The organism is Marinomonas sp. CT5 (assembly GCF_018336975.1).
Lineage (GTDB): Bacteria > Pseudomonadota > Gammaproteobacteria > Pseudomonadales > Marinomonadaceae > Marinomonas.
In genome coordinates this window covers 4,248,539-4,296,898 of the sequence record NZ_CP025572.1, presented here as the reverse complement: position 1 = coordinate 4,296,898, position 48,360 = coordinate 4,248,539, and the positions used below count along the sequence as shown (strand labels likewise).

Below are 48,360 nucleotides of genomic sequence, written 5' to 3'. Positions count from 1 at the left end.
CCTAAAGAGCCGTTCGAGACTAGGACGTTGATAGGTTGGGTGTGTAAGTGCTGTGAGGCATTGAGCTAACCAATACTAATTGCTCGTGAGGCTTGACCATATAACACCAAAGTGGTTTTTTAAAAATCGCAGACACAGATTACGATAAAGCATCAGCAATGATGAGCATCGGTTTGATACTTGGTTATCCCTATTTCAAAATGAATTGTTAAAGGTCCAAGCACGTATTCGCGTGTTTTGGTGAGACGACAACGTCCAACCAGAACAAAACGCAAAACGAATTGCTTGACGATCATAGAGGCGTTGAACCACCTGATCCCATCCCGAACTCAGAAGTGAAAAGCGCCATCGCCAATGGTAGTGTGGGAGATCCCATGTGAGAGTAGGTCGTCGTCAAGCTTTATATTGAAAAGAACCCCGTCCTGCTCAGCAGGGCGGGGTTTTTTCGTTTAAGTGGTTTAATAGAATTGCTCCCTCGTGAGTGTGGGGCTCTTTATCAAAGACACGCATGTGAGAGTCGGCATCAGTCGTTAAGCTTTACATTAAGAAGGCCCTGATAGCGAACGGTGTCAGGGCTTTTTTTCGTCTATAGGAGATTCTTTTGTCTGTAGGAATGTCATCCTGTCATGGCCTTCGCTTGCGCCTGTTTCGCAAGCTCAACGCGTCAGCGCGAACTCAATAACAAAATGGCATGAGTTCTATCCACTTAGCATAGACCTACGTTTTTTTCCCTCGTGAAAGAAACTGTTCTTTGAAAAAAATCTTCATCAATGTCCAAGTAAAGTTCAAACAATGCTAAACCTTGGCGGCTTGCCTTTAATTTCTGGTATTCAGGTCTACAATGAATGCACTGTTTAATTAAACAAGGAGTTTGAGATGACAAAAGTATTAGTTCTGTACTACTCAAGTTATGGTCATATTGAAGCGATGGCAAATGAAATAGCTGAGGGAGCTCGCAGTACGGGGGCTCAGGTCGATATTAAACGAGTGCCTGAATTGATGCCCGAAGACGTTGCTAAAAACTCTGGTGTGAAGCTTGATCAAGATGCTCCGGTAGCCAAACCAGATGACTTGGTAAATTATGATGCCGTGATTTTTGGCTCGCCAACGCGCTTTGGCAATATGGCATCTCAAATGAGAAACTTTTTGGATATGACAGGTGGCTTATGGGCGCAAGGTAAGCTTGTGGGCAAAGTGGGTAGTGTCTTCACATCCACTGGTACGGGTGGTGGTAATGAAACCACGGTACAGTCTTTCCATACCACTTTATTCCATCATGGCTTTGTCGTTGTGGGTTTGCCTTATTCTTGTCCTGAGCTTGCTGATATTAGTGAAGTGAAAGGTGGTTCGCCATTGGGGGCCGGAACGATTGCAGGAGCAGATGGTGGTCGTATGCCCTCAGACAAAGAGATTGCGATGGCGCGATTCCAAGGCAAACATGTTGCTGAGATTGCGGCTAAGCTTAGCGCGTAAATTTATGTTATGAATTAAAAAGGGCAAACGGAAACGTTTGCCCTTTTTTGTTGAGGCCAACCTATCCACATTAGGTCAAAGATGGCTTAATACTTTTGAAATGTTAATAACTTAGGCACTTATCCACTTCGTTTGCTGCGCCTAAAATCACGGCCACACGCTGATGAATTGCTTCTGGCTGGATATCAAGAATACGTTGTGTGTGAGTGTGAGCTTTACCGCCAGCTTGCTCTAAGAGCATGGCCATTGGGTTTGCTTCGTACATTAAGCGTAATTTACCTGCTTTTGATGGGTCTTTGTTGTCCCAAGGGTAGATGAAGATACCGCCACGACAAAGGATACGGTGAACATCACCCACCATGGCGGCAACCCAGCGCATATTAAAGTTCTTATCGCGGATGCCTTCTTTGCCTTTTACTAAATCATTCACATAGTTCTGCATGTTAGTAGACCAGAAGCGCTGGTTTGACATGTTGATAGCAAACTCTTGTGTGTCTTTGCCTACTTGAACATTTTGATTGGTCAGTGTGAATACGTTTTTGGTTGGATCGTAAGTGAACATATTGACACCATCACCAGTGGTAAGAACCAGCATGGTTGATGGGCCATACAGCACGTAGCCTGCGGCTACTTGCTCTTTGCCAGGAATTAGGAAGTCCTCTTCCACGGCAGGCTTGTCGCCAGTCTGACGATAGATGGAAAAGATAGTACCGACCATTGCATTGATGTCTATGTTAGAGGAGCCATCTAGTGGATCAAAAGCGATGAAGTATTCACCCTGTGTGTTGGCTGGCACAATGTAGTCTTCTTCTTCTGAAGCAATGGCTCGAACTGAAGGGCAAGCAACCAGAGCTTCTTTTAACATGTCGTTAGAGATGACATCTAATTTCTTTTGTTCCTCTCCTTGAACATTTTCGTTGCCAGCCATGCCTAAAATACCTGCCAACGAGCCTTGTTTAAGTGCATCTGAAATGGCAATGCAAGTGTCTGTTGTGACCGTTAATACATCTTGTAATGTTTTCGGTGTTGCGCTGGCAGCTAAAACATCAGGTAGGTTTTGCATGGTTTGGCATTTCCTTGTTATTTGAGGGTGTAGAAATTATGCCATCCTAGTGGCAGAGTGTCAGCCAAGGTGATGATTTGATCACAAAATAAATAGGGAAAATCGATGTTTTCCGATAATCTACGAAAAATGTTGAGAGGAATCGCTATGTCTGCGTTTGTTGTGCACAACTTAGAGCTTAATGGTGAAGGTGGCGCTACATCGTTACCTGTTTCAGAGTTACCTAATGTTTTACCCGAAGAAGGTTGTCGTTGGGTGCATTTAGATTGCCGTGAAGAAGAAGGCTATGATTGGTTATGTCGTTTAGAGGGCATTCCTGAAACGGCTGTTGAGGCACTGTATGCCGAGGAAACGCGTCCCCGTGCGGTGAAAATGGGCAATGGCTTGTTACTGACATTGCGTGGCGTGAATTTAAACCCTGAATCAAACCCTTCAGATATGGTGGCTTTGCGTCTTTGGGTCACGCCACATTTTATTATTTCTAGCCGACGTCGAAAGTTGCTGTCAGTACAAGATGTCGTCAAAGATTTGGCAAATAATGAAGGGCCGACCAATACCGGCGATATTGTAGCAACGCTGACGGAAACACTAACGGATCGTATGTCAAAGGTGATTACTGACTTAGAAGATGAATTGGCAGATTTAGAAGAAAGTATCGGTGAAGGCGTCGAAGCGGGACAACGAGACTCGCTGGTACAGCGTCGCTTAGAAACCATCCGTCTGAGACGATTCTTGGTGCCGCAAAAAGAGGCGATCAATAAGCTATCTCAGGAAGCACTTACTTGGATGACAGTGGATCAAATTGCTCAAGTACAAGAGGCGGCTAACGACATTACTCGTTATGTGGAAGGCTTGGAATCTTTACGTGAGCGCTGTTTGTTGATGCAAGAAGAGTTTGCTAACTTGCAGGCGGAAAAGATGAATGCTCGCATGTATGTATTGTCCATTCTGTCGGGTATTTTTATGCCGCTGGGTTTCTTAACCGGGCTGTTCGGTATCAATATTGGCGGTATGCCAGGCACAGATAATGGCTCGGCGTTTTGGTTGTTTTGTGCTGTGCTTGTGGTGTTAGGTGGTGGGCAGTTCTTGGTGATGAGAAAAAGTCGTTGGTTCTAAGGCGCTGATTATTTTTTCTATGAGTCGTTCAAAGCCTCGTCGTTATCGAGGCTTTGAACGGGCAAACTTATTTTTTAATTGTTTTGATACCGTCTTTGGTTCCTAACAATAAAATGTCCGCAGAGCGTTTCGCAAATAACCCATTGGTTACCACGCCGACTATGCCGTCGATGCTTTTTTCCAGCGCGATTGGATCAAGAATTTCTAGGTTGTAGACGTCAAGAATATGGTTGCCGTTGTCGGTTACCACGCCTTCACGATAAACCGGGTCGCCGCCCAATTTCACTAGCTCGCGCGCAACATGGCCGCGTGCCATTGGAATGATCTCAACTGGAAGAGGGAAGTCGCCTAGCACTTTTACCAGTTTAGATTCGTCTGCAATACAAACAAACTCATCACTGCAAGCCGCGACGATTTTTTCACGAGTCAGCGCGGCACCGCCACCTTTGATCAAATGTAGGTTGTCATTGGATTCATCGGCACCATCAACATATACGCGAATACTGTCAACGCTGTTTAGATCATAGACAGGAATGCCCTGTTTTTTTAAGCGTTCTGCTGACGCTTCAGAGCTTGCCACAGTGCCATCAAAGAGGCTTTTGTGTTTAGCCAGTTCATCGATGAATAGATTCGCTGTGGAGCCAGTACCAACACCCACAATGGTGTCTGCTTCAAGCATAGGCAAAATGTAAGAAACAGCCGCCTCAGCAACGGCTTGTTTGAGTTCGTCTTGCGTCATGGTGATGTTCACCTTCTCTTATAATTTTATAGGGTCATAATCGACTCATTGCATGATCAAATAAGTCGCCTCTGTGGTGGCGATATTATAGGCGCTTAATGAATGGATTGTTACCCCGATGGATTAGGCTCTTTATAGATTTTATGCCTTTTTTATATGGATTTAGAGTGGATCTATCTTTGCGCCAAAGGAAGTGAAAGAGTATATTTCCTACTCGGTTTTTTTTGACTAGCAGTCAGCGTAGATGTCTTAAGAACATCGTGTTGTCTATTTTTATTCGTTTAGGAAACACTATGCCTCATACCATGATCAAAAAGATTCTACAGGCGCGCGTTTATGACGTTGCCGTAGAAACACCACTGTCTCGTGCCAATCAATTGTCAAATCGATTGGGCAACGAGATTATTTTGAAGCGAGAAGACTTACAGCCGGTTTTCTCCTTCAAAATTCGTGGGGCATACAACAAGATTTGCCAATTAACACCAGAAGAACGTGCTCGTGGCGTGATTGCCGCTTCAGCGGGAAACCATGCGCAAGGCTTGGCGTTAGCGGCTAAAAAGTTGGGGATTCAAGCCACTATCGTGATGCCCGCGACGACGCCTGAAGTAAAAGTGAGTGCGGTTCGTAATCACGGTGCTGAAGTGGTGTTATTTGGTGATGCTTTTGATGAAGCGTCAGCTAAGTCTCGTGAGATCATGGATAAGACAGGTCAGGTGTATGTTCATCCATTTGACGACTTAGACACCATCGCCGGTCAAGGCACGATTGGCATGGAAATTCTTCACCAGCATGAAGGCAACATTGATGCGGTTTTTGTACCTGTTGGTGGCGGTGGTTTAATCGCCGGGGTTGCCGCATACATTAAGTATCTTCGCCCTGATATTAAGGTGATTGGCGTGGAGCCAGAAGACGCAGCCTGCTTGAAAATTGCTCTGGAAAAAGGCGAACCAACGCGCTTGCCAACAGTCGGTATTTTTGCGGAAGGCGTCGCTGTGGCGGAAATTGGTAAAAATACCTTTGCGATTGCCAAGGACACAGTAGATGAAGTCATCACGGTAACCACTGATGAAATGTGCGCTGCGATTAAAGATATCTACGATGATACTCGCGCTATTACTGAACCGGCTGGTGCTTGTGCTTTGGCCGGCTTGAAGAAATACATTGAACGTGAGGATGCGAAAGGCCAAACGCTTATCGCGATCAACAGTGGTGCCAATGTTAATTTCGACCGCTTGCGTCATGTGTCTGAACGTGCCGAATTGGGTGAGAAGCGTGAAGCCATTATTGCTGTGAAGATTCCTGAGCATCCAGGCAGTTTTAAAGACTTCTGCCAAGCCTTGGTGGGTCGTAATATCACGGAATTTAACTATCGTTACGGCGATGATCAAGAAGCGGTCATTTTCGTTGGTGTTGCTTTGGGCGGCAGTCCTCATAGTCGAAAAGAGTTATTAGAAGACTTAAAAGAATACGAAATTGTTGATTTGACCGATGACGAAACGGCTAAAGTGCATGTTCGCCATATGATTGGTGGGCATTTACGCAGTGAAAAAGGTGAGTTGTTATACAGCTTTGAATTTCCTGAGCGCCCAGGTGCTTTGTTGAAATTCTTGAACACATTGGGCGGGCAGTGGAATATTTCCATGTTCCATTACCGCAATCATGGTGATGCCTATGGTCGTGTTTTAGTTGGCCTGCAAGCCGTTGGGGAAGAAACCGATGTTACCCATTATTTGGATGAATTGGGTTATCCCTACCAAGATGAAAATAACAACGACGCTTGTAAGCTGTTCTTTCGCTAAAAGCGGGAAAATCGGTTATCATTAGCGCAATTATTTTTTGAATTCAGCCCTCTGATTGGTGACGGTCAGAGGGCTGTGTGATTCTAGTGTGTCGCTATTGTATGCGACAAACTTACTGTTTAAAGGTCTCCCTGTGAATATTCAAACACTTCTAAATCAACGCATTCAAGCGGCTATGGTTGCCGCTGGCGCGTCTGATACGGCACAAGCGTTAGTGCGTCAATCTGCAAAAGTTCAATTTGGTGATTATCAAGCCAACGGTATCATGGGCGCGGCAAAAGCCTTGAAAATGAATCCACGTGATTTTGCTCAAGCCACATTAGATAAATTAGACCTGTCTGACCTTGCTGAAAAAGTGGAAATCGCAGGACCTGGTTTTATCAATATTTTCTTGAAGAACGTGTGGTTGAGCAAAGAACTGACGCAATTGCGCACAAGCGAACGTCTTGATGTCAATCCTGTTGATGCACCAGAAACGGTTGTGGTGGATTATTCTTCCCCCAACCTTGCGAAAGAAATGCACGTTGGACACCTTCGTTCAACGGTGATTGGTGATGCCGTTGTTCGTACGTTAGAGTTTTTTGGTCATCATGTGGTGCGTCAAAACCATGTGGGTGATTGGGGCACGCAGTTTGGTATGTTGTTGGCGTATATGGAGCGTTTACGTTCTGAAAATGCCACCATCAGCATGGCGCTTTCGGATCTAGAAACCTTTTACCGCGCGGCGAAAACCTGCTTCGATGAGGATGACGCTTTTGCTACTCGCTCTCGTGAGTTGGTGGTGGCGTTGCAGTCTGGAGATGAAGAGTGTTTGGCGCTTTGGGATGAGTTTATCAACATCTCTCTGACGCACTGTGAAGAGACATACAAAATGCTTGGTGTGTCTTTGGAGCGTCAGCACGTGATGCCAGAAAGTGCTTACAACGATGACTTAGCCAATGTGGTTAATGAACTGAAAGAACAAGATTTGTTGCAAGAATCCAATGGCGCACAGTGTGTCTTCATGGAAGAGTTTGCAAACAAAGACGGTGAAATCACACCGATTATCGTACAAAAGACCGGTGGCGGTTTCCTATATGCCACAACGGATTTGGCAGCGGTACGTTTCCGTCAGCATACTTTGAATGCGAATCGTGTTTTGTACTTTGTGGATGCACGTCAGTCTTTGCATTTCCAGCAAATTTTCACCTTGTCTCGTAAGGCAGGCTTTGTGAAACCTGAAACACAATTAGAGCACATGCCGTTTGGTACTGTGATGGGCAGTGATGGCAAACCATTCAAAACCCGTTCTGGCGGTGTGGCGAAATTGTCTTCTTTATTGGAAGAAGCGCAAGAGCGTGCGTATCAACTAGTGGCCTCTAAGAATCCAGAAATGGAGGAAGAAGAGCTGCGTAACATCGGTCGAGTGGTTGGTATTGCGTCGGTTAAATACGCGGATTTATCGAAGAACCGTACCAGTGATTATGTCTTTAATTGGGACTCTATGTTGAGTTTCGAAGGCAACACGGCACCTTACTTGTTGTATGCTTATTCTCGTGTGGCAAGTATTGTGAAGCGTTCAGAAATCGATGTGGCTAATTTGACAGGCGAGATTTCGATCGACGAGCCACAAGAGCGTGCTTTGGCGGTTAAGTTATGTCAGTTTGAAGAAGCTATTCAACAAGTCGCTAACGATGGTATGCCGCATTTCTTATGTGCTTACTTGTACGATTTAGCAGGAACCTTCATGACGTTCTATGAAGCTTGTCCTATTTTGAATGCCGAAGACGACGTGAAAAACAGTCGCTTACAGTTGGCGTTGAATACCGCTTCAACCTTGAAACTTGGCTTGTCTTTGTTGGGAATTGAAACCCTAGAGCGCATGTAAAATTTCTCTACCGTTTCGCTTTAATGAAGCAATAAAAGGCGCTTTTCTGTTCGAATAGCGCCTTTTATGTTTTACATCTTAAGTGACATAATCCGCCTAGTAATTAGGATTAACAAAGAGGAAAAATCAGCAGATGAAAATTTATATTGCCTACACTGGTGGCACGATTGGTATGGTGCCTTCAGACCAAGGCTTGATCCCCGATGCGGCGTTTGCTGATCATCTTACCCAACATTTAAATGAAGCTGATGAACTTAGTCATGACTTTGTCATCTCAAGCTACCCAGAATTAATTGATTCCTCAAATGCGACACCAAAAGATTGGCAAACCATCGCTCGAGATATTGAAAGCAAATGGCATGAATTCGATGCCTTTGTTGTTTTACATGGCACAGACACCATGGCTTACACTTCAGCGGCCTTGACGTTAATGTTTGCCCACAGCGATAAACCTATCATAGTAACTGGCTCGCAAGTGCCTATGTACAAGGTGCGAACCGATGCCATGATTAATGTGATGGGCGCCATTTCCGCTTGTGAAGAAGGCGTTAATGGTGTGTATTTGTTTTTCGCTGGACGCTTGATTGAGGGAGATCGTGCCCATAAAGCGCACACCAGTGATTGGCAAGCTTTCAGCTCGCCAAACTGCCCAGAGCGTGGGGTCTTGGGGATCGATTGGCGTTGGCGATCCGTGGAACTGATGAAGCCGCCCATGCAGGTTCTGATTCCTGAGATGAGAGAAGGCTGTGTCACCATTTTGCCGGTTTACCCTGGCGTTCAGGCTTCCCATTGGCAAGGGCTATTGGGCGATAGTGTCAAAGGCGCTGTGCTATTAAGTTATGGCGCAGGTAACGCTCCAGACAAAGACCCAGCACTTTTGGCCTTGCTGAAATCGGCTTCTGAACGTGGTGTGGTGATTGTGAATGTCAGTCAATGTGGTGCTGGTAGTGTGGCAGCGGGGGCTTATGCCGCGGGTTCTGCCTTAGTTGAAGCTGGGGTGATCTCAGGCACAGATATGACCTACGAAGCCGCGTTTGTGACGCTGAATTTTTTGATCGGTTTAGGCCTTTCGAGTGAAGAAGTAAAAAGACGTTTTTCTTAAGGGAAAACGAAAAGGGAATTTACATGGCATTTTTATACCTGCTCTTGGTGTTAATCTGGTCCACCGGCTTTATCACGGGCAAACTCATTGTCGGTCTGATTGATCCCAACGTTTTTTTAAGCGTTCGTTTTGTCCTTTCTGGTTTATTATTTCTCACTATCGCCCTGTGGCAACGTCGACGTTTTCCTGAGTGGCAGGAATTACCTAAGCATATTATTGCGGGTATGCTGATGAATGGCTTTTATTTAGGCTTCGCATACGTTGCGATTGCGAAAGGTCTGCCCGCAGGCGTTATGGCGCTCATTGGCGCGTTGCAGCCTGCTATGGTGACCTTGCTGGCCTTTTTGCTAATCAAAGAGAAGACATCCATGAAAGGTGTCATGGGGATGTTGGTAGGCATTGTGGGGCTCGCACTGGTTGTCAGTCCAGCACTAGAGTTAGACATGACTCATGGTGGTGTGACTTTGCTGACGTTTACCTTAGCTTGTGCTGCGATATTTACCCTGTCTCTTGGTGTGACTTATCAAAAAATGTCCATTTCATCGTCTGATATTTTTAGTTCTATGGCGATACAAAACCTGGCCGCCAGTGTGGTGTCTATTGGTTTTATGTTGCTGCTGGGCGAGACGTTATTTAAAGTCCAATTCGAGTCGTTCTTGCTCGTTATATGGGGCGTGCTGGTTTTGTCGGGAGGTGGTGTTTTCTTGATGGTGTGGCTATTGAGAAAAGTCAGAGCATCCCAGGTGACGACTATGTTATTACTGGCACCACCCTTGGCCGCAGTAGAAAGTTACTTTTTATTTAGTGAATCTATGACCATGATTCAGATTATCGGCTTTGTGATAACGATTGTTGGTGTGTATTTCAGTCGAGCAAAGCCAAGCGAGAAATAGCGCGAGAGAAGAAAAGCGGTGTTAGCTTTTCTTCTCAAGAATTCTAAGCTTCGCTTCAGCACGATCAATCAAGGTGCCGAAGCGTTCCATTTCATCGACGAAGCTGTCGAATTCTATTTTGCTTGGTAGCAGCTGGCTGTCACTTTGTAGGTGCTGAACTAATTGAATTCTGGTCTTTGTGGCGAACTCTTTACCCCATGACCACTGAGTTCGAAGTAAGCGAGCTAAAGTGGCTGCGGATAAATCGCCGATGTGATCCGCCAATAACCCTTCCCAATCAAACTCAAAATTCTCCATCACTTTATGCAATGTCATGAGCGCTTGAGCATTACCTTGAATACGCAAGTCTCCGTCAAAGAAGCCATCACCTTCAAGTAGCTTGCGATACGCTGCGCTAGGACCTTGCACTAGAGTGTCGAGTCTTGGGTCGAGCTCGATTTCCTCTAAGCTTTCAGGGCGATTGAGCATGACGCCTTCTTCCAGGATGTGAATCTGCAGAATAAAGGAAAAGTCCTCTACATAGAGGAAAACTTGCTGTCCAGCTAATTTGCTTAGGCGGTCTTGTGAGGGCAAGTCTTGTTTAAGGGCTAAGTTAATAGCCTTTTCCATCGCGCTAAGTGCCGATAAACTGATTGAACCCATAAAATTTTTCTCGGTGATAATTGAGTTAGGATAAAACTAAATCTGATGAATTTGAATCACTGAAGTGTCACGCGTCTGACCTTCTTTTTCAAGGCGATCTAGGTACATTTGCCAAAGCTCATCGTGATTTTTACCAATATTGTAGAGATATTCCCACGTATAAAGACCTGTGTCGTGACCATCATCAAAGGAAATTTTCAGTGCATAATTGCCTGCACCTTCAACATTATTGATGGCGACGTTCTTTTTGCCGTATTGCAATATGGGCATTTGCAGGCCGTGACCGCGAACTTCAGCCGAGGGCGAGTGGACTCTTAAAAACTCAGCACTAAGCCGAAAAATTTGCCCGTCAGCGAAAGTGATCGCTAACTCACGAGACTGTTTATGATAATTGATTTGGGTTGGCACTGGTGTTGCCATGATGTTTCCTTGCCTAGCCTTTGCTCATTACATAGTAAAACAGCCCTTTCGCTGAAAGGGCTGTTTAGCGGGTTTATTACAGAATATATTGGCTCAGGTCTTCATTTTTGACAATTTCACCAAGTTGCTCATCAACATACGCCGCGGTGACATCCACGACTTGGTCATTCGGCATATCGCTGGCGGAATAAGAGACTTCCTCAAGAAGGCGCTCAAGCACGGTATGTAAGCGACGAGCACCAATGTTTTCTGTACGCTCATTCACTTGGAAAGCAATCTCGGCAATGCGGTGAATGCCCTCGTCAGTGAAGTTTAAATTGATGCTTTCGGTTTTCGCTAAAGCTACGTACTGCTTTGTTAAAGAAGCACTTGGCTCAACCAAAATGCGTTTGAAATCTTCTACTGTCAGCGCATCCAATTCTACGCGAATAGGTAAACGACCTTGCAGCTCAGGAATCAAATCTGATGGTTTCGATAGGTGGAAGGCACCTGATGCAATAAACAGAATATGATCGGTTTTGATCATGCCGTATTTAGTGCTGACGGTACAACCTTCCACCAAAGGAAGAAGGTCACGCTGAACACCTTCGCGGGAAACTTCACCACCAGAACGGTCAGAGCTTTTCGCGACTTTATCGATTTCATCTAAGAAAACAATGCCATTCTGTTCTACGGCTTCTACAGCACGGGCTTTTAACTCTTCTTCATTGACCAGTTTCGCCGCTTCTTCATCACGAACTTGGCGCAGCGCTTCTTTGACTTTCATTTTGCGCTTTTTGGTTTTCTGAGAGCCAAAGCTAGAAAACATATTTTGCAGCTGGCTGGTCATTTCTTCCATGCCTGGTGGGGTCATGATTTCGACGCCCATTGGCGAATCAGCAAGGTCGATGTCGATTTCTTTATCATCCAATTGGCCTTCGCGTAATTTCTTGCGAAAAGTTTGGCGTGTGCTGTTGTCTTCCAGTTCTGGATCGCCACCACGAGCCGGTGGTAGTAGCACATCTAAGATACGGTCTTCCGCTGCATCTTCTGCTTTATGACGAAGTTTTGCTGTTTCTTGCTCACGCAGCATTTTAATGGCCATTTCGACCAAATCACGGATGATGGACTCAACATCACGACCCACATAACCCACTTCAGTGAATTTAGTGGCTTCAATTTTGATGAAAGGCGCATTGGCTAGTTTTGCCAATCGACGAGCGATTTCGGTTTTACCGACACCAGTTGGCCCTATCATCAAAATGTTTTTAGGGGTGACTTCGGCGCGCATTTCTTCCGGAAGTTGCATGCGACGCCAGCGATTACGCAGCGCGATAGCTACGGCTCGTTTTGCTTTTTGTTGACCAATAATGTGGTTGTCTAAGGCGTTAACCGTCTCTCTTGGGGTCATGCTGCTCATTATCAATTCTCTTCTATGTTCTTGAATGATGTTTTCTGTGTCGCTTTACAGTCTGTCTATCGATATGGATAGAGTGTTATTTAGACTTGTCTTCAAGCTGTGCATCAATAGTGATTTCTTCAATCGTCAAGCTGTGGTTGGTGAATACACAAATATCAGCGGCAATATTAAGACTTTTCTCTACGATGTCTTTGGCGGATAAGTCGGTGTTGTCAATCAAGGCGCGGGCTGCGGCTTCGGCGAAGTTGCCGCCTGAACCAATGGCTAGAGCGCCGTGCTGAGGTTCAACGACATCACCAGTTCCAGTAATAATTAAGGTGCTTTCTTTGTTAGCCACGATCAGCATGGCTTCAAGTTTGCGCAGAGCTCGATCGGATCGCCAGTCTTTCGCTAGGTCTACCGCAGCGCGTACTAGGTGGCCTTGGTGTTTTTCGAGTTGACCTTCGAAGCGTTCAAATAGGGTGAAGGCATCCGCTGTACCGCCAGCGAATCCGGCAATTACTTCTCCATGGTATAGGCGACGGACTTTACGAGCGTTGCCTTTCATCACGGTGTTGCCTAAAGATACTTGTCCATCGCCGCCTACGACGACTTGGTTGTCTTTGCGTACAGTAAGAATTGTTGTCATGGTCTACTCCAGTTTCGATTCTAACGAAATGGGGGCAAGCATGAAGATTTCAAGCAAGGATTGCATACAGAGTGAGCTTTCACTTTATGTATGCAATCTAGACAAGATGATGGGGAAGGTTATTGCTCCTTTTTAACCCTATAAGAGTAGGATTCGATGTCCATGGATACCAGCTTATCTTCCGCTCGATTCATTTTTGAACGTGATACGTAAGGACCAAGTACCACTCGGTACCAAGGTTGTTCTCCTTTGCCTATGGTTTTGCGAATGCTGGTTTCGACCATGCCAGATAAAATCAGTTTGGCACGCATGCGGTCTGCATCTTCTGGATTACGGAAGGAGGCCGCTTGAAGCATGTAATAGAAATCTTGTTCACCACGAGGAGTATATTGGTATGCATCAACGTGACTCGTATCCACCTCGCTATCTTGAAGTATTTGATAAAACTCAAAGGTGTCTTTTTTGGGCGTTGTTTTTACTTTCTCTTTGACTGCAGCGGGTTTGGACGTTGATGTTACTTTGGGCTTTTCAATAGGCGTTACTTTTTTCGGCTTTGGCGTTACTTGATTCAGCTGCATGAGTCCGTAAATAAAGGCAACAAGAATTGCAGGAATAAGAAGCCATAACCACCATGCTGTTTTACGTTTGGGTGGCGGTGGGGTACGACGTGTTGCGCCTTTTTTGGGGCGACTTCCTTTTGCTGCAATTTGAACGGGATTAAACATAATTTGGACTTTTTGCTTTTAGCTTTAGCATAAATAAAAATAAACGGATTGAACGTTGCGCACATTATGAGGGCAAGATCAATAAGTTTCCAGTGGATCAACATCAATTGCGAAGCGAATTCTGTGTTGTTTTGTTGATCGTTCTAACCAATCGCTCATCATTTGAGTCGCTTGGTGTAATGGGGCGCGTTGTGCGGACTTGATGGAGATGAGGGCACGATGTTGGCCAGCCTTGCGCACTATGATGGCAGCATAAGGGCCGACGAGATAAATATCCTTGGCAAAGTATGGCTCAAGGTCATTGCGCATCGCGGATAACAACTGCATGGCTTCTTGCTCGTTACCAGATTCTGCGCGAATGATGACTTGGTGATAAAACGGCGGCAAAGACAGGGATTTGCGCTCAGCTAAGCCGTCTATCGCAAAGTGTTCGTAACCTAGGTTACATAAGCATTCGATAGCCGCATGATCCGGGTGATAAGTTTGCAGTAATACATGTCCTGGTTTTTTAGCGCGTCCAGCACGACCCGCGACTTGAGTAATGAGCTGAGCGGTACGCTCCATACCGCGGAAATCGGAGGAGAAGAGTCCCGCATCCGCATCCATAATGATAACCAACGTGACATTAGGAAAGTGATGCCCTTTTGCCAGCATTTGCGTGCCGATCAGAATCGCTTGATCATGTTCATGAATTTTTTGTGTGAGTTTTGCCATCGCAGATTTGCGCTGGGTGCTATCACGGTCGATGCGTAAAATCGGAACATCTTTAAATAGGGTATTGAGTTGAGTCTCAATTTGCTCCGTGCCTTCGCCGACGGTAAATAATTCTTCTGACTGACATTCAGGGCAAGTATGAATCAGTGCTTTTTGGGTGTCGCAGTGGTGGCAGTGGAGTTTGTTGGCTCGCTTATGCACCGTGAGGTTAACGTCACAATGATCGCAGGCGGCTATCCAGCCACACTGGTGACACATCAGTGTCGGTGCGTAACCACGACGGTTAAGAAAGACTAAGACCTGTTCTTTTCGTTCTAAACAAAGCTTCATGCTAGCAAGCGCATGCTCACTGAAACCATGAATCAAGGTTTGGCCTCGAAGGTCTACTCGTTCCATTTCTGGAATATCTGCATTACCGGCTCGTTGTCGCAATTTAAGCCAAGCAAAGCGTTTTTGTAGGGCATTGGTTAGGCTCTCATAAGAGGGTGTGGCCGAAGCCAGTAACACGGGAATATTAAGAGCTTGGGCGCGTTTTACCGCAAGGTCGCGAGCGTGATAACGAAACCCTTCATGTTGTTTGTAAGAGGTGTCGTGTTCTTCATCAATGACAATCATGCCAAGATTGGGGGCTGGGATAAAAGCCGCTGATCGTGTGCCTATGATAATTTTGGCATGGCCGCTCGCCGCTAATAACCATGCATCCAAACGTTCTCGATCACTCATATTAGAATGCATTAGGACAATGTCGGTATTGAAGCGGATCTCAAAGCGTTTTAGGGTTTGTGGTGTTAGGCCGATCTCCGGCACCATCACAAGAACCTGTTTGCCTTCCTCGATCAGTTTTTCCATGACTCGTAAAAAGACTTCTGTTTTACCGCTGCCTGTCACACCGTCCAATAGCGAAACATTGAACTGATGACGGTGATCTAATAAATGTTCCGTCGCCTGCATTTGCTCTGGGTTGAGCGTCGGTGGAACTTGCGTTTGGTGTGCGTGCTTCTCTCCACCTTTACTAAACGAACGAGGCTCTCGGCGCAGTAGACCTTTTTCTTCTAGACTTTTTCCCGCCGCAGGCGCGAGGTCTAAGACTGAGGTAGCGTGCTGGCTCAAACCATAAGGGTGTTGTTGTACCGCTCTTAAGAAGTCTTGTTGGCGAGGTGCTCGGCTTAGCTGTTCAAGAGGAAGTGCTTGTCCTTTTGGTGTGGTGAACCACCAATTCTCTGTACGGAATTCGGCACTTTCGCCTTTACGCAGTAAAACCGGTAAGGCGTGAAAGATCACATCACCAATCGGATGGTGATAGTAGCGTGCAGCCCATTCGCACAAAGCCATTAGTTCCTTAGTAATAACAGGGCTTTCATCTTGTAAGGAGGTGAGTGGTTTGACTTGTTCCGGATCCCAGTCACTGGTTTCGCTTAAGGCGACTATTACACCAAGGCGGCTGCTATTACCAAAAGGGACTTTGATGCGCATGCCTGGCTTTAGCTCGTGCCTTAGGGCAATTGCTTTGGGGACCTTGTAGTCAAACAAAGTTCGCATTGGTACTGGCAAAGCGACTTTGATAAAAGGATAAGGAGTAAGAAGCGCCTCTGGCATGCGTTAGGTTAGACCTTGTTTAGTAAAGCAAAAATGGTTTTTTTATCTATATATATTAGTGTACGTCAGAGTAGCGGGTTGGCGCGAGCAGCAATTTTATAGGAAAAGTATAATAAAAAGGTTGCTGATTGCTTAATAGCCCCCTAAAATACGCGACTCTTGGTACCACTGTACAATGTCTGTACAACGAATCGTGCGGTGCTTGGCTAGGCGAAAGCCCCTATTTAGACCGAGTGGCGGCACACCAAACTGAAGGTAAATACGATGAAAAAAGATATCCACCCAAATTACTCTGCGATTACTGCAACTTGTACTTGTGGTAACACTCTAAGCTTAAATTCAACTGCGGGCAGCGACATGCACATCGACGTATGTAGCAATTGCCACCCATTCTACACAGGCCAACAAAAAATGTTGGATACTGGTGGTCGTGTTGATCGCTTTAACAAGCGTTTCGGAGCACGTCGTACTACTAAGTAATTGGTGGCATGACAGTGATCGCATTAAAAAAGCGCCAAGTTTTCTTGGCGCTTTTTTTGTTTTTGTCCTTCGCAGCTCAGGCTGATTCGCTCTGTAGCGCAACTGGGAAACTTGAAAAAGCAGCAATAAAAAGAGTGGTTGATGGTGATACTATTCACCTGACTGATGGACGAAAAGTCCGGCTGGTGGGAATAAATACACCTGAACTTGACCATAAAAAGGGCAATCATGAGCCCTATGCTGTAGAGGCTACTCGCTTTCTTCGTTCCCGCCTTGATCAATATGTATACATTCAAACAGCAAAAGATGGGCGAGACAGGTATGGTCGTTATTTGTACTACTTGTTCGATAAAGATCGTATTTCACTGACGAGTCAGTTACTATCACAAGGCCTTGGTTATCGTATTGCTGTGCCTCCAAACTTGGCATATCAAGACTGTTTTGAAGAGGCTGAGAACCTAGCCCGCAATGCTCGAAAAGGGTTATGGCAGACTCGTTTGCAATGGCAGCCAAAAGCTGGTTTTGCAATATCCCGTGTTACCATCACTTCTATTACTCATAACCGAGGAGGTTGGTGGCTAGAAACCGATCAGGATCTAGTGATCAATTTATCGCCCAACGTCATCGATTATTGGCCTGCTCAAGAGGTATTCGCTCTTGAAGGTAAAGATGTCGAAGTTCGTGGTTGGCAGCATCATCGGAAAAGCCGGCACTCAGAGTTTAAAGCTTGGGTTCTTTCTGTTAGACATCCGAATGACTTGTTTGAAATCAAGGCTTCACTCAATCATTGATTGATAGAATATTCCTATGGTTTTACGCTTTAAAGTATTGGGTAGATCGACTATTCTGACGACTAAAAATTATAAGGTGTCACTTTCGAAGCTTTTGTAGGCTTGGGAACAAGGCCCAGTTTGGCTATGATAAAATTAATTAATAACACCAAATAGACGGAAACATCATAATGGCAGAAGATATTAAGCAAGCTGCACTGGATTACCATGAGTATCCAGTTCCAGGAAAACTGAGCGTAACTATTACTAAACCAACAGCGACCGCTCGCGATCTTTCTCTAGCTTACAGCCCAGGTGTGGCTGAGCCTTGTCGTGAAATCGCTAAAGACCCCGAATCCGCTTACCGCTACACAGGTAAAGGCAACCTAGTTGCTGTTATTTCTGATGGTTCAGCGATTCTTGGTTTAGGTAACCTTGGTCCATTGGCAAGTAAGCCTGTTATGGAAGGTAAGGGTTTATTGTTTAAGCGTTTTGCTGGCGTTAACTCTGTTGATGTGGAAGTTGAATCTGAAAGCCCACAAGCATTTATTGATACTGTTGCGCGTATTGCAAACACGTACGGCGGCATCAACTTAGAAGATATCAAAGCGCCTGAGTGTTTTGAAATTGAACGTCAGTTGATCGAGCGTTGTTCTATTCCTGTTTTTCACGATGACCAACACGGTACAGCGATTGTAACCGCTGCTGGCCTGCTAAATGCGCTAGAGCTTCAAGGCAAAAACATCGCGGATGCGAAAATCGTTTGTCTAGGTGCTGGTGCAGCAGCGACAGCTTGTATGAAACTGATCATCGCGTGTGGTGCACAACGTGAGAACATTTTCGTTCTTGACCGTAATGGTGTTATCCATTCTGGTCGCGAAGACTTGAATCAATTCAAGGCGATGTTTGCGATTGATACTGACAAACGCACTCTTGATGATGCGATTGATGGTGCAGACGTATTTATCGGTGTATCTGGTCCGGATCTATTGTCTGCTGACCAACTTGCTAAAATGGCCGCTAACCCAATCGTGTTTGCTTGTTCAAACCCGGATCCAGAAATCAATCCTGAGCTTGCTCGCGCTACTCGTGATGATTTGATTATGGCGACAGGCCGTTCTGATTACCCTAACCAAGTAAACAACGTATTGGGCTTCCCATTCATCTTCCGTGGTGCTTTGGATGTTCGTGCGACTAAGATCAATGAAGAAATGAAAATCGCAGCCGTGCATGCGCTTAAAGATCTTGCGAAAGAAGAGGCGCCAGCGGATGTTGTAGCAGCCTACGGTGGTGCACCATTGAACTTTGGTAAAGAATACATTTTGCCAAAACCAATGGATTCTCGTTTGCTTAACGTTGTTTCTGCGGCGGTTGCTCGTGCGGCGGTTGATTCTGGTGTAGCAATGTTGCCATACCCAGACTTCTACCCACTTGAAAATTTAGATCACTTTGGTGCTTAATTAAATTGTGATCGATTAAAAGGCGGCTCCCTAATAAGGAGTCGCCTTTTTTATGGCTATATTTTTCGATAAATAAGCAGGAATGGCTTGGATAAAGATAGGGGTTATAAGATGAAAGTCGCTATATATTGTGGTTCCGCAGAGGGTAATTCTCCCGACTATGTTAATGCTGTAAAAGCCTTAGGTGTTCATCTTGCTCAGCAAGGAGTGGGCATTGTCTACGGTGGCGGTAATGTCGGCTTAATGGGGGTTATTGCCAATGCAGCATTACAAGCTGGCGGACAGGTTATTGGTGTTATTCCGGCCCACCTTGAGTCTAAGGAAATTGCTCATACAGGATTAACTGAATTGCATGTTGTCGCTAATATGCATGAGCGTAAAGCTAAGATGAGTGAGTTGGCCGATGCTTTTGTTGCGCTTCCTGGTGGTGTTGGGACGTTAGAAGAAATGTTTGAGGTCTGGACTTGGGGGCAACTTGGTCTGCATGACAAACCTTGTGCTTTTTATAATATCAATGGTTTTTATGATCCATTATTCACTATGGTCGACAGCATGCAGCAGGCTGGGTTTGTTAAGCTGTCTTATATTGACATGATAATTAAAGAAAACACCCCAGAAGCTCTTTTATCGGCATTTATAGATTATAAAGCACCACAAGCAAAATGGAGCTAGAGGCTTCTTAAAAACAACATATCGCTGTAGGAAATTAGCGAGATAAAGCGTTCATAAAGAGAACCCCTCAATAGCTGTTAACCAATATTGAGGGGTTCTCTTTATGATAGTGTAATCAGCATTAAGAATAGACGCAAATTAGAAAAGGTTTTCTAGAGCGTTATTTTCCTGTTTTTCTTCCTGTGCTTCATTACTTGAGTTGTTATTCAATGCGGGTAAATTAAGGTCACGCTGTGGTGGCACATGATTTTTTCTGAATATTTCGAAAATTGCATTCGCCTGTCCTGGTAACGCGCGCTCACCTGTATTGGGGTCAATTCGCACGGTAACTAGGGAAGAGGGTTTGGGTACAAAATCTGTGGGCGTGTCCCTTAGAGCTTCACGCATATAGTCGATCCATGTTGGCAAAGAAACAGATCCACCCCATTCACCGCGTCCTAAGGGGGTAGAATTGTCAAAACCGCTCCATACTGAGGTAACGAGGTTACCGTTAAAGCCAGAGAACCAAGCATCTCGGCCATCATTGGTTGTACCCGTTTTGCCTGCCAGATCGTCCCGTTTAAGGACTCGAGCTCGTCGCCCAGTACCGTATTTGATTACATCTCGCATCATGTCGTAGATAATATAGTTTACCTCAGGGTCTAACACCTGAGGCGCGACAGGAAGAGTTTGAATGCCTTTTGCAGTATTGAACAAGCCCATCTGGGGTTCGCCATCATTGGTCTTTTCTAGCAGGGTACAGGTAACACAAACGGTTACTGGGCTTGCCTCGAATAATGTCTCATTGTCTCTATCGACTACTTTATCAATTAAATAAGGCTGAACTTGATAGCCACCATTAGAAAATACGGCGTAGCCTGTGGCGATTTGTAGTGGAGATAAGTTTGCGCTACCTAAAGATAGAGAAAGATTGTGTGGTAGCTCGTTGGGGTCAAACCCAAAACGACGTAAGAATTTTAATGTAGGTGTAACGCCTAACTCATCAAGTAAGCGTACAGAGACAATATTTTGTGAGCGATAGAGTGCTTGGCGTAAACGGGTTGGCCCATAGAACTTGCCTCCATCATTAGTGGGCCGCCATGCTGATGCTAAGTTGGAGTCATTAAAGACAACGGGGGCATCATTGATGATGCTGGCTGCAGTATAGCCACGATTCAATGCGCTGGCGTAAATGAAGGGTTTGAAGTTCGACCCCGGTTGACGCTTAGATTGAGTGACGCGGTTGAATTTATTTTCATAAAAATTGAAACCGCCGACTAATGCCTGAATGGCGCCGTCTTTGCTGTTTAAAGAAATTAATGCACTTTGCACTTCAGGTTTTTGCGCCAGTTTCCATTGTAGTTGTTCATCTGGGCGTAAACGCACTATATCACCAGGCACCAAAATATCGGCTACTGTAGAAGGAGAAGGGCCTTTTGAGTCTGCGCTGATATAAGGTCTTGCCCATTTCATCGCGTCCCAAGAAAGCGTGGTTCGTTTTCCGTTCGCTAAGCGTAAGTCGGCTGTTTTTTCATCTGTAGAAATCACAAGCGCTGTTTGCCAGTTTTTAAAAGGTTCTATATTTTTCAGGGCTTTTTCTTGTTCTTCTAGTGGTGCTTCAATTAAGTCGATACGTGTGTCAATAGAGCCTCGGTAACCGTGACGCATATCGTAGTCCAATATACCGTTAAAGAGCGCTGTATTGGCCGCTTTTTGACGATGGGAATCAATGGTCGTATAGACAGTCATGCCAGTGTTGTAAAGGTCATCACCGAAGGTGTTATATAGTTCAGAGCGCACCATTTCAGCAATATAACCGGCCTCGATATCAGGCATCACGCCATGGTTTTTGGCAGTAATCGGTGACTCAACCGCATTTTGATAGGCCTCTTTTTCTATCATGCCCAGTGACAGCATGCGTTGTAGAATCCAATTGCGACGAATCAAAGCGCGAGAAGGGTTTACTATTGGGTTAAAACGAGATGGTGCCTTTGGTAAGCCTGCGATCATTGCTAACTGTGCTAGATCTAATTCGTTTAGGTTTTTACCATAATACACTTGTGCTGCAGCCTCAAAACCATAAGCGCGTTTACCTAGATAGATTTTGTTCACATAGAGCTCAAGAATTTCGTGTTTACTAAGTTCTCGCTCCATTTTTAACGCAATAAAAATTTCGGTAAATTTACGCGTGTAGGTTTGTTCAAATGAGAGGAAGTAGTTGCGGGCTACTTGCATAGTGATAGTACTGCCGCCGCCCTGTTTTTGTCCTGTGGTGATAAGCTGCATAACAGCTCGCCCTAATCCTAAAATATCAACACCAGGATGATGATAAAAGTTAGAGTCCTCAGCGGCTAAAATTGCATGCTCAAGGTTTTGTGGAATTTCTGCATAATTGATGGGGGTTCGACGCTGTTCGCCAAATTCACCGATAAGTTGGTTGTCGGCGGTATAGATGCGCAGAGGGATTCTTAGCTCTATATCTTTTAATTCGGCAACGGTCGGGATTTTGTCTTTGACGTTATAGTAAATTGCATAGGTGATACCGACTGCAGCGAGGGCACCAAAGAGACCGAGAAAGAAAAGTATTTTGAGTGTCTTAGCCATATTAAATCAATAAATGCAGAATGAAAAAATGGCATTATACCTAAGATGATCACAGAATAGTCGGTTAACTTTGCACCAAATCGTGTTATGTTGGAAAAATTGGCATGGAAGCCAAACTGAAAACTGTATTTTATTGCTTACTAATTCAAGGATGAATGATGTTGCTGACCCGCGATTATTCCGTTGTCGTGTATTCGACTCATAAATGCGTTATTTGTACTCCTACTGATGCCGAAGAAGTACTTAATGAATACGTCTCAAATAATGATGCTTCCCCTGATGTTGACCAACTGAAAGCCATACAAAAAGCGGCACTATTAACATGTGATTCATTGCAATCAAGACTGGTTATACTTGTTCCAGATAATTGGATCTCTGTTTCTGATCATCCTATCGATCATATTATTCCCTCATCTTTGCTGCCGTTAGCGGCTTTGAGCTATGCCGTGGAGACGACGTTCGCACCGCCGGATTCTTTGTTGCTGAGTTATCAACAGGAAGCTTTACCTTCGAAACAGGCTCGACTCACCGTTTTTGCCTGTTCGTGTAGTTGGGCAAAGCAACTCTACTCTCCTTTTGAGCCTCAAGCTAAATCATATCTTGTCATGACATTTGGGCAATGGCGTGATGGCTCATCGCGAGTTTCTTCTTGGTCTCAATGTTCAAAGCGTGCTTTATCAAGATATGAGCCAGACAGAGAAAAGCGTCAAAAAAACAACCGACTGTGGTTGGTTCTGGGCGTGCTAACTGTGTTTATTCATGGTCTTGGATATGGCTACTATGTCTTGTTACAACAGCGTGTAGAGGCTTTACGGGAGAGTCGTCAAGGAGTAATTGATGCTCAAACATCATGGTTATCATCCAACGAGCCTGGGTCATTTGTATTATCCGGATTGTCGTTAACACAGACATTGCCTAAATCCGCTCGTCTCACCTTATTTGAAAGTGGTAAAGAGAAAGGTGCAGCGCGACAGATTTTTTTTCAAATGACGGTACCGAAACAAGACTTGGATAGTTTGCTAATACAGTGGCGGAGACAGTACCCAGATTGGCGTTGGGAGGTGATGGATATAACTCAAAAAGTCTCAACTATGCTACCTAAACAGGAGGTGGTCGATGTTTCTATCTCCATATTTGAAGATTAAGAAGGTCTCTTTTTTTACCATTCATGGTTCCTCTGTTTTGTTCTTATTATTACTACAAATTGCCGCTTGGTACCCTTTTTTGTCTGATGCGCAAGAATCGCTAAAACAGCAATCAAGGTTGGAATACAGAGCTGTTGAGCAATGGCGAAAAACGCAGGTACAGGCTAAGCAGCTTGCATTAGCCCAGTTTGAAAGTGCTTCTTGGGCACAACACTATATTGTTGCTTCTGATCAAAATATTCCAACTCAGTGGGGAGTGAAAGGGAGTGCATCCATTAGAAACTGGCAAATTTTGTTAGAGCAAATTGAAACGCAATTTCACTTGGTTTTGCTTTCTGTACTCTGGCAGCGAGAAGCAAATGGAAACTGGCAAGGGACATTAGAATTTGGTATCAGAGCGCCAAAAGAAAACAGGGCATTTCACAATTGGTTACCAGCTAAAATACAAGCCGATCATTTCTCTCGCAACGATTGGCAATTGTTATCTACTATGCGAATAGGACAAAATACTTCTGCCTTGTTGGCCTACAAGGAGCATCGCCATTGGGTTCGTCAAGGTAGCTGGTTAGCCGAGGCGGGGTTGACCGTGTCATCTGTTTCGTCTGATCAAGTTGTGCTGCTAGCAAAAAATGGCGCTAAGCAGGTTTTATTGATTCGAGAACAGGGAGGTTCTCATGAATAAATATCTTACCTATGGTCTCTTATTGTTTGTTTTACTCAACTCTCGCTCAGGGTTGGCAATGGATGTGTATTTTGAATCTCGTTCATTGCAAGAGGTACTGCCATGGCTTGCTTCCCAAATGAATGAAAGTGTGGTGATTAGCCCAGAAATCAATGAAGTTTTAACTTTATCGATTAAGGATGCTAGCTGGAAAGAAGTTATGGAGGCGGTTGCCCAGCAGCCGAATATCCGTCTTGAATGGCAGGGCCAGGTGGCCGTTTTATTGCCTGATTTCTCTGTAGGATCAAATGAAGAACTGGGCGGAACGGAGATTTGTCAGCGCTCCTATTGGCTCTTGAAGCATGCTAAAGCCGAGAAAGTAGGTGCACACTTACAAACTTTGTATCCTTCTTTATCACTGGTTATCGATGATCGAACTAACTCTATTGTGGCCTATTCCTGTGAGGCATTGGATGGAATCCAAGAAACCTTATCTTGGTTAGATGCACCATTAAGACAGATTGAAATCAACGCGCAAATTGCTCAGGTAAGTCGTAATGCACAGTCACAATTTGGTGTCAATTGGCAGGCCAAGTTATCGGAAGGTGTTCGTTCCTCCATTGGTGGTGCGGTTGATTTAGGAGCGCTCACTCCTACAACAAGTTTAGATTTTTCCAGTGTTGGAGGTTCAGGTTTATTAGGGCTCGCTTTAGATATGATGGAAAGCGAGGGAATGGCAAATGTAGTGTCAAAACCCAAGATTGTTACGTCGGAAGGTCAGCCTGCGCGAATAGAATCTGGTACTGAGGTGCCATATCAAACGGTAAATGATGATAAAATTAGCATTGAATTTCGCCAAGCGTCATTGATGTTAGAAGTCACGCCATTTGTGAAAGACGGAAATCGCATTTTATTATCACTGAATATTCACCAAGACTCAGTTGGAGATTTAGTGAATGGCATTCCTAGTTTAAAAACTAACCGATTAAAAACACAGGTAGTGGTGAAAAACCAAGAAACACTTGTTTTAGGAGGGATTTTTCGGGAAGAAAGTTTTGAGTCAGAAAGCAGAGTTCCGCTATTAAGTGAAATACCTTGGCTAGGAGAGTTATTTAAAAGACACTCAGAACAGCAAGAAAAGGTTGAATTACTTGTATTTATTACTCCAAAGCTGCTACAAATGTCTGTTAACTAGGCCGCAGTATAAATCTGCTAAATTCCGACGTAACTGATTACAATGAAAAAAGCCCTCAATATTATTTTAGTAGGCCCAATGGGCGCAGGAAAAACGACAATAGGCCGTTTGATTTCTCAATCGATGGGCAAAGAGTTCTATGACTTAGACAAAGTTATAGAAGACAATGCTGGTGCTGATATTCCTTGGATTTTTGAGCGAGAAGGCGAAGAAGGCTTTCGTAAGCGCGAAACTCAAGCATTAGCGAACTTAGTTCAGTCTGGTGCGGATGATTGTGTCTTAGCAACAGGCGGCGGTATCGTAATGCGTGAAGAGAATCGAGACATTCTTCGTGAGAATGCGTTAGTCGTTTACTTATATGCATCGGTTGCTCAGCAGCTCTATCGAACATCCAAAAGTACTCATCGTCCTTTATTGCAAACGGGTGATCCGCGAGCAACGTTAAGAAAGTTATTCGAAGTTCGAGATCCTCTGTATAGAGAGGTGGCGACCTTGGTTGTTGAAACCGACTCTCGTCACCCAAAATCTGTTGCCAATAAAGTGTTAGATGCGATTAAGCGACATTTGAAAATGGAGACCACTGTATCCTAATGCGTACGTTAACCGTTGATTTGGGCGATCGCAGCTATCCTATTTTTATAGGAAGAGGCATTCGCCAGCAGAAATCCCTTTTTGATGATGCGATTCATGGAAAGCAAGTCATGATCGTGACTAATGAAACCATTGCTCCTTTGTATTTGGAATCAATGGTTTCTATGCTCAGCGAAGACTATAAAGTAGACACTTGTGTTTTACCTGATGGTGAATCCTTTAAAACATTAGAAACCTACGGTTCTATTATGACGGCTCTGCTAACGGCCAAGCATAATCGCACAACGACTGTGATTGCTTTAGGTGGTGGTGTTGTTGGTGATATGGCGGGGTTCGCTGCGGCGACGTATCAGCGAGGTGTGCCTTTTATTCAAGTACCAACGACGTTGTTATCTCAGGTTGATTCTTCTGTTGGTGGCAAAACAGGGGTGAACCATCCGCTTGGCAAAAATATGATCGGGGCATTCTATCAGCCTCAAGCCGTGATCATTGACACCGAAACCTTGCAAAGTTTGCCTCAGCGTGAATTGTCCGCGGGTATGGCAGAAGTCATCAAATACGGTCTGATTTGTGACGCACCATTTTTTGACTGGTTAGAGCAAGAAATGCCAGACTTGATGGCGCTGGATAATGATAAAATTAGCGATGCAATTTATCGATCCTGTCTGGCTAAAGCCAATGTAGTTGCTCAAGATGAAAAGGAAGGTGGCATTCGCGCCATTTTGAATCTAGGTCACACTTTTGGTCATGCGATTGAAACTGAAATGGGGTATGGCAAGTGGTTACATGGTGAAGCTGTCGCGGCTGGAAGCATATTAGCGATTGATCTTTCTTGGCGTATGGGTAACCTAACAGAACATGATGTCAGCCGTTCCGTAGCGCTTTTTAAAGCTGCAAATTTACCAATATTGCCGCCAGATAATATGACACTTGATACATTTGTTGAGCGTATGGCGTTAGATAAAAAAGTCTTAGATGGTAGTTTGCGCTTGGTATTACTTGGTGCCATGGGGAGTGCGATTGTCACGTCGGATTTTCCGATGGAGGATTTTAACGCCTGTTTGTTAGATGCGATCGACGCAAGTAAACACGCTAGAATTGCTTAATCTTGTTGGTTATTTATTGTTAAAGGACGACTATGTCTAAGCCAGACTTTCAGTTTGATCTAGAGGATGCGCTTAATCAGCCCCCCAAAGCGACGCTGAGGGACCCGTTTGGCTCAAAAGATGCTTCTGTCTATTTTGCATCTGAAGAAGGCAATCAACAGCTCGCGTTGCTTGAGCATTTAAGTCGTTATAGTAGTTTATTGTCTGTCGTCCAAGGTCCGCAGGGGAGTGGTAAAAGTCGCTTTTTAATGGAGTTTGCTCGAAATCAAGATGATACAACGGTCGTTAGTCATGTAAAAGCCACCATGCTAATGACAGCAGGGCAATTACTGCAAGCCATCTATGCGGGCTTTGCAAGTCACTTTACTCAACCTCCCAATGAAACCACTTTTGGTCCTTTGCTTAAATTCTCCCATGATTTAGATGAGAAGGGACAAGCAGCTTTAATACTGGTCGATAATGCTCAAGAGCTAAATACCGATGCAGTCAGTATGCTTTTAGATATGATGTCTTTGTCGACAGACAGTCAAACCGTTCCTCACGTCGTTCTTTTTAGTGAGTATTCACTTGCGCGTAATTTGGATGCTTATCAGCGTTCTCGTTATGAACAATTAAGTCATTCATTTACTTTAGCTCCATACTCATTAGAGCAAACTCGTGCTTATTTGTTGCATCGAGTGCGTGCGGTAGGTGGTGGAATAAACTTACCGTTCAACGATAAGCAAGTAAAACAGATCCATCAGGAATCTGGAGGCTACCCAGGGAAAATTAACCAGATTGCTCAATCCATGATGGGGAACGGCAATAAGCCCGTAAAATCTAGGTTGCGTTTTAATCTTGCAATGGGTTTTCCCCTTGCCCATATGGCGCTGCTTTCAATTGTCATGCTGGGTATCTTGGTCGCGGTCTTATTTTCTGACAAGCCGTCCACATCGAATACGACTGCAGATCGAACCAGCAATGTTATTCCATTGAGTTCGCGACAAGGTCAATCCTCGGCCGAAACCATTGCACGTATTGACGCAATGCAAAGGAAAATTGGTCAAGAAGGTGACATAATTTTACCACCCATTCCTGCTGGTTCTTCATTGCCACCTATTAGCACGTCAGCCAATTCATCCGCCGCTCAAGGCTCAACGTCTACACCTGCGACTTCAATCGCGCCGATTTCAACCGCTCCTATTCGTGCTGAAGCTCCTGTGGAACAACCCGCTCCCGTGTTAGATATACCTGTTGAAGATGAACCTTCTAAAAACGAGCAAGCGAACCTAAAAGTGACACCAGATCCATTTGATAAAACTGAGTGGTGGTTATCTCAAAATCCAAACCGTTACACACTGCAACTTCTAGGAACTTACAGTAAAGGGGCGGTAAAGGATTTCATACGTGGCCAAGGTGGTGTGGATGCTTTTGGTTACTTTAAGTCTAAGCATAATGGCAAGGATTGGTTTGTAGTGGTCTACGGTTTATATCGTAATCGAAGTGAAGCGATTGCGGCGGCTGAAACTCTTCCAAAAGACATTCGTGATCTTAATCCTTGGGCACGAAGTGCGCGCGGTATTCAGGATGATATTAAAAAAGCACAGTAATCATCCATTGCATGACATAAGGCTAAATCACTTTTCATCACAGTCTATCTAGTGTTTTCTTTTGTTTTCAATCACTCATGTGTCGCTAAAAGGCTCTTTTGTGAGTTTTTTATATAGAAAAATTATAAATTTAGTAAAATTCACTGTAATCCTCTGAAAAACCTGAATGAACAGTGGAATTTTCTGTTTGGAAAAACTCCAGCCATAGATAATTCTCTAAGTCCCACTAATTTGAAGCTAAAACCCCAGTAAAAAGCGCCAAAATAACATAAAACAGTCCTATGCCAATTTGAGTACTCACAGCTGTCAGGGTAGTATGAGCATCCATTTCGGTGGTTTTATGGGCAGATGATAGTCATTCTCGAAACGAGCGTATCCAAACGTCGTTTTTAGTCCAGCCACCTAAATAGTCGAATTTTACCTAGTTATTATTTTTATGTTTCAACTGTGGGAGTTGGTGTATGAATGCAGGCCTTTATCGTCCTGGCGAGTTCAAAGACAACTGTGGCTTTGGCTTAATTGCCCATATGGAAGGCAATACTAGCCATGAACTACTTAAGACAGCCATTGAGTCTTTGACATGTATGACACACCGAGGCGGCATCGCTGCTGATGGCAAAACTGGTGATGGCTGTGGTCTTCTTATCCAAAAGCCAGATCTCTTTTTACGTAGCGAAGCGACAGCTTTATTTAATCATACCCTGTCTGATCTTTATGGCATCGGCATGGTGTTTCTTGACCAAGATGACGCGCTGGCTAGTGAGCAGCGTGAAACCCTAACTAATAAATTGACGGCTGAAGGCTTGAATGTCGTAGGCTGGCGTGAAGTGCCAATTGATGCGTCTTGTCTAGGTATTATTGCAATGGATTGCTTGCCTCGTATCGAGCAAGTGTTTGTTGATAGTAACCGTATGGATGCACGTACCTTCGCGACACGTCTGTTTGTTGCTCGTCGTCAAACTGAAATCGCCTTGGCTCAATACGAAAACTTCTACATTTGTTCTTTGTCTGACAAAGTGTTGGCCTATAAAGGCTTGATGATGCCAGTAGATTTGCCTTTCTTTTATAAAGACTTGGGCAATGAGAAAATGCAAACCGCGATTTGTGTTTTTCACCAGCGCTTCTCTACTAATACGCTTCCTAAGTGGCCATTGGCGCAACCATTCCGCATGTTGGCGCATAATGGTGAGATTAATACCATTGAAGGTAACCGTAACTGGGCATTGGCTCGTACAAGCAAACTGCGTACGCCACTGATTCCGGAGCTACAAGATTTACAGCCTTTGGTTAACTTAACTGGGTCTGACTCTTCTTCCATGGATAACATGCTAGAAATCTTGGTCACAGGTGGTGTGGATATTTTCCGTGCGGCGCGCTTGATCATTCCGCCAGCATGGCAAAACGTTGAAAACATGGATCCAGAGTTACGTGCTTTCTATCAGTACAACTCTATGCATATGGACCCTTGGGATGGCCCAGCAGGTTTGGTAATGACGGACGGACGTCATGCCATTTGTATGCTTGACCGTAATGGCTTACGTCCTGCTCGTTGGGTTATCACTAAGAATGGCTTTATTACACTGGCTTCTGAAGTGGGAACTTACGGTTATAAATCAGAAGATGTGGTGTCTAAAGGTCGTGTTGGTCCTGGTCAGATGTTAGTCATTGACACGCAAAACGGCAAAGTACTTCATACAGATGATATCGATAATCGCCTTAAATCCATGCATCCATACAAAAAATGGTTGAAGCAGGAAGCGATTCGCATTGAATCTTTATTGGAAGAATCCTCTCTTGAGTTTGAACCTTTTACAAAAGAAGAAATGCTGACTTATCAGAAGATGTTCCAAGTGTCTTTTGAAGAGCGCGAGCAAATCTTTCGTCCCTTGGCTGAAAGTGGCCACGAAGCGGTAGGTTCTATGGGCGATGATACACCTATGGCCGTTATGTCTAGCCAGACTCGTCCAGTGACAGATTATTTCCGTCAGAAATTTGCGCAGGTAACCAATCCGCCAATCGATCCACTTCGTGAATCTGTTGTGATGTCCTTGGAAACTTGTATCGGTGTAGAGCGTAACTTATTTGAAGAAACACCAAAACACGCGAACCGTATCATCTTGTCTTCACCTGTATTGTCACCTCGTAAATACAGCCGTTTGTTAGCACTAGATGACCATCGTTTCCGTTTGGTGCGTTTGAGCACAAATTACAATCCAGAAAATGTTTCTCTTGAGCAAGCGATTAAAGACTTGCAATTGAAATCGGAAGAAGTCGTTCGCAATGGCGCGGTTATCGTTGTATTGACGGATCGAGATATTGAAAAAGGTCATTTGCCGATACCAGCGCCAATGGCTGTCGGTGCGGTGCATCATTATTTATCTAAGCAAGGTCTGCGTTGTGATTCTAATATCATCGCAGATACCGGTTTTGCGCGTGACCCTCATCAATTCGCCGTACTATTAGGTTTTGGTGCAACAGCGGTTTATCCATATCTTTCTTATCGTCTAATCAATGACATGATTGATAAGGGTGAAGTATTGGGTGACCCGATTGCTTGTCACGTGAAATACCGTAAAGGTATTAACAAAGGCTTGATGAAAATCATCTCCAAAATGGGGATTTCTACCATCGCCTCATATCGTGGTGCGCAGCTATTTGAAGCCGTTGGTTTGGACTCGAAAGTGGTCGACCTATGTTTCAAAGGTGTACCTAGCCGTATCAAAGGTGCGCGCTTTGAAGATTTCCAAAAAGATCAAGCAACCATTGCTAACAATGCTTGGAAATTACGTAAGCCGATTCAGCAAGGTGGTTATTTAAAATACGTTCATGAAGCGGAATACCATGCGTTTAACCCTGATGTGGTGCGTAACTTACAAACCGCTGTAGGCACTGGTCGCTTTGAAGACTTTAGCAAATACACTGAGTTGGTGAACAACCGCCCAGCATCAATGCTGCGTGACTTGTTTACCTTGTCTGATAAAGCTCAGCCTATTGCATTAGATGATGTTGAGTCGATTGAACAAATTCTACCGCGCTTTGATTCTGCAGGTATGTCTTTAGGGGCTTTGTCGCCAGAAGCTCATGAAGCGCTAGCGCAAGCGATGAACGAATTAGGTTGTCGCTCTAACTCTGGTGAGGGTGGGGAAGACCCTGCTCGTCATGGCACTGAGCGCCGCTCTAAGATCAAACAAATCGCCTCTGGCCGTTTTGGTGTAACTCCAGAATACTTAGTGAATGCAGAAGTATTGCAGATCAAAGTGGCGCAAGGTGCGAAACCGGGCGAAGGTGGTCAGTTACCGGGCGGTAAAGTAAACGGCTTAATTGCTCGTCTACGTTATGCGGTTCCGGGTGTAACTTTGATTTCACCTCCACCACATCACGACATTTATTCGATTGAAGATTTGGCTCAGCTGATTTTCGATTTGAAACAAGTTAACCCAGATGCCCTGGTATCTGTGAAGCTGGTATCTGAACCGGGTGTCGGTACGATCGCTGCGGGTGTGGCAAAAGCCTATGCCGATTTGATTACCATTTCTGGTTATGACGGTGGTACAGCGGCATCACCAATTACTTCGATTCGCCATGCGGGTTCTCCTTGGGAGTTAGGTTTAGCGGAAGCTCAACAAGCGCTGCGCTCTAATGATCTTCGCGGCAATATTCGTCTACAAACAGATGGCGGTCTAAAAACGGGTCTGGATGTTGTAAAAGCAGCCATTCTTGGAGCAGAAAGCTTTGGCTTTGGTACGACACCTATGGTGGCCATGGGTTGTAAGTTCTTGCGAATTTGTCATTTGAACAACTGTGCGACAGGTGTTGCTACTCAGGATCAAATGTTGCGTGATGAACACTTCATTGGCACGGTAGAAATGATCAAAAACTTCTTCCGTTTTATGGCCGAAGATACACGTCAATGGTTAGCGAAGCTGGGTGTTGCCAGCCTGCAAGATTTGATTGGTCGTACGGATCTTTTGACTATCTTGCCAGGTGAAACCGAAAAGCAAAATAACTTAGATTTGTCGCCTATTTTAAGTAACGATGCGATTCCAGCGGATAAAGCGCAATATTGTCAGACTCCGTTTAACCCGCCACACGATAAAGGCCTATTGGCATTAAAAATGTGGGACACAGTGAAAGACGTGGTGGAAGAAAAAGAAGGCGGCGAGTTTGCCTTTGATGTCACCAACTGTGATCGTTCTATCGGCGCGCGTTTATCGGGTGAAATTGCGAAACGCTACGGCAACCAAGGCATGGCGGATACGCCTCTTACACTGAAATTGAACGGCACAGCGGGTCAGAGTTTTGGTGTTTGGAACGCTGGCGGTTTGCATATGTACCTAGAAGGGGATGCTAACGACTACGTTGGTAAAGGCATGACTGGTGGTAAGCTGGTTATTCGTCCGCCAAAAGGGTCCGTTTTCAATTCACAAGAATCCGCCATTATTGGTAACACTTGTTTGTATGGCGCGACGGGCGGTAAGTTGTTCGCAGCGGGTACAGCAGGTGAACGTTTTGCCGTACGTAACTCGGGTACACATACCGTTATTGAAGGCGCAGGCGATCACTGCTGTGAATACATGACTGGCGGTATGGTGACGGTACTTGGTAATACAGGTTACAACTTTGGTGCGGGTATGACAGGCGGCTTCGCTTACGTACTCGATTTAGACCGTACTTTCGTGGATAAATACAATCATGAATTGGTAGAAATCCACCGTATCGGTACGGAATTAACGGAAGAATATCGTTCACACCTTCGCTCTGTGATCGAAGAATACGTCCGAGAAACTGACAGCGAATGGGGCCAAGAAATCCTAGAAAACTTCTATGACTACATTGGCAAGTTCTGGCTAGTTAAGCCAAAAGCCGCAAGTTTAGGCGCGCTATTGGCTAATACTCGTCAACGTCCGGAATAAAACACGCTGTTATGGAGTTTGGCTTGAATGAGTTCAAGTCAAACTCTGTGAACGAATCAGTCTGACCCATTTGAGAGAAGTGCCGTCTGTTTACAGGCGGCCGAGGAGATAGCAGCTTATGTCAGAGCGCTTGAACAACGCATTTCAATTCGTCGAAGTGGATCGAAAGGATCCAAAAAAGAAGCCTTTAATTACGCGTAAAGGGCAATTCGTCGAAATTTATAAACCATTCGAAGAGGCCGGAGCGAAAGATCAAGCGCATCGTTGTCTTGAGTGTGGTAACCCGTATTGTGAATGGAAATGTCCAGTACATAACTACATTCCAAACTGGTTGAAACTTGTCAGCGAAGGCAGCATTTTAGAAGCGGCGGAGTTGAGTCATCAAACCAACTCTTTGCCAGAAGTATGTGGTCGTGTTTGTCCACAAGATCGTCTTTGTGAAGGTGCTTGTACACTGGGTGAAGGCGGCTTTGGTGCCGTAACCATTGGTTCTGTTGAAAAATACATTACCGACACGGCGTTTGCTTTAGGCTGGCGTCCAGATATGTCTAACGTAGTACCGGTTAACAAAACCGTTGCTATTGTTGGTGCGGGGCCTGCGGGTCTTGCGTGTGCGGACATCTTAGTACGTAACGGTATTAAGCCGGTTGTCTTTGATAAGTACCCAGAAATTGGTGGCTTGCTGACGTTTGGTATTCCAGAGTTTAAATTGGAAAAAAGCGTGATGGCGCGTCGTCGTGAAATTTTTGAAGAAATGGGTGTGGAATTTGTTCTAGGAACGTCCGTTGGTGACGACGTGCCGTTTGAACATGTATTGGAAGAGTACGATGCCGTATTTTTAGGCATGGGAACGTATAAATACATGAAGGGCGGTTTCCCTGGTGAAGATTTACCAGGCGTTCATGATGCTTTGGATTACCTGATTTCTAACGTCAATCATTGCCTAGATTTCGAAGAAGACGAAGCGGATTATGTGAACCTAAAAGGTAAGCAAGTGGTTGTCTTAGGTGGTGGTGATACGGCCATGGACTGTAACCGTACAGCCATTCGCCAAGGTGCGAAAAGCGTGACGTGTGCCTACCGCCGTGACCAAGAAAACATGCCGGGTTCTCGCAAAGAAGTGCAAAACGCCAAAGAAGAAGGCGTGCAGTTCCTTTTCAACCGTCAACCTGTTGAAATCATCGGGGAAGACAAAGTAGAAGGCATCAAAGTGGTAGAAACTCGCATGGGTGAGCCAGATGAGAACGGACGCCGCACGGCAGAAATCGTGGAAGGCAGTGAACAAATTATCCCTGCTGATACGGTTTTGGTCGCGTTTGGTTTCCAAGCGAGTCCTGCGCCTTGGTTCGAGAAGTTCGGCATCGAGACCGATGCTCGTGGCCGCGTGATTGCTCCTAAGAAAGGCAAGTTCATGTTCCAAACGACCAATGAGAAAATCTTTGCTGGTGGCGACATGGTACGTGGTTCTGACTTGGTGGTTACCGCCATCGATGAGGGTCGTAAAGCCGCTGAAGGGATTATGGATTTCCTAGACGTTTAATCACAATGTCTTAGTCGCGCTCGCAACCTTGTAGAGTGTTAAGTCAAAACGCCAATCAGAGAAATCTGATTGGCGTTTTTGTTTGCTTCATCGCTAACTAAAACGATCTAAATCTCGCTCCGTGTCGTATGAATTTTATCAACTCACAACGACAGGCTACTTATGTTTTCTTTTTTAAAGTCCGACCCTACTAAAAAGCTCGAAAAAGAATATGGCGATTTACTCGAAAAAGCCATGCAGGCCCAGCGCGGTGGTGATATCAGGCTTTATTCAGAACTGACAGAGAAAGCTGAAGCGGTGAAAGCTAAGCTGGATGAGGCGAAATCAGCGTAACTAGATTCAATAAAAAATATGGTGTCATGTGAATGATTCCGTGTTTTTTTATGGCATTTTTTTATTTTTTAAGCCGTGCCAATAGCGTCTGATCGGATAGGGTTTACCAAGGCATTATGCCATTTGATGATCCTTCTGACTCTGAGAGAAAGCAACCCGTTGGACCATCTTCAGGAAGCGTTGCGGCATGGCTTATAAATTTCGCGGCCTTAGCTGGGTCATGTAACCCCTGAAAGCCATTAAAAGCCGTTTTTACAAAGCCAGGATCCACAAGGTTAACTTTACATCTGGTTGATTTAAGTTTTGCGGCGAGTGCCACACAATAAGCATTAAGGGCTGTTTTAGAGGGAAAGTAAGCCTCACTTTTGTATTGAGCAAACAACCAGTCTGGGTCGCTTTGATTCGTAAGTGATCCAAGTCCACTGCTAATATGGACAATACGTGGTGCACTAGACTGTAGCAACAAAGGAAGAAAAGCACGTGTGACGCTTATCACGCCAAAAACATTGGTTTCAAAAACGCGTTTAATTTCTTCAATGGAGATGCTGCCATCTGAGTTGACGCTACCCAGAATGCCCGCGTTATTGATGAGCGCATCTAGGCTATTTGACTGCTTTAGCACCTCTTCTACCGCTAAATCAATTGATGTCTGATCCGTCACATCTAATAGGACACAGGAGGCATTTTCAATCCCTTCCGCTTTTAGCGTTTCTACGGCAGATGCTCCAGCATCTGGGTTACGGCAAGCCAAGTAAACATAATATCCTTGATGAGCCAAATGTTTCGCTGTTGCCAAACCTATTCCCTGATTTGCGCCAGTGATTAACACACTCTTCATTACGACACCTCTTGTTAATTTGTGATAGAGGTAGTGTAGAAAAATGGGCCGACATGACACAGAGACAAATCATTGTACTAGCTAGACATATCGTTAAATTTCACTAAAAAGTCTGTAATCGATTGCCCTGTTTGCTTACGGAAAAAACGGGAAAGGTAGTTTTCATCGGCAAACCCTAGCCGTACCGCTAGCTCTTTTACCGATAGATTGGAGTAAATCAGTAGACGTTGAGCTTCTAAAACAACCCGGCGATTAAGGTATTCTTTCGGTGATACTCCAGCCCATTCTTTTACCAGCTGGTATAGGCTGGTATCACTCAGAGCAAGGGTCTTGGCTATTTCAGAAATGGCAGGTTGTGCGATGAACTCATTTTCAATCAAGGTTTGGAAATGAAGAAATGATTGAACCTGCCGTTTCTTGGGTTCCTTTTCAATGTTAGAAAAATAAGCATGTTCTAATTCCTGTAACACCGAATTTAAATACGCCATTCTGATAGTTAAGGGAGCGGCTGTTTGGATAGCGGTGCGCAAGAGCATTAATGCATCATTCATTCGTTGCCATGCCTGCGTTGACATAGCCACCTTTTGTTCATTCAGCGGATCCAACCAAAAACGGCAAGGGCTAGGTAATAAGCCATAGATTTCTTCATTGAAAATAACTTTATAGTATTCTGCTTTGTTTTTACTGCTTGGGGGAATGCGAATTTGCCCCGGCTTGATGAAAAGCACTTGTCCTGCAGATACCGTGATATTTTTCAAATCCACGCAATAATGAACAAGGCTGTCATTGACGAACATTAGAAAATAGTTGGCACTGGTATGAGGTTTTAAAAATTTCTGAACCATCTCTTCTGTCAATGGCGAGTCGAGATGAGACCACAAGCTAATGCCTGAACTTTCAAATGAAACGTGATCATATAAAGGCGTCGTCATCGTCGCTCGAAATTGAAGATAGTGTGTTTGAAAAGATAAAATGCTTTATGTTTAGTTGGCATCATTCATTATTATGGCTCAGCGTGCAAGTTCAACCGTGTGGCGGAGGCATCAAACTGTATTCAGCACTTACATAGCCGCTATGATAAAAGGCAGTCCCTCTTTTGAGATACTGCCTTTTGAGTTTTAAAATAGTCCATTTCAATCAGACTAAGTGGACATTTATTTGCTGGTTACGCTGTAGCGTTTTCTGGTGGCCGAATCAGTGCCAAACTTTCTTCCGCGAAACCGGTACCAGCCTCGGTATAGAAGTTGAATACGTTGTCGATGCCGCTGCTGATGAGAATTTCTCTTTCATCTTGATAACGAGCAATAGCGGCGATCTGGCCGGTGTAGTTGGCTTTACGTAGCTGTATAGCGACGTTAGTTGTGTCTTCCGCTGCTGGTAGTGCGAGCAAAATAAGTTCAATGCGAGAGGTGTCTAAACGCTCCCATAAATCCGCATCTTCACCGTCTCCGTAAAAAACATTTTCTTTTGCTTCTTGCATTTGATTGATACGGTTGCGATCCGCATCCATCCCTGCCACCGTGTCGCCAACCAAACCTTTTAACGAGTCAAAAGCCCCGCGTCCAACTCGTCCTAAGCCGACCACAAGAATGTCGCTGTTTACGGGTTGCAAGAATATGTCTTCAGGTAAGCATTCCGTGCTTTCAAAACGACGAATGACGTCTTTATTCTTACGGTACATACGGTGAACGTTACGATACAAAATACTGGTAATCACAAAGGAAAAAGATACGGAAAGCGCTAAAACGACTAGCCATTCTTTTTCTAACCAACCGTTTGTTACACTCAGGGCCGCAACGATCAAACCAAATTCACTGTAATTGGATAGAACCATGGACGACAAAAAGGAGGTACGGCCACGTAGTTTCATTTTTGTCAGAAGGAAGAAGAACAGCGCGAACTTAATCAAGATAACGAGTGTGATGATCAGGCTCATGCCTAGCATGCTGAGTGTAGGTAACGCGGTAAAGCCAATGGATAAGAAAAAGCCAATCAAGAACAAATCTTTGAAGTTCATAAGTGACTTGTTCATTTCTGCGGCTTTTGAATGAGACGCCAACAAGATACCAAAAATTAATGCCCCCAGATCGCCTTTCACACCCACTAGGTAAAACAGCTCATAGCCACCTAGAGCAAGGAATAATCCCGTTAGTGGCAGCATTTCCCCGTGACCTGCTTTGTCGACAATTTTGTTAATAATAGGACGAACCAGTAACAGGGCAAATAAACCTAATGCCCAAATGGATGGGATTTTTCCTGTTGCCGCGACAAGGAAAACCACGGCGACAATGTCCTGCATGACCAGTATGCCTAGGGAAAGCTGCCCATGACGTGTTTTCAGCTCGCTGCTTTCCTCTAGTAACTTCATCACACAGACTGTACTTGAGAAGCTGAGGGCAAAGCCGAGTAAAGCGGCGGTTTTAAAATCCAGTAAGTCAAAATAGGGAAGGCTTAAGGTGCCGAGCAATAGGGCGAAGCCGACAAAAATCAAGGTGCTGATACCCATATGGCTTAGTGTCGAAGCCCAAACTTCACGCTTAAGCAAATCTTTGACATGCAGCTTTAAGCCGATACTAAACAGCATGAGGGTAATGCCAATATTTGCGAGGGTGTCCAGTGCACTACTAGGTTTTAAGCCTGCATAGTTAAGTAGAAAGCCCGCTAATAAGAAACCAATTAATGGGGGTAAGTTGATCATCTTAACGGCCAGACCGCATACAAAGGCAAATAAAATCCAAATGAATTCCATAGATTCCTTCTAAATTAAAGAATGTGTAAAGGGGAGTTTTATCATACGGAATTTGTCCAACCCGCGCAGCACGTAATGCGGCAAATTATTCTGTTGCTCAGAAGAATTTACATACCAAAAATGGTATTAACAACAACGTTTATTCTATTTGATTGGTATGTTTATTTTACCTACTCTGCATAACAGGTTTTTTAAGACCTGATTGGCTCGAAAAAATAATCATAAAAAATTCTATGGCCACCTAAAGCTTGTTCCTTACGGCACTTGCTTGGCCGTAACAGGAGAAGCTAATGAACTATCTAAAGAATGCCATTGCTGGTTTAGTACTGGGTGCCACGGCCCTGAGTTCTGTGAGCGCTTTGGCCGCGAATGGTTATGTTGGTATTGCTATGCCAACGAAATCCTCTGCTCGTTGGATCACCGATGGTGACTCCATGGTAAAACTCTTCAAAGATGCGGGTTATAAAGTCGATCTGCAATACGCTGAAGATGAAATTCCAAACCAGCTTTCTCAAATTGAGAACATGATCGTAAAAGGCGTTGATGTCCTTGTCATCGCAGCGATTGATGGTACGACTTTATCTAACGCATTAGAAAACGCCGATGCCGCTGGTATCAAGGTTATCTCCTATGACCGTTTGATTAAAAATAGCCCTTATGTGAGTTACTACGCAACATTTGATAATTTCAAAGTCGGTGTGTTGCAAGCTAAGTCTTTGGTTAGTGGCATGGAAAAACGTGGTAAAGGTCCTTACAACGTTGAGTTATTCGGTGGTTCTCCAGACGATAACAACGCTTACTTCTTCTATAACGGTGCCATGTCGATACTTCAGCCGATGATTGATTCAGGAAAAATAAACATTGTTTCTGGTCAAATGGGTATGGATACAGTGGGTACCTTGCGTTGGGATGGTGCCACCGCGCAAGCGCGTATGGATAACCTTCTATCTGCCCATTACACTAAAAAACGCATTGATGGTGTGTTATCGCCATACGATGGTATTTCCATAGGAATTCTGTCGTCTCTTAAAGGGGTGGGTTACGGTTCTGGCGATTTGAAAATGCCGATTGTGACAGGGCAAGATGCCGAAGTGCCATCGGTGAAGTCCATCATAGCTGGCGAGCAATATTCCACCATCTTTAAAGATACCCGTGAATTGGCCAATGTCACCGTCGGCATGGTGCAAGCGGTATTGAACGATGCTAAGCCTCTAATCAACGATACCACGACTTATGACAACGGCATTAAAGTAGTGCCAAGTTATTTGCTTGAGCCAGTAACAGTGGATAAATCCAACTGGAAAGATGTCTTGCTAGGGAGTGGTTACTATACGAAGTCTCAGGTTGAATAAGCACACGATGGCTGTGCTTACCCATACTTTGTAAGAATTTATTTATCCTAATTCAACAATAATAAACCAGCGAGTGCGCTATGAACTGTATGCGATACAGTCGTAGCGTGCTCACTAATGGGATGTTTTATGGAAAATATTATTTTGGAAATGCGCAGCATTACCAAGACATTTCCTGGAGTAAAAGCCCTCGATGCGGTGAACCTTAAAGTTCGTGCTGGCGAGATCCACGCTTTAGTGGGTGAAAATGGCGCGGGTAAATCGACTCTGATGAAAGTGCTTAGTGGTGTTTACCCACATGGAAGTTATGACGGCGACATTCTTTTTAATGACGAAACTGTCGCATTTTCTGGCATATCGGACAGCGAAGAAAAAGGCATCATCATTATTCACCAAGAGCTGGCGTTAGTACCGCTCTTGTCTATCGCAGAAAATCTATTTTTAGGTAATGAGAATGTAGAAGGTGGCGTCATTAACTGGCCAAAAACCTATTCTCGTACACAAGAGTTATTAGCAAAAGTGGGTTTAAAAGAGTCCCCATCCACTTTAGTTGGTCAACTAGGTGTGGGCAAACAGCAGCTTGTGGAAATTGCTAAAGCCTTGGCGAAAGACGTCAAACTGTTGATTCTGGATGAGCCCACTGCCGCACTGCAAGAAAACGACAGTGCCAAATTGCTCGATTTATTATTGGAATTTAAAGAGCAGGGTATCTCTTCCATTCTGATTACCCACAAATTGAACGAAATCAGCCGTGTTGCGGACAGCATTACCGTTATTCGTGATGGTGCCTCTGTCTCTACCTTGGACTGCCAAGCAAACAGCATTAGTGAAGAAGACATTATTCGTGACATGGTTGGCCGCGATATGGCGAACCGTTACCCAGCAAGAAAGCACCCTAATCAAGACAGTCATCTCGGTCAGATGCTGATGGAAGTAAACGCCTGGAACGTTTGGCATCCCGATGCATTAGATCGCCAGATGATCCATGAGGTTGAGTTCAATGTGCATGCCGGAGAGATCGTCGGTATTGCGGGTTTGATGGGATCAGGTCGAACTGAGTTGGCAATGAGTCTATTCGGACAAAGCTACGGTAAAAATATCCAAGGAGAAGTGCGTTTACGGGGCGAAGTCGCTGACTTGTCGACCGTGCCTAAAGCCATCAAAAGTGGCTTGGCCTATGTGACGGAAGACCGTAAAGAGCTGGGGTTGATACTGGAAGAAACCATTCAAACCAATACCACTTTAGCTAACCTAGAGCGTGTGTCTTCGAATGGCGTAATTGATGGCAATATCGAACGCAAGGTGTCTGAAGATTATCGACAAGCGCTCAATATTCGCACCCCAAGTGTCTTCCAAAAGGTCATGAATCTATCCGGTGGTAACCAACAAAAAGTGGTGCTCAGTAAGTGGCTGTATTCGCAACCGGATGTACTGATTCTAGATGAGCCAACTCGCGGAATAGACGTCGGCGCTAAATTTGAAATTTACAGCATCATCAACGAACTGGCCGATGACGGCAAAGGCGTGGTGATGATTTCTTCAGAAATGCCGGAGTTACTTGGCATGTGTGATCGTATTTATGTGATGAACGAAGGCCGTTTAGTTGGTGAATTAGATAAAGCCAATGCAAGCCAAGAAAAAATCATGTCAATGATAGTTAAAGCCTAGCGATAGCAATAATAACGGCGGGAGCAATAAGAATGACAACAAAAGAAACTTCTACAGTAGAGCAATCGGCGCCTTCTGTTACCAGCTATTTGAAAACACATGTGCGTGACTACGGCATGTTGATTGCCTTGGTCGTTATCATGGCCATGTTTCAGTTTTTAACGGACGGCACCTTGATGCGTCCGGTGAACTTAACCAATTTATTTTTGCAAAACAGCTACATCATCATAATGGCTATCGGCATGCTGCTGGTCATTGTCGCTGGACATATCGATTTATCGGTTGGCTCTGTGGTTGGTTTTATCGGCGCCTTGGCAGCGGTCATGTCGGTGAATTATGACCTACCCACGTTTGTCGTGGTGCCTGTGTGCCTTGTTGTCGGTTTGATCATTGGTGGTTTACAAGGCTATTGGATTGCCTATTGGAAAATACCAGCCTTTATTGTCACCTTGGCGGGCATGTTGGTGTTTCGCGGTTTGACGCTGGCTTTGCTAGAAGGCCAATCAGTGGGCCCTTTCCCAAAAAGCTTTCAATTATTGAGTACGGGCTTCATACCGGATGTATTTGGTGTGGGTCGTCCCAATGTGACCGCTCTGGTATTGGGTGTGTTGGCAGCCAGTGCAATTGTCTTTTTGGCGGCTCGCAGTCGAGCGCGCGCACTGAAATACGGTATCCAAGACGAACCTTTCTCTTTCTTTATCGTAAAAAATGCCTTGATCGCCATTGCCATCATTTATTTGTCTTACCTGTTAAGTACTTACCGTGGTTTGCCAAACGTTTTAATTACCATGGCGGTCTTGATCGCGATTTACACCTTCTTAACCAACAGCACCACCATTGGTCGTCGTATTTATGCCCTCGGTGGCAATGTCAAAGCGGCGAAACTGTCGGGGATTAATACCGAACGCTTAACCTTTTTAACCTTTGCCAACATGGGCATGTTAGCGGCGCTAGCTGGTTTGATCTTTGCGGCTCGTTTGAACACAGCGACGCCAAAAGCGGGTTTTGCTTTCGAATTGGATGTTATTGCCGCGGTCTTTATTGGTGGCGCTTCCATGACAGGCGGTGTGGGCAAAGTGATCGGTGCGGTAATCGGTGCTTTCATCATGGGAGTTATGAACAACGGGATGTCGATCTTAGGGATAGGAATAGATTGGCAGCAGGTTATTAAGGGCTTGGTGCTGCTCGCTGCGGTTATCTTCGACGTCTACAACAAACAAAAAGCGCGCTAAGTATAAAGCGTTTAAAGGAGTCATTTATGTTGTTTTTATCTCAAATCAAACAAGGTGGTGTTGTGTGCCGCGAAGGTAATGAAGCTCACCTTGTGATGCACGCAACGAGTGTTTACGAGCTAGCAAAAGAAGCGGTCAAGAGTGGTGTTCCGTTGAAGTCCATCATTGAAAAACATGGTTTGGGTGAGTCTGTAGACTTAGTTGAACTTGCGAGCAACAACCAGCTTGATTGTCCTGTGCGTCACCCCGATCCTGCTCATATGTATTTGACGGGGACGGGCTTAACGCACCTAGGTTCTGCCGCAACACGTAATGCCATGCATGCGAAAAGCGAAGAGTTAACGGATTCCATGAAGATTTTCCAAATGGGCGTTGAAGGCGGCAAGCCAAAAGACGGCCAAGAAGGTGTTCAGCCTGAGTGGTTTTACAAAGGCAATGGGGCGGGAGTGATTGCCCCTGGTGATGCCTTGCCTTCTCCTTCCTTTGCTTTGGATGGCGGCGAAGAGCCAGAAATTGCGGGCTTTTACTTAGTGGGCGACGACGGCAAAGTGCACCGTCTTGGTTATACCTTAGCGAATGAGTTTTCTGACCATGTCACCGAGAGACAAAACTACTTGTATCTGGCGCATTCCAAGTTGCGTCCAGCATCTTTTGGGCCAGAGTTGTTAGTCGGCGAGTTGCCAATGCACATTGATGGTCAATCCCGTATTGAGCGTGGCGAGAAAACCTTATGGCAAAAAGCGTTCTTGTCCGGCGAAGACAATATGTCTCACACCTTTAAAAACCTTGAACATCATCATTTTAAGTATTCGATTTTCCGTCAGCCGGGTGACTTGCATGTTCATATGTTTGGCACGGCCACCTTGTCTTTTGCCGATGGTGTTCAGGCGCAAGAAGGGGATGTGTTTGAAATCTCTTCACCTACTTTTGGTTTGCCATTACGCAATGCGTTAGGAAAAGCGCCGACTTTATCTACGGAGGTGGAAACACTATGACCAAGGAACAGGACAAAAAAGGCATGGCAATGTATCCCGATTTAGCAGGACGCTCGGTGTTTATCTCAGGTGGGGCAACCGGCATTGGGGCTGCGGTTGTTGAAGCTTATGCTAAACAAGGGGCAAAAACCGCCTTTGTCGATTTAGATGAAAAAGCCGGTACAGCGCTGGCTAAACGCCTGAAGAAAGAGGGTTTTGAGGTTCGCTTTGAGGTATGTGACATCACAGACATCCAAGACTATCAGAGCAAAATTCGCGCCGCCGCAGAGGCATTCGGCCCCATTTCTGTCTTATTGAATAATGCCGCTAACGATGTGCGTCATTCGTTGGAATCCCTAACGGAAGAACGTTTTGATGAGCTGGTGGGGGTCAACATCAAACATGCCATGTTCGCCGCCCAAGCAGTCGCCCCTATGATGCGTAAATTGGGGGGTGGTTCGATCATCAATTTTGGCTCTGTGGGCTGGATGATGGCCACGGCTGGCTACCCAACTTACGGCACAAGCAAGGCGGCAACCCATGGTTTAACACGCTCTCTAGCTCGTGATTTAGGTGGTTTTGGCATTCGTGTGAATACCTTGGTGCCAGGCTGGGTGATGACGGAAAAACAGCTGCGTATGTGGGTGGATGAGGCCGCGGAAGAAAAAATTAAACAAAGCCAATGCCTAGCAGGCAAGGTGCTTCCTGAGCACATTGCCAACATGGCGTTGTTTTTAGGGTCTGATGCGGCGGCCATGTGCTCGGCGCAGAACTTTATTGTTGATGGAGGTTGGGTATGACGGATTCTGATAAAAACAAGTTCGTACCAAAGAAATGGCCCCGCAAATTGCGTTCAACCGAATGGTTTGGCGGTACATCACGTGATCATATCTACCACCGCAGTTGGATGAAAAACCAAGGTCTGCCAGCGGATTTATTTGATGGTCGTCCGGTCATTGGTATTTGTAATACTTGGTCACAACTAACGCCTTGTAATGCACACCTTCGGGATCTTGCTGATCGCGTTAAGCATGGCATTTATGAAGCGGGCGGTTTGCCACTGGAATTCCCTGTGTTTTCTGTGGGGGAAAGTTCATTGCGCCCAACTGCCATGATGTATCGCAACATGGCCGCCATGGATGTGGAAGAAGCGCTGCGTGCTAATCCGCTGGATGGGGTTGTGTTGTTAGCCGGTTGTGACAAAACTACACCTGCGCTTCTTATGGGCGCTTGTAGTGTCGATATTCCTGCCATCGTGGTGTCTGGTGGTCCGATGTTGAACGGCTACTTTAGAGGCGAGCGTGTGGGGTCTGGCACGGCCTTGTGGCAAATGTCAGAAGACATCAAAGCAGGCAAGATGACCCAAGAAGATTTCCTTGAAGCAGAGCAATCTATGTCTCGCTCAGCTGGATCCTGTAACACCATGGGCACTGCCAGCACTATGGCGTCTATGGCCGAAGCCTTGGGCATGGCGTTATCGGGTAATGCGGCGATTCCGGCAGTGGACAGTCGTCGTCGCGTTATGGCGCATTTAACTGGTCGTCGCATTGTCGATATGGTCAAAGAGGATTTGAAACCGTCTGACATTTTGACTCGCCAAGCCTTTGAAAATGCGATTCGAGTGAACGGTGCAATTGGTGGCTCGACTAATGCCGTGATTCATTTGTTGGCGATTGCGGGACGTGTTGGTGTGGACTTAACGCTTGATGATTGGGACAAACTAGGCCAAGAAATCGCCACCATAGTGAACCTGATGCCATCGGGTAAATATTTGATGGAAGAGTTCTTCTACGCGGGTGGTTTGCCTGTGGTGATCAAGCATTTGGCGGAAGCGGGCAAGCTGCATAAAGACGCCATCACCGTGTCTGGTGAATCCGTATGGGAAGAAGTCAAAGAGGTTCGCAATTGGAACCCAGATGTCATCCTACCAGTGGAAAAAGCATTGACACAAAAAGGCGGTATTGTTGTGCTAAAAGGCAACCTTGCGCCACAGGGCGCGGTGCTCAAACCGTCCGCAGCGTCGGCGCACTTATTGCAGCATCGCGGCAGAGCGGTGGTGTTTGAAGACATTGATGATTACAAAGCGAAGATCAATGACGAGGCGTTGGATATTGATGAAACCTGCGTCATGGTACTGAAAAACTGTGGTCCAAAAGGTTACCCAGGTATGGCTGAAGTGGGCAACATGGGTTTGCCACCAAAGGTGCTGCGTAAAGGCATTACAGACATGGTGCGTATTTCTGATGCACGAATGTCAGGAACCGCCTATGGCACTGTGGTCTTGCATACCACCCCAGAAGCCGCCGCTGGAGGGCCGTTGGCCGTTATTCAGAATGGCGATATGATTGAATTAGATGTGGAAAATCGTCGCCTTCATGTGGACATTTCCGATGAAGAAATGGCGGCGCGTTTAGCCAAGTGGAAAAGTCATTTGGAACCACCAAAAGGCGGCTACATCAAATTATTCCATGATCACGTACAGGGCGCGGATACCGGTGCCGATTTTGACTTCCTAAAAGGTTGTCGTGGTGCAGCGGTACCGAAAGATAGTCATTAAATTTAAGCTGTTTTTAGCCAGTATCTCCTAGCGATGACGGCACCGCCCCAACGGACATCCCTGTCCGCGAGGGGCGTAACGCCCCTCCATGGGCTTGATGCCTGTCATCACTAGGCGACTTAAGAACTTTATTTAGTGCACGGATTTAATTTATTAACGAGAGGAGTGAGTATGTTAACGGGACAGCATTTTATTGCCGGTAAATGGATAAAGAGCGACGCGACATTTTCTTCATCGCCTGCAACAGGACCTTCTCATGAATTTGCCGTTGGTCGCGTGTCTGATGTGGATGCGGCAGTAGAAGCAGCCGAGGCGGCTTTTGAGACATTTGGTTATTCTTCTCGAGAAGAGAGAGCGGCGTTTTTAAACGCCATCGCCGATGAAATTGATGTATTAGGTGATCAAATCACCGAAATTGGTGTACAAGAAACGGGATTACCTGAAGCACGTTTACAAGGCGAGCGCGGCCGTACCACAGGACAATTGCGTTTGTTCGCTGAGCGTATTTTATCAGGCGAATATTTAGATCGTCGTCACGATGAAGCCTTGCCAGATCGTACCCCCTTGCCACGCCCAGAAATGCACATGGTTCAGCGTCCGATTGGTCCTGTGGCTGTGTTTGGCGCTTCTAACTTTCCATTGGCGTTTTCCACCGCGGGTGGTGATACGGCGGCCGCGTTGGCTGCGGGTTGTCCTGTCGTGGTGAAAGGGCATTCTGCGCACCCTGGAACGGGCGAATTAGTGGCGCAAGCGGTTGATAAAGCAATTCAACGTTGCAAGATGCCAGCGGGTGTATTTTCTCTTATCCAAGGAGGAAATCGCCAAGTTGGCCAAGCTCTAGTTCAGCATCCATTGATCAAAGCGGTTGGTTTTACTGGCAGCTTGGCGGGTGGCCGTGCTTTGTTTGATTTGTGTGCGGCGCGTCCTGAACCCATTCCATTTTTTGGTGAATTGGGTTCTGTGAATCCTATGTTCGTGATGCCAGAAGCGTTGAAAAATCGAGCGGAAGCGTTGGGCAAAGGTTGGGCTGGTTCCTTAACGATGGGCGCGGGCCAGTTTTGTACCAATCCAGGTATTGCTGTGATGTTGGATAACGCAGACTCAAAAGCCATGATTGCGGCAGCAAGTGCGGCGCTGGATGAAGTTGGCGCGCAGACCATGCTGACGGATGGTATTGCGGATGCTTATCGCTCTGGCGTGGCTGCATTTGAGAAAACGGGCATTTCGTCTGTTGTTCGTAAGGCGGATACGGAGGATCGCACCGCGTTACCTAACTTGTTCACGGTGACAGGTCAGGCGTGGTTGGATAACCCAACATTGCATCAAGAAGTCTTTGGCCCACTTGGCTTGGTGGTATTGGCGGACAGTGTGGAACAAATGGTTGAGTTAGCTCGTCATTTGGAAGGCCAATTAACCTGCACCATTCATCTTGATGAGGCTGATTATGCCGCTTGTCAGAAGCTGTTGCCTGTATTGGAACGTAAGGCGGGTCGCTTGTTGGCGAATGGTTTCCCAACAGGGGTAGAAGTGAACGACACCATGGTTCACGGCGGGCCTTATCCAGCGTCGACAAACTTTGGTGCCACTTCGGTCGGTACTTTGTCGATTCGTCGTTTCTTACGTCCGGTGTGTTACCAGAATATTCCACAAGCCTTGCTGCCAAAAGATCTGCTTGGTTAGTTGTTAGGTTTAGAAATAATTTTTGTTAAGAGCCCAAGGCGGGTTATTAGGCGAGTTCGGTTTTGAAAGCAACCGACTCGCTTTTTTTTGTTTAAG

The 48,360-nt window shown here is 45.3% G+C and carries 39 protein-coding genes, 1 rRNA gene and 1 other annotated feature (1 of these 41 running past the window's edge); of the genes, 27 read left to right on the top strand and 13 right to left on the bottom strand.

Annotated features, from left to right (window positions below; genetic code table 11):
* Nucleotides 1–2 precede the first annotated feature (2 nt).
* Nucleotides 3–87, top strand: a sequence feature (23S ribosomal RNA rRNA prediction is too short).
* Between the two features lie 197 nt (nt 88–284).
* Nucleotides 285–399, top strand: a 5S ribosomal RNA gene (gene rrf, locus C0J08_RS20445).
* Between the two features lie 477 nt (nt 400–876).
* The gene (gene wrbA, locus C0J08_RS20440) at nt 877–1,473 is read left to right on the top strand and encodes an NAD(P)H:quinone oxidoreductase (protein ID WP_212653735.1); all 597 of its coding nucleotides are present in this window, start codon (nt 877–879) and stop codon (nt 1,471–1,473) included.
* Between the two features lie 103 nt (nt 1,474–1,576).
* Here the strand turns inward: wrbA and C0J08_RS20435 are convergent, their stop codons facing one another.
* Complete coding sequence (locus tag C0J08_RS20435; protein ID WP_212653734.1) at nt 1,577–2,536, bottom strand: class 1 fructose-bisphosphatase; 960 nt, start codon at nt 2,534–2,536, stop codon at nt 1,577–1,579.
* Between the two features lie 147 nt (nt 2,537–2,683).
* On the opposite strand from C0J08_RS20435, the gene C0J08_RS20430 reads away from it, so the two are divergent.
* Entirely contained in the window at nt 2,684–3,652 is a 969-nt protein-coding gene (locus C0J08_RS20430) for a zinc transporter ZntB (RefSeq protein WP_212653733.1), read from the top strand.
* Between the two features lie 67 nt (nt 3,653–3,719).
* Here C0J08_RS20430 and rpiA read toward each other — a convergent pair whose 3' ends face one another.
* Nucleotides 3,720–4,391, bottom strand: a complete 672-nt coding sequence (gene rpiA, locus C0J08_RS20425) for a ribose-5-phosphate isomerase RpiA (protein ID WP_212653732.1) — start codon at nt 4,389–4,391, stop codon at nt 3,720–3,722.
* A 293-nt stretch (nt 4,392–4,684) separates the two neighbouring features.
* Between rpiA and ilvA the strand changes: the two genes are divergently transcribed.
* The 4 genes from ilvA (at nt 4,685) to C0J08_RS20405 (ending at nt 10,052) form a co-directional block, all read left to right on the top strand.
* A complete protein-coding gene (ilvA, locus tag C0J08_RS20420; protein ID WP_212653731.1) occupies nt 4,685–6,190 on the top strand; it encodes a threonine ammonia-lyase, biosynthetic in 1,506 nt (501 codons plus the stop codon).
* 133 nt (nt 6,191–6,323) lie between these two features.
* Entirely contained in the window at nt 6,324–8,057 is a 1,734-nt protein-coding gene (gene argS / locus C0J08_RS20415; RefSeq protein ID WP_212653730.1) for an arginine--tRNA ligase, read from the top strand.
* A 133-nt stretch (nt 8,058–8,190) separates the two neighbouring features.
* Nucleotides 8,191–9,159, top strand: coding sequence for an asparaginase domain-containing protein (locus C0J08_RS20410; RefSeq protein ID WP_212653729.1), 969 nt, complete (start codon nt 8,191–8,193; stop codon nt 9,157–9,159).
* Nucleotides 9,160–9,182: 23 nt separating this feature from the next.
* Nucleotides 9,183–10,052: a DMT family transporter gene (locus tag C0J08_RS20405; protein WP_212653728.1), complete on the top strand. Its 870-nt coding sequence runs from the start codon at nt 9,183–9,185 to the stop codon at nt 10,050–10,052.
* Between the two features lie 21 nt (nt 10,053–10,073).
* Here C0J08_RS20405 and C0J08_RS20400 read toward each other — a convergent pair whose 3' ends face one another.
* From C0J08_RS20400 to C0J08_RS20375, 6 genes are all read right to left on the bottom strand, one after another.
* Nucleotides 10,074–10,694, bottom strand: a complete 621-nt coding sequence (locus tag C0J08_RS20400) for a ubiquinone biosynthesis accessory factor UbiJ (protein WP_212653727.1) — start codon at nt 10,692–10,694, stop codon at nt 10,074–10,076.
* A gap of 36 nt (nt 10,695–10,730) precedes the next feature.
* Entirely contained in the window at nt 10,731–11,114 is a 384-nt protein-coding gene (locus C0J08_RS20395) for a gamma-butyrobetaine hydroxylase family protein (protein ID WP_212653726.1), read from the bottom strand.
* 76 nt (nt 11,115–11,190) lie between these two features.
* The gene (gene hslU / locus C0J08_RS20390) at nt 11,191–12,513 is read right to left on the bottom strand and encodes an ATP-dependent protease ATPase subunit HslU (protein ID WP_212653725.1); all 1,323 of its coding nucleotides are present in this window, start codon (nt 12,511–12,513) and stop codon (nt 11,191–11,193) included.
* 76 nt (nt 12,514–12,589) lie between these two features.
* The gene (hslV, locus tag C0J08_RS20385; protein ID WP_212653724.1) at nt 12,590–13,141 is read right to left on the bottom strand and encodes an ATP-dependent protease subunit HslV; all 552 of its coding nucleotides are present in this window, start codon (nt 13,139–13,141) and stop codon (nt 12,590–12,592) included.
* 119 nt (nt 13,142–13,260) lie between these two features.
* Nucleotides 13,261–13,866, bottom strand: coding sequence for an SPOR domain-containing protein (locus tag C0J08_RS20380; RefSeq protein WP_212653723.1), 606 nt, complete (start codon nt 13,864–13,866; stop codon nt 13,261–13,263).
* A 78-nt stretch (nt 13,867–13,944) separates the two neighbouring features.
* Nucleotides 13,945–16,176 (bottom strand): primosomal protein N', encoded by a 2,232-nt coding sequence (locus tag C0J08_RS20375; protein ID WP_212653722.1) that lies wholly within the window; start codon nt 16,174–16,176, stop codon nt 13,945–13,947.
* Between the two features lie 264 nt (nt 16,177–16,440).
* Between C0J08_RS20375 and rpmE the strand changes: the two genes are divergently transcribed.
* From rpmE to C0J08_RS20355, 4 genes are all read left to right on the top strand, one after another.
* Nucleotides 16,441–16,656, top strand: a complete 216-nt coding sequence (gene rpmE / locus C0J08_RS20370) for a 50S ribosomal protein L31 (RefSeq protein WP_212653721.1) — start codon at nt 16,441–16,443, stop codon at nt 16,654–16,656.
* Nucleotides 16,657–16,664: 8 nt separating this feature from the next.
* Nucleotides 16,665–17,447, top strand: a complete 783-nt coding sequence (locus C0J08_RS20365) for a thermonuclease family protein (RefSeq protein WP_212653720.1) — start codon at nt 16,665–16,667, stop codon at nt 17,445–17,447.
* Nucleotides 17,448–17,617: 170 nt separating this feature from the next.
* Nucleotides 17,618–18,886 (top strand): malic enzyme-like NAD(P)-binding protein, encoded by a 1,269-nt coding sequence (locus C0J08_RS20360; RefSeq protein ID WP_212653719.1) that lies wholly within the window; start codon nt 17,618–17,620, stop codon nt 18,884–18,886.
* Nucleotides 18,887–18,997: 111 nt separating this feature from the next.
* Nucleotides 18,998–19,558 carry an LOG family protein gene (locus tag C0J08_RS20355; RefSeq protein WP_212653718.1) on the top strand — a complete coding sequence of 187 codons (561 nt, stop codon included), beginning with the start codon at nt 18,998–19,000 and terminating at the stop codon, nt 19,556–19,558.
* Nucleotides 19,559–19,696: 138 nt separating this feature from the next.
* On the opposite strand, the gene C0J08_RS20350 is transcribed toward C0J08_RS20355, so the two are convergent.
* On the bottom strand, nt 19,697–22,141 hold the full coding sequence (locus C0J08_RS20350) for a penicillin-binding protein 1A (RefSeq protein ID WP_212653717.1): 2,445 nt from the start codon (nt 22,139–22,141) through the stop codon (nt 19,697–19,699).
* A gap of 158 nt (nt 22,142–22,299) precedes the next feature.
* Here C0J08_RS20350 and C0J08_RS20345 point away from each other — a divergent pair, with 158 nt between their 5' ends.
* The 9 genes from C0J08_RS20345 (at nt 22,300) to C0J08_RS20305 (ending at nt 35,214) form a co-directional block, all read left to right on the top strand.
* Nucleotides 22,300–23,286 carry a hypothetical protein gene (locus tag C0J08_RS20345; RefSeq protein WP_212653716.1) on the top strand — a complete coding sequence of 329 codons (987 nt, stop codon included), beginning with the start codon at nt 22,300–22,302 and terminating at the stop codon, nt 23,284–23,286.
* Nucleotides 23,258–23,968, top strand: a complete 711-nt coding sequence (locus C0J08_RS20340) for a hypothetical protein (RefSeq protein ID WP_212653715.1) — start codon at nt 23,258–23,260, stop codon at nt 23,966–23,968. The genes C0J08_RS20345 and C0J08_RS20340 overlap by 29 nt, the downstream gene beginning before the upstream one ends.
* Nucleotides 23,961–25,142 (top strand): secretin GspD/PilQ domain-containing protein, encoded by a 1,182-nt coding sequence (locus C0J08_RS20335; RefSeq protein ID WP_212653714.1) that lies wholly within the window; start codon nt 23,961–23,963, stop codon nt 25,140–25,142. The genes C0J08_RS20340 and C0J08_RS20335 overlap by 8 nt, the downstream gene beginning before the upstream one ends.
* 42 nt (nt 25,143–25,184) lie before the next feature.
* Entirely contained in the window at nt 25,185–25,733 is a 549-nt protein-coding gene (locus tag C0J08_RS20330; RefSeq protein ID WP_212653713.1) for a shikimate kinase, read from the top strand.
* Nucleotides 25,733–26,839 carry a 3-dehydroquinate synthase gene (gene aroB, locus C0J08_RS20325; RefSeq protein ID WP_212653712.1) on the top strand — a complete coding sequence of 369 codons (1,107 nt, stop codon included), beginning with the start codon at nt 25,733–25,735 and terminating at the stop codon, nt 26,837–26,839. The genes C0J08_RS20330 and aroB overlap by 1 nt, the downstream gene beginning before the upstream one ends.
* Nucleotides 26,840–26,871: 32 nt before the next feature.
* Nucleotides 26,872–28,428, top strand: coding sequence for an SPOR domain-containing protein (locus C0J08_RS20320; protein WP_212653711.1), 1,557 nt, complete (start codon nt 26,872–26,874; stop codon nt 28,426–28,428).
* Between the two features lie 461 nt (nt 28,429–28,889).
* A complete protein-coding gene (gltB, locus tag C0J08_RS20315; RefSeq protein WP_212653710.1) occupies nt 28,890–33,341 on the top strand; it encodes a glutamate synthase large subunit in 4,452 nt (1,483 codons plus the stop codon).
* 118 nt (nt 33,342–33,459) lie between these two features.
* Nucleotides 33,460–34,881, top strand: coding sequence for a glutamate synthase small subunit GltD family protein (locus C0J08_RS20310; RefSeq protein ID WP_212653709.1), 1,422 nt, complete (start codon nt 33,460–33,462; stop codon nt 34,879–34,881).
* 162 nt (nt 34,882–35,043) lie between these two features.
* Entirely contained in the window at nt 35,044–35,214 is a 171-nt protein-coding gene (locus C0J08_RS20305; RefSeq protein ID WP_212653708.1) for a DUF6435 family protein, read from the top strand.
* A gap of 103 nt (nt 35,215–35,317) precedes the next feature.
* Here the strand turns inward: C0J08_RS20305 and C0J08_RS20300 are convergent, their stop codons facing one another.
* The 3 genes from C0J08_RS20300 to C0J08_RS20290 all read right to left on the bottom strand — a co-directional run bounded on the left by C0J08_RS20300 (nt 35,318) and on the right by C0J08_RS20290 (nt 38,801).
* The gene (locus C0J08_RS20300) at nt 35,318–36,052 is read right to left on the bottom strand and encodes an SDR family oxidoreductase (RefSeq protein WP_212653707.1); all 735 of its coding nucleotides are present in this window, start codon (nt 36,050–36,052) and stop codon (nt 35,318–35,320) included.
* A gap of 77 nt (nt 36,053–36,129) precedes the next feature.
* Nucleotides 36,130–36,984 (bottom strand): helix-turn-helix domain-containing protein, encoded by an 855-nt coding sequence (locus C0J08_RS20295; RefSeq protein ID WP_212653706.1) that lies wholly within the window; start codon nt 36,982–36,984, stop codon nt 36,130–36,132.
* A gap of 233 nt (nt 36,985–37,217) precedes the next feature.
* Nucleotides 37,218–38,801, bottom strand: coding sequence for a cation:proton antiporter domain-containing protein (locus C0J08_RS20290; RefSeq protein WP_212653705.1), 1,584 nt, complete (start codon nt 38,799–38,801; stop codon nt 37,218–37,220).
* A 290-nt stretch (nt 38,802–39,091) separates the two neighbouring features.
* Here C0J08_RS20290 and chvE point away from each other — a divergent pair, with 290 nt between their 5' ends.
* From chvE to C0J08_RS20255, 7 genes are all read left to right on the top strand, one after another.
* Entirely contained in the window at nt 39,092–40,153 is a 1,062-nt protein-coding gene (chvE, locus tag C0J08_RS20285; RefSeq protein ID WP_212653704.1) for a multiple monosaccharide ABC transporter substrate-binding protein, read from the top strand.
* 129 nt (nt 40,154–40,282) lie between these two features.
* Nucleotides 40,283–41,821 carry a multiple monosaccharide ABC transporter ATP-binding protein gene (gene mmsA / locus C0J08_RS20280; RefSeq protein ID WP_212653703.1) on the top strand — a complete coding sequence of 513 codons (1,539 nt, stop codon included), beginning with the start codon at nt 40,283–40,285 and terminating at the stop codon, nt 41,819–41,821.
* Nucleotides 41,822–41,853: 32 nt separating this feature from the next.
* Nucleotides 41,854–43,053 carry a multiple monosaccharide ABC transporter permease gene (mmsB, locus tag C0J08_RS20275; protein ID WP_212653702.1) on the top strand — a complete coding sequence of 400 codons (1,200 nt, stop codon included), beginning with the start codon at nt 41,854–41,856 and terminating at the stop codon, nt 43,051–43,053.
* Nucleotides 43,054–43,079: 26 nt separating this feature from the next.
* Nucleotides 43,080–44,048 (top strand): AraD1 family protein, encoded by a 969-nt coding sequence (gene araD1, locus C0J08_RS20270; RefSeq protein ID WP_212653701.1) that lies wholly within the window; start codon nt 43,080–43,082, stop codon nt 44,046–44,048.
* Nucleotides 44,045–44,827 (top strand): SDR family NAD(P)-dependent oxidoreductase, encoded by a 783-nt coding sequence (locus C0J08_RS20265; RefSeq protein ID WP_249344401.1) that lies wholly within the window; start codon nt 44,045–44,047, stop codon nt 44,825–44,827. Before araD1 ends, C0J08_RS20265 begins: the two co-directional genes overlap by 4 nt.
* Entirely contained in the window at nt 44,824–46,584 is a 1,761-nt protein-coding gene (gene araD / locus C0J08_RS20260) for an L-arabinonate dehydratase (protein ID WP_212653700.1), read from the top strand. Before C0J08_RS20265 ends, araD begins: the two co-directional genes overlap by 4 nt.
* 171 nt (nt 46,585–46,755) lie before the next feature.
* Entirely contained in the window at nt 46,756–48,264 is a 1,509-nt protein-coding gene (locus C0J08_RS20255; protein WP_212653699.1) for an aldehyde dehydrogenase (NADP(+)), read from the top strand.
* Between the two features lie 91 nt (nt 48,265–48,355).
* Here C0J08_RS20255 and C0J08_RS20250 read toward each other — a convergent pair whose 3' ends face one another.
* Nucleotides 48,356–48,360 carry the final stretch of a LysR family transcriptional regulator gene (locus C0J08_RS20250; RefSeq protein ID WP_212653698.1) on the bottom strand. The gene runs 940 nt beyond the window's last position, so the window shows 5 of its 945 coding nt (coding positions 941–945); its start codon lies off the right edge, out of view — the gene reads right to left on this strand; its stop codon occupies nt 48,356–48,358.

What these genes read in the sequence shown, in the direction of transcription:
- wrbA (WP_212653735.1), top strand. Translation starts at nt 877, where the DNA reads ATGACAAAAGTATTAGTTCTGTACTACTCAAGTTATGGTCATATTGAA.
- C0J08_RS20435 (WP_212653734.1), bottom strand. Translation starts at nt 2,536, where the DNA reads ATGCAAAACCTACCTGATGTTTTAGCTGCCAGCGCAACACCGAAAACA.
- C0J08_RS20430 (WP_212653733.1), top strand. Translation starts at nt 2,684, where the DNA reads ATGTCTGCGTTTGTTGTGCACAACTTAGAGCTTAATGGTGAAGGTGGC.
- rpiA (WP_212653732.1), bottom strand. Translation starts at nt 4,391, where the DNA reads ATGACGCAAGACGAACTCAAACAAGCCGTTGCTGAGGCGGCTGTTTCT.
- ilvA (WP_212653731.1), top strand. Translation starts at nt 4,685, where the DNA reads ATGCCTCATACCATGATCAAAAAGATTCTACAGGCGCGCGTTTATGAC.
- C0J08_RS20410 (WP_212653729.1), top strand. Translation starts at nt 8,191, where the DNA reads ATGAAAATTTATATTGCCTACACTGGTGGCACGATTGGTATGGTGCCT.
- C0J08_RS20405 (WP_212653728.1), top strand. Translation starts at nt 9,183, where the DNA reads ATGGCATTTTTATACCTGCTCTTGGTGTTAATCTGGTCCACCGGCTTT.
- C0J08_RS20400 (WP_212653727.1), bottom strand. Translation starts at nt 10,694, where the DNA reads ATGGGTTCAATCAGTTTATCGGCACTTAGCGCGATGGAAAAGGCTATT.
- C0J08_RS20395 (WP_212653726.1), bottom strand. Translation starts at nt 11,114, where the DNA reads ATGGCAACACCAGTGCCAACCCAAATCAATTATCATAAACAGTCTCGT.
- hslU (WP_212653725.1), bottom strand. Translation starts at nt 12,513, where the DNA reads ATGAGCAGCATGACCCCAAGAGAGACGGTTAACGCCTTAGACAACCAC.
- hslV (WP_212653724.1), bottom strand. Translation starts at nt 13,141, where the DNA reads ATGACAACAATTCTTACTGTACGCAAAGACAACCAAGTCGTCGTAGGC.
- C0J08_RS20380 (WP_212653723.1), bottom strand. Translation starts at nt 13,866, where the DNA reads ATGTTTAATCCCGTTCAAATTGCAGCAAAAGGAAGTCGCCCCAAAAAA.
- C0J08_RS20375 (WP_212653722.1), bottom strand. Translation starts at nt 16,176, where the DNA reads ATGCCAGAGGCGCTTCTTACTCCTTATCCTTTTATCAAAGTCGCTTTG.
- rpmE (WP_212653721.1), top strand. Translation starts at nt 16,441, where the DNA reads ATGAAAAAAGATATCCACCCAAATTACTCTGCGATTACTGCAACTTGT.
- C0J08_RS20365 (WP_212653720.1), top strand. Translation starts at nt 16,665, where the DNA reads ATGACAGTGATCGCATTAAAAAAGCGCCAAGTTTTCTTGGCGCTTTTT.
- C0J08_RS20360 (WP_212653719.1), top strand. Translation starts at nt 17,618, where the DNA reads ATGGCAGAAGATATTAAGCAAGCTGCACTGGATTACCATGAGTATCCA.
- C0J08_RS20355 (WP_212653718.1), top strand. Translation starts at nt 18,998, where the DNA reads ATGAAAGTCGCTATATATTGTGGTTCCGCAGAGGGTAATTCTCCCGAC.
- C0J08_RS20350 (WP_212653717.1), bottom strand. Translation starts at nt 22,141, where the DNA reads ATGGCTAAGACACTCAAAATACTTTTCTTTCTCGGTCTCTTTGGTGCC.
- C0J08_RS20345 (WP_212653716.1), top strand. Translation starts at nt 22,300, where the DNA reads ATGTTGCTGACCCGCGATTATTCCGTTGTCGTGTATTCGACTCATAAA.
- C0J08_RS20340 (WP_212653715.1), top strand. Translation starts at nt 23,258, where the DNA reads ATGTTTCTATCTCCATATTTGAAGATTAAGAAGGTCTCTTTTTTTACC.
- C0J08_RS20335 (WP_212653714.1), top strand. Translation starts at nt 23,961, where the DNA reads ATGAATAAATATCTTACCTATGGTCTCTTATTGTTTGTTTTACTCAAC.
- C0J08_RS20330 (WP_212653713.1), top strand. Translation starts at nt 25,185, where the DNA reads ATGAAAAAAGCCCTCAATATTATTTTAGTAGGCCCAATGGGCGCAGGA.
- aroB (WP_212653712.1), top strand. Translation starts at nt 25,733, where the DNA reads ATGCGTACGTTAACCGTTGATTTGGGCGATCGCAGCTATCCTATTTTT.
- C0J08_RS20320 (WP_212653711.1), top strand. Translation starts at nt 26,872, where the DNA reads ATGTCTAAGCCAGACTTTCAGTTTGATCTAGAGGATGCGCTTAATCAG.
- gltB (WP_212653710.1), top strand. Translation starts at nt 28,890, where the DNA reads ATGAATGCAGGCCTTTATCGTCCTGGCGAGTTCAAAGACAACTGTGGC.
- C0J08_RS20310 (WP_212653709.1), top strand. Translation starts at nt 33,460, where the DNA reads ATGTCAGAGCGCTTGAACAACGCATTTCAATTCGTCGAAGTGGATCGA.
- C0J08_RS20305 (WP_212653708.1), top strand. Translation starts at nt 35,044, where the DNA reads ATGTTTTCTTTTTTAAAGTCCGACCCTACTAAAAAGCTCGAAAAAGAA.
- C0J08_RS20300 (WP_212653707.1), bottom strand. Translation starts at nt 36,052, where the DNA reads ATGAAGAGTGTGTTAATCACTGGCGCAAATCAGGGAATAGGTTTGGCA.
- C0J08_RS20295 (WP_212653706.1), bottom strand. Translation starts at nt 36,984, where the DNA reads ATGACGACGCCTTTATATGATCACGTTTCATTTGAAAGTTCAGGCATT.
- C0J08_RS20290 (WP_212653705.1), bottom strand. Translation starts at nt 38,801, where the DNA reads ATGGAATTCATTTGGATTTTATTTGCCTTTGTATGCGGTCTGGCCGTT.
- chvE (WP_212653704.1), top strand. Translation starts at nt 39,092, where the DNA reads ATGAACTATCTAAAGAATGCCATTGCTGGTTTAGTACTGGGTGCCACG.
- mmsA (WP_212653703.1), top strand. Translation starts at nt 40,283, where the DNA reads ATGGAAAATATTATTTTGGAAATGCGCAGCATTACCAAGACATTTCCT.
- mmsB (WP_212653702.1), top strand. Translation starts at nt 41,854, where the DNA reads ATGACAACAAAAGAAACTTCTACAGTAGAGCAATCGGCGCCTTCTGTT.
- araD1 (WP_212653701.1), top strand. Translation starts at nt 43,080, where the DNA reads ATGTTGTTTTTATCTCAAATCAAACAAGGTGGTGTTGTGTGCCGCGAA.
- C0J08_RS20265 (WP_249344401.1), top strand. Translation starts at nt 44,045, where the DNA reads ATGACCAAGGAACAGGACAAAAAAGGCATGGCAATGTATCCCGATTTA.
- araD (WP_212653700.1), top strand. Translation starts at nt 44,824, where the DNA reads ATGACGGATTCTGATAAAAACAAGTTCGTACCAAAGAAATGGCCCCGC.
- C0J08_RS20255 (WP_212653699.1), top strand. Translation starts at nt 46,756, where the DNA reads ATGTTAACGGGACAGCATTTTATTGCCGGTAAATGGATAAAGAGCGAC.